This window comes from Paenibacillus paridis (assembly GCF_006345825.1).
GTDB lineage: Bacteria > Bacillota > Bacilli > Paenibacillales > Paenibacillaceae > Pristimantibacillus > Pristimantibacillus paridis.
In genome coordinates, this window is the sequence record NZ_VCIX01000087.1 from 115,343 (window position 1) to 173,013 (window position 57,671).

Annotated in this window: 40 protein-coding genes (2 of these 40 running past the window's edge); 7 read left to right on the top strand and 33 right to left on the bottom strand. The window is 46.1% G+C overall.

Annotated features, from left to right (window positions below):
- Window positions 1-1,264, bottom strand: partial view of an extracellular solute-binding protein gene (locus FJQ58_RS16035; RefSeq protein ID WP_139995175.1) — the 5' portion only. Its footprint begins 257 nt before the window's first position; only the first 1,264 of its 1,521 coding nucleotides appear in the window; the start codon lies at window positions 1,262-1,264; its stop codon lies off the left edge, out of view.
- A gap of 174 nt (window positions 1,265-1,438) precedes the next feature.
- Window positions 1,439-3,730: a helix-turn-helix domain-containing protein gene (locus FJQ58_RS16040; RefSeq protein ID WP_139995177.1), complete on the bottom strand. Its 2,292-nt coding sequence runs from the start codon at window positions 3,728-3,730 to the stop codon at window positions 1,439-1,441.
- Window positions 3,731-4,211: 481 nt separating this feature from the next.
- Here FJQ58_RS16040 and FJQ58_RS16045 point away from each other — a divergent pair, with 481 nt between their 5' ends.
- Both FJQ58_RS16045 and spoVB read left to right on the top strand, forming a co-directional pair.
- On the top strand, window positions 4,212-5,672 hold the full coding sequence (locus tag FJQ58_RS16045; RefSeq protein ID WP_139995179.1) for an MFS transporter: 1,461 nt from the start codon (window positions 4,212-4,214) through the stop codon (window positions 5,670-5,672).
- A gap of 145 nt (window positions 5,673-5,817) precedes the next feature.
- Complete coding sequence (spoVB, locus tag FJQ58_RS16050) at window positions 5,818-7,368, top strand: stage V sporulation protein B (RefSeq protein WP_139995181.1); 1,551 nt, start codon at window positions 5,818-5,820, stop codon at window positions 7,366-7,368.
- Window positions 7,369-7,417: 49 nt separating this feature from the next.
- On the opposite strand, the gene FJQ58_RS16055 is transcribed toward spoVB, so the two are convergent.
- The 5 genes from FJQ58_RS16055 to FJQ58_RS16075 form a co-directional block, all read right to left on the bottom strand.
- The gene (locus tag FJQ58_RS16055; RefSeq protein WP_139995183.1) at window positions 7,418-9,172 is read right to left on the bottom strand and encodes an alpha-glycosidase; all 1,755 of its coding nucleotides are present in this window, start codon (window positions 9,170-9,172) and stop codon (window positions 7,418-7,420) included.
- Between the two features lie 203 nt (window positions 9,173-9,375).
- Window positions 9,376-15,378, bottom strand: coding sequence for an S-layer homology domain-containing protein (locus FJQ58_RS16060; RefSeq protein ID WP_139995185.1), 6,003 nt, complete (start codon window positions 15,376-15,378; stop codon window positions 9,376-9,378).
- 72 nt (window positions 15,379-15,450) lie between these two features.
- Window positions 15,451-16,290, bottom strand: coding sequence for a carbohydrate ABC transporter permease (locus tag FJQ58_RS16065; RefSeq protein WP_139995187.1), 840 nt, complete (start codon window positions 16,288-16,290; stop codon window positions 15,451-15,453).
- Window positions 16,291-16,307: 17 nt separating this feature from the next.
- Complete coding sequence (locus FJQ58_RS16070; protein WP_139995189.1) at window positions 16,308-17,243, bottom strand: carbohydrate ABC transporter permease; 936 nt, start codon at window positions 17,241-17,243, stop codon at window positions 16,308-16,310.
- A gap of 88 nt (window positions 17,244-17,331) precedes the next feature.
- Window positions 17,332-18,675 (bottom strand): ABC transporter substrate-binding protein, encoded by a 1,344-nt coding sequence (locus tag FJQ58_RS16075; RefSeq protein ID WP_139995191.1) that lies wholly within the window; start codon window positions 18,673-18,675, stop codon window positions 17,332-17,334.
- Window positions 18,676-19,080: 405 nt separating this feature from the next.
- On the opposite strand from FJQ58_RS16075, the gene FJQ58_RS16080 reads away from it, so the two are divergent.
- Both FJQ58_RS16080 and FJQ58_RS16085 read left to right on the top strand, forming a co-directional pair.
- Window positions 19,081-20,829 carry a sensor histidine kinase gene (locus FJQ58_RS16080; protein ID WP_139995193.1) on the top strand — a complete coding sequence of 583 codons (1,749 nt, stop codon included), beginning with the start codon at window positions 19,081-19,083 and terminating at the stop codon, window positions 20,827-20,829.
- A gap of 5 nt (window positions 20,830-20,834) precedes the next feature.
- The gene (locus FJQ58_RS16085) at window positions 20,835-22,439 is read left to right on the top strand and encodes a response regulator (RefSeq protein ID WP_139995195.1); all 1,605 of its coding nucleotides are present in this window, start codon (window positions 20,835-20,837) and stop codon (window positions 22,437-22,439) included.
- Window positions 22,440-22,571: 132 nt separating this feature from the next.
- Here the strand turns inward: FJQ58_RS16085 and FJQ58_RS16090 are convergent, their stop codons facing one another.
- The 3 genes from FJQ58_RS16090 to FJQ58_RS16100 all read right to left on the bottom strand — a co-directional run bounded on the left by FJQ58_RS16090 (window position 22,572) and on the right by FJQ58_RS16100 (window position 25,112).
- A complete protein-coding gene (locus FJQ58_RS16090) occupies window positions 22,572-23,408 on the bottom strand; it encodes an RCC1 domain-containing protein (RefSeq protein WP_139995197.1) in 837 nt (278 codons plus the stop codon).
- 147 nt (window positions 23,409-23,555) lie between these two features.
- Entirely contained in the window at window positions 23,556-24,089 is a 534-nt protein-coding gene (locus FJQ58_RS16095; RefSeq protein WP_139995199.1) for a hypothetical protein, read from the bottom strand.
- Between the two features lie 120 nt (window positions 24,090-24,209).
- Complete coding sequence (locus FJQ58_RS16100; RefSeq protein WP_139995201.1) at window positions 24,210-25,112, bottom strand: LysR family transcriptional regulator; 903 nt, start codon at window positions 25,110-25,112, stop codon at window positions 24,210-24,212.
- Window positions 25,113-25,255: 143 nt separating this feature from the next.
- Between FJQ58_RS16100 and FJQ58_RS16105 the strand changes: the two genes are divergently transcribed.
- On the top strand, window positions 25,256-26,038 hold the full coding sequence (locus tag FJQ58_RS16105; RefSeq protein ID WP_139995203.1) for an SDR family NAD(P)-dependent oxidoreductase: 783 nt from the start codon (window positions 25,256-25,258) through the stop codon (window positions 26,036-26,038).
- A gap of 151 nt (window positions 26,039-26,189) precedes the next feature.
- Here the strand turns inward: FJQ58_RS16105 and FJQ58_RS16110 are convergent, their stop codons facing one another.
- Together FJQ58_RS16110 and FJQ58_RS16115 are read right to left on the bottom strand one after the other, a co-directional pair.
- Window positions 26,190-26,981 (bottom strand): IucA/IucC family C-terminal-domain containing protein, encoded by a 792-nt coding sequence (locus tag FJQ58_RS16110; protein ID WP_139995205.1) that lies wholly within the window; start codon window positions 26,979-26,981, stop codon window positions 26,190-26,192.
- Complete coding sequence (locus FJQ58_RS16115) at window positions 26,968-28,932, bottom strand: ABC transporter substrate-binding protein (RefSeq protein WP_238404089.1); 1,965 nt, start codon at window positions 28,930-28,932, stop codon at window positions 26,968-26,970. Before FJQ58_RS16115 ends, FJQ58_RS16110 begins: the two co-directional genes overlap by 14 nt.
- A 142-nt stretch (window positions 28,933-29,074) precedes the next feature.
- Here FJQ58_RS16115 and FJQ58_RS16120 point away from each other — a divergent pair, with 142 nt between their 5' ends.
- Together FJQ58_RS16120 and FJQ58_RS16125 are read left to right on the top strand one after the other, a co-directional pair.
- Window positions 29,075-29,419 (top strand): ribosomal protein L7/L12, encoded by a 345-nt coding sequence (locus FJQ58_RS16120; RefSeq protein WP_162341511.1) that lies wholly within the window; start codon window positions 29,075-29,077, stop codon window positions 29,417-29,419.
- A gap of 338 nt (window positions 29,420-29,757) precedes the next feature.
- Window positions 29,758-30,372: a carbohydrate-binding family 9-like protein gene (locus FJQ58_RS16125; protein WP_139995209.1), complete on the top strand. Its 615-nt coding sequence runs from the start codon at window positions 29,758-29,760 to the stop codon at window positions 30,370-30,372.
- Window positions 30,373-30,473: 101 nt separating this feature from the next.
- On the opposite strand, the gene FJQ58_RS16130 is transcribed toward FJQ58_RS16125, so the two are convergent.
- From FJQ58_RS16130 to FJQ58_RS16230, 21 genes are all read right to left on the bottom strand, one after another.
- Window positions 30,474-31,397, bottom strand: coding sequence for an alpha/beta hydrolase (locus FJQ58_RS16130; RefSeq protein WP_139995211.1), 924 nt, complete (start codon window positions 31,395-31,397; stop codon window positions 30,474-30,476).
- A gap of 95 nt (window positions 31,398-31,492) precedes the next feature.
- Window positions 31,493-32,062 carry an SF0329 family protein gene (locus tag FJQ58_RS16135; protein ID WP_139995213.1) on the bottom strand — a complete coding sequence of 190 codons (570 nt, stop codon included), beginning with the start codon at window positions 32,060-32,062 and terminating at the stop codon, window positions 31,493-31,495.
- A 203-nt stretch (window positions 32,063-32,265) separates the two neighbouring features.
- Window positions 32,266-33,309, bottom strand: a complete 1,044-nt coding sequence (locus tag FJQ58_RS16140) for an SGNH/GDSL hydrolase family protein (RefSeq protein ID WP_139995215.1) — start codon at window positions 33,307-33,309, stop codon at window positions 32,266-32,268.
- Between the two features lie 62 nt (window positions 33,310-33,371).
- On the bottom strand, window positions 33,372-35,606 hold the full coding sequence (locus tag FJQ58_RS16145) for an alpha-L-rhamnosidase (RefSeq protein ID WP_139995217.1): 2,235 nt from the start codon (window positions 35,604-35,606) through the stop codon (window positions 33,372-33,374).
- Window positions 35,607-35,659: 53 nt separating this feature from the next.
- Entirely contained in the window at window positions 35,660-38,281 is a 2,622-nt protein-coding gene (locus FJQ58_RS16150; RefSeq protein ID WP_139995219.1) for a cohesin domain-containing protein, read from the bottom strand.
- A 192-nt stretch (window positions 38,282-38,473) separates the two neighbouring features.
- On the bottom strand, window positions 38,474-39,553 hold the full coding sequence (locus tag FJQ58_RS16155) for an alpha/beta hydrolase family protein (RefSeq protein ID WP_162341512.1): 1,080 nt from the start codon (window positions 39,551-39,553) through the stop codon (window positions 38,474-38,476).
- Window positions 39,554-39,561: 8 nt separating this feature from the next.
- Window positions 39,562-41,304, bottom strand: coding sequence for a glycoside hydrolase family protein (locus FJQ58_RS16160; RefSeq protein ID WP_139995223.1), 1,743 nt, complete (start codon window positions 41,302-41,304; stop codon window positions 39,562-39,564).
- Window positions 41,305-41,448: 144 nt separating this feature from the next.
- Window positions 41,449-43,470 (bottom strand): hypothetical protein, encoded by a 2,022-nt coding sequence (locus FJQ58_RS16165; protein ID WP_139995225.1) that lies wholly within the window; start codon window positions 43,468-43,470, stop codon window positions 41,449-41,451.
- A 33-nt stretch (window positions 43,471-43,503) separates the two neighbouring features.
- Window positions 43,504-44,385 carry a carbohydrate ABC transporter permease gene (locus FJQ58_RS16170; protein WP_139995227.1) on the bottom strand — a complete coding sequence of 294 codons (882 nt, stop codon included), beginning with the start codon at window positions 44,383-44,385 and terminating at the stop codon, window positions 43,504-43,506.
- A 50-nt stretch (window positions 44,386-44,435) separates the two neighbouring features.
- Window positions 44,436-45,335 carry an ABC transporter permease gene (locus FJQ58_RS16175; RefSeq protein ID WP_139995229.1) on the bottom strand — a complete coding sequence of 300 codons (900 nt, stop codon included), beginning with the start codon at window positions 45,333-45,335 and terminating at the stop codon, window positions 44,436-44,438.
- Window positions 45,335-45,712, bottom strand: a complete 378-nt coding sequence (locus tag FJQ58_RS16180; protein WP_139995231.1) for a sensory rhodopsin transducer — start codon at window positions 45,710-45,712, stop codon at window positions 45,335-45,337. The genes FJQ58_RS16175 and FJQ58_RS16180 overlap by 1 nt, the downstream gene beginning before the upstream one ends.
- A 10-nt stretch (window positions 45,713-45,722) precedes the next feature.
- Complete coding sequence (locus FJQ58_RS16185; protein WP_162341513.1) at window positions 45,723-46,919, bottom strand: M24 family metallopeptidase; 1,197 nt, start codon at window positions 46,917-46,919, stop codon at window positions 45,723-45,725.
- 46 nt (window positions 46,920-46,965) lie between these two features.
- Window positions 46,966-48,450: a hypothetical protein gene (locus FJQ58_RS16190; protein ID WP_139995235.1), complete on the bottom strand. Its 1,485-nt coding sequence runs from the start codon at window positions 48,448-48,450 to the stop codon at window positions 46,966-46,968.
- A gap of 27 nt (window positions 48,451-48,477) precedes the next feature.
- Window positions 48,478-49,305 (bottom strand): amidohydrolase family protein, encoded by an 828-nt coding sequence (locus FJQ58_RS16195; protein ID WP_139995237.1) that lies wholly within the window; start codon window positions 49,303-49,305, stop codon window positions 48,478-48,480.
- Window positions 49,302-50,087, bottom strand: coding sequence for an amidohydrolase family protein (locus FJQ58_RS16200; protein WP_139995239.1), 786 nt, complete (start codon window positions 50,085-50,087; stop codon window positions 49,302-49,304). The genes FJQ58_RS16195 and FJQ58_RS16200 overlap by 4 nt, the downstream gene beginning before the upstream one ends.
- A gap of 16 nt (window positions 50,088-50,103) precedes the next feature.
- Entirely contained in the window at window positions 50,104-51,150 is a 1,047-nt protein-coding gene (locus tag FJQ58_RS16205; RefSeq protein WP_139995241.1) for a phosphotriesterase family protein, read from the bottom strand.
- 81 nt (window positions 51,151-51,231) lie between these two features.
- A complete protein-coding gene (locus tag FJQ58_RS16210; RefSeq protein WP_162341514.1) occupies window positions 51,232-52,917 on the bottom strand; it encodes an extracellular solute-binding protein in 1,686 nt (561 codons plus the stop codon).
- 105 nt (window positions 52,918-53,022) lie between these two features.
- On the bottom strand, window positions 53,023-54,705 hold the full coding sequence (locus FJQ58_RS16215; RefSeq protein WP_162341515.1) for a response regulator transcription factor: 1,683 nt from the start codon (window positions 54,703-54,705) through the stop codon (window positions 53,023-53,025).
- A 2-nt stretch (window positions 54,706-54,707) separates the two neighbouring features.
- Entirely contained in the window at window positions 54,708-56,450 is a 1,743-nt protein-coding gene (locus tag FJQ58_RS16220; protein WP_139995247.1) for a sensor histidine kinase, read from the bottom strand.
- 180 nt (window positions 56,451-56,630) lie between these two features.
- Window positions 56,631-57,581 (bottom strand): sugar phosphate isomerase family, encoded by a 951-nt coding sequence (locus tag FJQ58_RS16225; RefSeq protein ID WP_139995249.1) that lies wholly within the window; start codon window positions 57,579-57,581, stop codon window positions 56,631-56,633.
- Window positions 57,582-57,650: 69 nt separating this feature from the next.
- Window positions 57,651-57,671 carry the final stretch of a PIG-L deacetylase family protein gene (locus FJQ58_RS16230; protein WP_238404104.1) on the bottom strand. The gene runs 690 nt beyond the window's last position, so the window shows 21 of its 711 coding nt (coding positions 691-711); its start codon lies off the right edge, out of view — the gene reads right to left on this strand; its stop codon occupies window positions 57,651-57,653.

The following is a 57,671-nucleotide window of genomic DNA, read 5'->3' on the forward strand; positions in this document are numbered from 1 at the left end:
TGTAATCATACTTGCCTTCCAAACGGCTATTGGTCGCAGAATCACCAACCTCAATCGTATTGTACGGTTTTACATCCCGGTCAATTTTCGCTTGCTCCTTTACGGGTACAGCCTTGCCGTCGACAACGGTATAGTGCTCGTTCTCAATGCCCCAGTACAGCATATTTGCGATATCAGGACTCATCATGCCATCCATAAAGGCTAGCACCTGCTTCAGCTCTTCCTCTGTCTTAATCGCTGATTTCGGGAACAGATAAGGGTGGTTGAAGCCTGGTCCTGAGAATACGGTGAATTTGCCGCTTGGCCCCTTCACTTGATTAAACACCTCGAGTTGTGCATCAGGTTGCAATTGCGCCAATCCAGTATACAGCTGCTGCACATCACACATACAGCCGATATAAGCGCCGGCCTTGCTGTTCATGATCAAATTTTGCTGCTCGGTCTTGCTTGTAACTGGAAAATCAGAATTAATGTATCCGTTTGCACGCAGCTTCTTGAAAAACTCCATCGTTTCCTTGTATTCCGGGAACATAAATGCCGGTGCAAGCTTACCATCCATTACACCCCACTCATTCGGCGTTCCGTTCCAGGAAGCGATCGTTTTGAATGCGCCGGACACCAAATCTCCGCGCTCTGCCAGACCAAAGGTATCCTTTTGACCATTTTGATCGGGATCCTCAATGGTAAATTTTTCAAGCATCGTGTACAATTCATCCAGGTTTTGCGGATCGGACAATCCAAGCTGCTTAGCCCAATCCTGACGATAGATGATACCTTGGCGGGATAATGGCCTCCCTTGATAGAGCGCATACAGTTTGCCATCCACTTTGGTATTATTCAGCACTTCCGGGTTCAGCTTCTTTAAGTTCTCATATTGATCGATATAAGCAGAAATGTCCCAGAACTGTCCGTCACGGATGGCCTCGCGGTTGGCGCCTGTAATCGAGATATTAACGATGTCCGTCAGGCTTCCCGTAGCAAAAGCTGCGCTCATTCGATCCGGGAACGTAGATGCCGGAATCCATTGAATATCCAAATCTACATTCAGCTTCTCTTCAATTAACTGCTCAATCTTGGGATCTGGCGTCTCTGCCATATGCAAAGGCGTCATGATGGAAATTTTTGCGGGAGCCGACTGGCCGCCAGTCCCTTCTGATCCTCCATTTTCTTTGCCCCCTGTTGAAGCATTGCCGCTACCATTACTACATGCGCTTGCCAGCACCGCTAGCGCCATCAGCATCCCCATTGCGACTTTTCTTTTCATGCTAATTCAACCCCTTAACCTGTATTTTCTGTTGCTGCTTCATCGTAAATGGTTAAGAAGCATATCGCCTATACTCATTTGGCTAGAACCCTTGCCATTCGTGACTTTCCGGCGATTACACGCCTCCATCCAACCAAATGATTATGCCTGATATTCCGCTTTTTCCTATCTTTATTACAGGCTGCTATACTGAGATCGATATTGCCCGGGCGTCATATCCTCTTGCTTGCGGAAAGCTCGAATAAAATTATGAGAATTGTTATATTTCAGCCGCTCTGCAATTTCCTTAACCGTCATATCCGTTTCCGTCAGCCACTGCTTGGCAATATGCAGTCGGTAGCTGGCCAAATATTCACTGAAGGTGTAGCCCGTCTCTTTCTTGAATACGCTGCTCAAATAGCTTGCATTATAATGCAGGCGCACAGCACAGTCTTCTAGCGTAAATTCGAAATCATAGTGATTTTGAATCAAATCGATAATCCGTTCTGAAAGCTTCTGATCCTGCGAATGGCGGCGTTCAGCGAATTGCTGAAGCATAGGCATTATCAATTTACCTTTAAACCAATCTTCTATTTCACCGCTGACATGCAGCGCCAATACTTCCTCGTAAAGCGACATTCGGTAGGTCCCACTCTTGCCCAGAGCAATCCCTGCTTCCTGCCCAAGCAAGAGCAGCCGATTGAGCAGCCGAACCAGCGACAGCTGATAATGATCCGGCAATTGAATCTGGTTAATCGCTTCGGCCATCCAATTGCGGAGCAGCAAAACCGCTTCCTCCTGCTCAGCCAGCTTGATCGCTTGAATCAAATCATGCTCAATGCGGGCAGGGTATTCGAAAGCAACGGAAGGTTTGCCCGAATGTAGACTACTGAAAGGCACAATAATCCCTTTGCCCAGTCGAATCCGGTGCGTCAGAGCCTCCAGTGATTCCTCGTACGCACGTGAAGCATATTTCATTTCCTGAAACGGCGCACTGATGCCAATACTGGCGGACAGGCCCAAATAACGCGTGATCAAATTCTTTAGTAATTCTGTTAGTTGATAAAACGGCTCCTCCACTTGCTGCCAGCTTTCTTCCTTATAACCAGCGACAACGACCACCGAACGATCCATCAAAATAACTGGCAGCCGATTTTTCTTTGGAATAACCTCTTCCGATATATTCAACATGGCAAACAGCAGCAGCTCCAGATCCTTGGATTCATAATGAGTATTTTCGAGCGTATCCACTTGTATCGCCAGTACCGCCATTTGCTGCCAATGAGGTTGAAAGCCAAAATAATTCATCTTCTCGTGAATTTCTGCGTCGCGCAAACTCCCGCTGAGCATGCGGTGAAGGAATAGCGAGCTCACCTGCTGCACCTGGCTCCGCATCTCACTCTCCAGCTTGGAGTTAGAGTTAAACAGATGCTTAATATGATCCTCGATCACTTGCACTTCATTACGAGGAGAAACCTCGCTGCCCGAATCGCGGCCTTCAATCGCTTTGACCAAACGCTTCAAGGGAGTATACAGCTTATTCGTACCCAGCAGGACAAAAAGAATCGATAATATCATAATGAATAAACTAATGCCCAGCGTTAACCAGCCAATCTGCCTTGATTCCTCAGTCAACTGATCAATCGATACGACAGACAGATAGGTCCAGCCGTTGAAGGTGGATTTGTAATAGGTAACCGTGTAAGGCCGACTGTCATACATCGCCTGCAGCTGCCCTGATGGACCGTCAAAGCTCATCTCGGCCCCATATACCGGATGAGACGAAAGTGGCTTGCCTATCATGGCGCTGTCTTTATGAAGCACAATTCGCTGCTCCTCATTTAGCACGATGATCTCTTCCTGGCCCTCTCCATCCGTTATTAATTCGGCAATGCTGCAAGCCGGAATGTTGGCAATCGCTAGCGCATATTTATTAATCGTAATATTCGGCAGCTTTTTCACTAGACTGATCATATAAGGGCAGCTACGACTCGAGATCGCATCCTTATAGCTATTCTTTTCTACTAAAAGCCAAGAAGTATTATGAATCAATTCAAATTTATCCAGATACGTCCGCTCGTCGGGATGCTCATTCAGCCGCTTGATGCCCGAATTTTTGATGAGCCAATTTCGCTGCTTGTTCACGATAATGACATCCTCGACCTTGGTATCGAAGGATTGTAAATGAGTTATTTCGCTTTTTAAATTATTGTATAGTTGAAAATTTGGCGCGCTCATCACACTGTACAGAGCGTCCTCCATCACACGCGACTCGGCTAGATTCGTGAGCGTATGATCAACTGTCTTGAGCACTTGTTCAATATTGGCGTTCAGTTGCCGCACATACTGCAGCTCAGCCTGATTGACCCGCTCCTGCACTTGCTTGGAGGATTGGATATAGGAAAACAGCCCAATAATGAGCACGGGTAAAATACTGATTACGCTTCCAAAAAGAATCATTTTGTTCAACAGGCTTTTTCTGCGCATATCGCACGGCAACCTTTCTGCAAAGCTATTATGTATTCCCTCAAATGGTTACATATATTATAGGCATGTGTCCTTCGGACTAGCAATCACTCGATAGCAAAATGGAACATAAGGGGATCGTTGATCTAGTAGATTACGATAATAGTGACATTAGACGGAGCAAAGCTATCTGATAAATAAAATAGCCAACACAAAAGCCGCCCCAAATGGAACGGCTACTGTGCATTTGTTGCTTGCTTATAAGGATACCTGCCCTATCGAACAAAAAACATCGTAAAAACAAGGTCGTGATTCTTTGGTTTTTATGCAAATTTGAGGATGTACATGTCTGGTTGACCGTTTGACTTAGGTTGAATGGTTACACTTTTGTCACATTCCAATAGCCAAACGAGCAAACCAATCCCTGCCAACCTATTTTCCCCGCCTAATAAAATGTTAGAATAGAGTAATCATTTCAAAATATAAATTAGGAGCAAAACCCGTGCGCGCACATCCCATTTCCATTTTACGTATTACCGGTCTGTTAGATGGTATTTCATTACTCGTATTGCTAAGTATCGCTATGCCTTTAAAATATATTTGGGGAATCGAGCAAGCTGTCACGATCGTAGGCAGCATTCACGGCGGCATTTTCAGCATCTATGCCCTTGCGATTCTATATGCGGCCATTCGGATCAACTGGAGCCTCCTTTGGCCTGCAGCAGCAGTACTGGCGGCTTTTGTGCCGCTTGGCAACTTTTTGCTGGACTGGCAGCTCAAGAAGGCACAAACGAAATATAAGGTACGGCCATTCAACTACGCTCTGCTTGTGTACAGCATCGTATTTTTTTCTTTCTTTGATTTGTTCTCGCAGCTGCCCGTCATGAGCACCTTTGCTGCCTCCGTTGGTGCCAGCTCGTTTGTAGTTGGTTTTGTCATTGGGCTCTATTCGCTCGCCAATACGGTGGGCAATATCTTATCGGGCATTATGACGGACAAGATTGGGCCTTTCAAAATATTAATGGTCGGCTTGTTATTATCCAGCGCCGCTCTCATGCTGTATCATTTCGTCGATCAACCCTTCTTCTTAATTGTCGTTCGAATCCTACATGGCTTTGTCGCCGGATTAATCGTACCTGCTGCCTTCACCTTTTCAGCAAATACAACAATTAATGACCAGCAAGGCAAAAAAGTCGCCTTCACCGGCACCTTCGTTGGTCTCGCAGCCATTATTGGACCCGCATTCAGCGGTATCATGGCCAGTAAAACCTCTGTACCGTTCGTCTTTACCTGCGTGGCTGTATTAGGCTTTTCACTTGCTATTCTTTCGGCTATTTTTCTTAGCAAGTATAAGGTAGCGAAGAAAGAGAAAATCAGTTCTGTCGTTCAACCATTAGGCTCGCTCTTTAACTCAGGCGTACTCAAAGCTTACGGCGGCGCTTTTTTCTTAATGTTCTCCCAAGGCGTAATCGCCTATTTGCTGCCTTTGCATGTTCAAACGCTCGGCTATGATTCAAGGCTAAGCGGAACCTTAATGAGCACGTTCGGAATTATTGCTGTCCTTATTTTTGTCCTGCCTACGAACCGGATTTTTGACCGGGTGGCCCCCGCCAAGACGATGGCCGTCGGCATTGGCTTGATGGGGATCAGCCAACTGCTCATCAGCCAATCGACAACTACGTTAACTTTGTATTTCGTGCTCGGACTATATGGCGTAGGCTTCGCCTTCTTGTTCCCGTCCATTAATACGATGCTCATTAAAGCGACCCCTGCCGAGCTTCGCGGAAAAGCTTACGGTTATTTCTACGCCTTCTTCTCGCTGGGAGTCGTGGCAGGCTCCTCCGTACTCGGCTGGCTGCCCTTCGACATCACCGAAGGATTTATTTTCACCGGGATTGTACTGCTGCTATGTGCCGTTTTCGTTGCCTTTAACAAGCAGAGGGATTTAGCGTTGAATCCCTAATTACGTTGGGGGTACGTTGGGCAGCCTAACCCATGCTTGGCTAATCGGTCACAGCCCAAAAATGAGACCGACACAAGCTCGTTCGCATGCTTTTCCAAATGTTGAATACATATTTAAGTATTCGGTAAACAGGAGGAAACAAGCCATGGTTCAACACAGGCAATCGTTCATGAGAGGTACGCTGGTCTTGTCAGTCGCTGCTTTCATTAACCGCATTCTCGGCTTTATCAGCGGCATGTATATTGCTCGCGTACTGGGCGCGGAGGGAATCGGCCTCTTGATGATGGCGCATCCGCTCGTCCCGCTCGTCATTACGATTACGGAGCTTGGATTGCCCGTGGCAATTTCAAAGCTGGTTGCGGAGGCACACGCTCGTGGCGAACGAGGGAAAGTGCGGCGAATCCTGCACGTCTCGCTAGCCGTTACAAGTGTCTTAAGCATAGCGCTTACGACTATTTCATTATTAGGCTCTGAATGGATCGCATCCATCTTGTTGAGCGATCAACGCGCTTATTATGCGATGCTCGCGATTACGCCGATCGCGCCGATTGTCGCCATCTCCGCGGTGCTAAAAGGATACTTCCGCGGCATGCAGCAGATGAAGACCATCGCAGCCTCCGATGTGCTCGAGCATACGGTGCAAATTGCATGTGTCCTTGCCTTGGTACACCTATTGCTGCCTTTCGGCATCGCGTATGCAGCTGCGGGCGCAATGGCTGCATCTGTCGTCAGCGAAGCGATCAGCCTCTTATTCCTAATCGCAAGCTATAAGCTATACGGCGAATCGAAGCTGCAGGGAGAGACGTGGGCGAGCAACGTGAAACAAGGAAGAAGCACACTGGGAGAGCTGCTGCAGATCGGGCTGCCGACGACCGGGCACGGGGTCATTCATTCGTTATATAACACCTTCCAACCGCTTCTCATTACATCCAGCTTGGCGCTGGCTGGCGTTGGCACGCTGTTAGCCACAAAGCAGTTCGGGCTGCTGGCCGGCTATGTGTTTCCACTGCTGTTCATGCCAAGTTTTATAACGCAGTCCTTGTCCACCGCTCTCATTCCTGCCATTGGCGAGGCAGCGGCGAACAAGAACAATCTGCTTATGCATGAGAGGATGAATCAGGCGCTAAGCTTGGGACTTCTGATTGGCGCGCCTGCGACCGTCATCCTGTTCGAATGGGCCACCCCACTTACGACGCTAATTTACAATGCACCGGAAGCCGGATTGCTTCTGAAAATATTGGCGCCAATGTTTTTCTTGCATTACTTCGACGCACCGCTGCATGCAATCCTGCTCGGGCTCGGCCGCGCGAAAGCTACATTGTGGAACTATGTGGCGGCAACCATTTTCAAGACGGTCGGGATTTTCGTATTCGGCAGCCAATTCGGCATAATCGGAATCGCGTACGGCATCGGCATCGGAATTGTCATGCAAACACTGTTAAACTTCTTTTCGATCTCAGGCTCGATCGGATTTTATTGGAGCATTCGTCCTTATATCAAGGTTGGAATTTGTATGATGCTGATGGCAATTTGCGGACACTGGACCTACAACTATTTTACCGTCCAAGGCCTTCCGCTTTTATGGAGCGTAATAACTTCAATCGTCTCGTCCTTGCTTTTCTATTTCATTACGCTCGTATTGACGGGTACGTTGAATTGGAAAAGTAAGCTCCAACGGTTTTCGATTCCATGGTAAATCGTTTTTGTTCTGTATCTTCCATCTTGTCTTTGGATTGTTTAAATGATTACCTGTTAACTTCCTTATGCAATATCGCATAACCGAAAGGCGGGAGCTCCCAGTTTAATTGACCCTTTAAGGTGATGACGATCGAATTGGAAACCATGTCTGTCCAGACCCCTTCCTCAATGGTTGAGCGGAAAGCAGAGTGATTCTCTGAATTGTTAATAAGAATAACAAACTGATCCTGATCATCACGGCGTTCGTAGATAAAATTCCGATCGCTCACCTGGTCCTGCAAAAAAGTAATCGCTCCGTCTTGCAGCGCGGAATATTGCTGGCGTAAACGGATCGTCCGCTTAAAAAAGTCGAGTAATTCATCGTTTTGCTTCTTTGGATCCCATTCCATGCATTTACGGTTATCTGGATCTTGTTTTCCATCCAGACCGATTTCATCACCGTAATAAATACATGGCGCACCAGGGTAAGTAAACTGAAACAATATGGCAAGCTTCATTCGCTCTGTGCTGCCCCCGCATAGAGTGAGCAATCGAGCGGTATCATGGCTGCCGAGTAAATTAAAGGCAACTTCATTCGCTTGCTTAGGGTAACCCACGATTTGACCGCTGAGTTTATTTGCAAGCTGCCTTGCTCCAATTCGATTATGTGCAAAGAAATCTAAGCATGCCTTCGTGAACGGATAGTTCATGACCGCATCAAATTGATCCCCGAGCAGCCATGGCAGCGCATCATTCATAATTTCGCCCAAAATATAAGCATCCGGGTTGACAGCCTTCACTGTGTTGCGGAACTCCCGCCAGAAGGCATGATCGACTTCATTCGCCACATCCAGTCTCCAACCGTCGATTTCGACTTCTTCGATCCAATATTTTGCCACCTTAAGCAAATATTCCTTTACTTCGGCATGTTCCGTATTCAATTTCGGCATGATCGGTTCAAAGCTAAACGTATCATAGGTGGGAACGCCGTCCTTTACCGTTAGCGGCCATTCTCGTATATGAAACCAATCGGCAAAAGCAGAGGAAAGGCCGTTTTCCATCACATCGACAAAAGGTTTAAACGAGTGGCCGCAATGATTGAACACTGCGTCAAGCAGCACGCGTATTCCCCGCTCATGACAAGCCTTCACAAGCTCTTTTAATTTGTTATTCGTACCGAAATGAGGATCAACCTTGAAGTAATCCTGCGTATCGTATTTATGGTTAGTCGTTCCCTCGAAGACCGGATTCAAATAAATCGCATTTATACCGAGCGAAGATAAATATTCCAAATGATCGATGATGCCCTGCAGGTCTCCGCCAAAGAAATTATTCGGGGTCGGCTTGCCTCCCCATTCCTCCGTGCCTTCAGGATCGAGAGTTGAATCGCCGTTCGCAAATCGTTCAGGGAATATTTGATAAAAGACCGCTTTTTTCACCCATGCTGGAGGCCTATGAACGTCCACGGGATTCAGAAAAGGAAAATCGAACAGGCCTTCATAAAAAATGACAGGCGGAACATCAAAAAATCCGCTCTCTTGGAAATAGACCGTGCGTTCACCGTCGTTCAAGGCAAAATAATAAACCAATCTACGGAATGCCGGCTGAGCAGACACCTCCCAATAATCAAACATGGCATCCGAGGCCAGTCGTACCATTTGAGCTTCGGAGTTCGCCTTGCTCCAATCATACTTATCGCCGTAAACAAGAGTAATTTGCAGCATATCTGCTTTCTTCGTCCGAATTCGAATATGAAGGGTACGATCGTCATACGCATAGGACCAATTTAATTTTGCACGGTGATAAACAGCTTCTAAATTCATATTCTGCTCATTCTCCTTTTTCGCAGGTCAACGCAAAAAGGGCCCAACCCCGTGTATACGAGGTTGAACCCAAAGGTTACATTGCCTTTTTATTACAGTAAAGATAACATGGCGCAATTGCTTCGTCAACATCTATTTAGCATGCTTCACCGGAATATGGAATCCATCCCGCCATTCTACAGCTTCAAACCGTGATCCAAATATTATAAATAAGCAGCTATTAAATTTGCAATTACTTGCGCAGCTTCTGCACGCGTCATGCTTGCTTGTGGGGCAAAATAATTATTTCCGCGCCCCTGAATCAAGCCCGCTTCTTGCGCTATGCTTGCGGCTTCCTGCGCCCAACCGCTGATTTGTTGAGCATCCTTGAATTTATCCGTATTCCCAATGCTCGCTTGATTGCCATTTAAATAAGCAGCTGCACGGACAACCATAACGGCCATCTCTTCGCGGGAGATGCTTGCGTTCGGTGCAAAGGTATCTTCATTCCGTCCAAGCACGATTCCAGCTTCACTTACGGCAGAAACGACGCCTGCATACCAATCCTCGGGATCAACGTCTTGAAATGCCGACGCATTAACCGATTCCAATTGCAAAGCGCGAGCAATCATCGCAGCGAATTCTGCCCGTGTAACCTTCCCTTGTGGGTTAAACGCCGTATCGGATACGCCTGCGATAATATGTTTTGCGGCCATCTTCTTAATGACGTCGCTAGCCCATAAATTCGAACTTACATCCGAAAATACTTTATGAAACGCTAGAACCCCATATTGTCCCGCTTCTTTCACCGTTGCGGTCAGCGTACCATCTTTGAATGTTCCGCCTACATAATGAATGGTTCCGTCTGCCTCGATACGATAAACACCCAAAACATCCGGATCGGCAGCTGGATCGACCTTAAAGCTCATCGTTACAGGTTCGCTGAAGGCTTGTGCCGAGACTTCCTTACCATCCGCCCCTATCCATTTTAAATCAAAATCATATAAATCGCTTGCCGCAGTTACATGAACGGAATGGTTAGCCACAGCATGATCTACTAGTTTACTGACAGCTTCTTGCAGTTTAACCGCTGACATTTTGATTTGGAAGGCCGCTGATTGCGCTAACTTCATTGCTTCCTGCAGCTGCATAAGCGCCGACTTCGATAATTCGATAACCATATTTTTCTTGATTATTTGAAGGCTTTTATCACCTACAATCTCAAATACATCGTTTGGAAGCTGTGCCCAAGCTTTGTCCTCCGATAGTAGGGCAGTTACCGAACCGTCCCCTTCTACCTTCAAAGCTTTGTTGCTTAACACTTCAACCGTCGCCGGTGTCGATGTTGGCGCAGCCGTTGCTATCGGCCCTGGTGGTGTTGTTGGCGTCGCTTCCGGCGAAGTTGTCGGTGTGGCCGATGGCGATGCTGTTGGCGTCGCTTCCGGCGATGCCGTCGGTGTGGCCGATGGCGATGCTGTTGGCGTCGCTTCCGGCGATGCCGTCGGTGTGGCCGATGGCGACGCTGTTGGCGTCGCTTCCGGCGATGCCGTTGGTGACGCAGACGGTGTTGGTGTTGGTGTAACCGCTGGTTCGCCAACAATGACTGCTCTCGTCACTTCTACCGCCTGATTTCCTGCAGCATCACTGACATTATAGTGGAAAATGTAGGTTCCCGGCACGGTTGTCACGAGTCCCGGAATAGCTTCGCCATTGTAAGTGATGGTCAGCTTGATGGCTTCCGTAATGTCCCCGTCCCGATCATCAGATGCGGTAGCTCCGGCATCGGTATAGCTTTCGCCATAGGCTGCATTTACCGTTGCCTCACCGTTTAGTGCAATGACTGGTTTTACTGCATCTGGTACACGAATCGCAATAATCGTTCCTGAACCTGTTCCCTTGCCTTCAGCAAGACCTTTCTTCAGCGCAGCCGTGAATTCAAAGCCGCCATCCACTTCATCTGCTGCGGCTTCAAATGAAGAGATCGTAATTTCACCCATGCTAACGCCAGTAGCGCTAAAGCCCTCTAAAGCATGGATTGTTTGAAGCAGCCATGTCTTCAGCTCAGCTTCACGATTGGCTGTTTCCTGATTCACTTTGTACAGAGCGTCCTCAATAATCTTCTTTGCATTGCCAACCTCCTGTTGATCTGCAGGATCGACCGTTTTCTTCGCTACACCCAAATAGCTGATCAAGGCAGCTTGATTTCCAGTGTATGTGTTATTCACGCTATATTGCACCGTACCGTCAACAGGAAGAGTGAAATCATAAGCAACCGTGGTTCCACCGGAGCCCGCAACTAATCCGCTTTTTACAGGTAGGGTTACCGTCTCTCCTTTATCATCCTTATAGCTTAGACTAATATCCATGGTCCGGTTGCCATTGCTCCACCAATCTCTATGAAAGGAAGTAATCGTGTACTCTCCTGCCGTCAGAGGCAACGCATAAACTAGCGGATTGTTTCTCGTATCTGAGCCATAGATGCCGGTCTGGCTTTTGTCCGTAATAACTACCGCACCGGTAATTGCCTTCTGTTTGTAATTGGCAGCTATGGTCGTGTGACCCCAAACCGTATTGCCTGTGGAAAGCTGATCAGCCTTGTCATTGAGCAAACGGTCGCCCATAAGGTTTTTGATCGCCGTAAATGGCGGGGTTATATCCCCTGTACCCCCAGCGTCCAATAGATAGACCAGACCGTCAGGCACCACTTCCACCTGAACCTGAATAAAGAGGTTTTTGCCGCCTACAATTTCACCCGTTAGCTGCACAGCCGAATAGGGCGCCGTGAAGCGGCTTGCAATATTGTCCAGCCAATGAATGTCTGCACTCGCACCTAGCGTTCCATCCGCAAGCGTGACGGCAACGCTCTCCGGCAAACCCACAACCTGCTGTCCTACTTTTGTGGCGACAATAGCAGGATAGACGCCGGTTACGGCTACGGGCTGGCTTTTAACTCTGAGCGCGTTGGCCGCATTTTGTAGGGCGGTGAAGGCAGAATCAACCGCATATTGATCTGCTTCAGCAGTCAGCAAGCTTTGGGCTGCCGCCAAAGCGCCGGAGAAGGCACTCCATTCTGCCGGCAAATAATCGTCCTCTTTATAGCTGCTTACTTGATTAATGAGAGCTTCAAGCTCCGTTTTCGTTACGGTTCCATATACCGCTCCCAAAATATCGATGGAATCTATGCTGAAGGTGCCCGCTTTCACCGCTACCTTAAGCATATGAGGGCCATCAACCAGCCCTCCATAGGAATAAGTGTCCGTGCGGTTGACTGATGCAGCAGGAATCGCCACGTCTTGATGAACAAGCGTATGATCTACGAAAATATCAAGCGTCGCATTGGCGGTATCACCTACCAGGTTAAAACCTGTACCTTCGAATGGAAGCTCAAAGGAAGTTGGAGAGCTCGTGTCCGCCTTAACAATGGCCTTCTCAATGGACATGTAGTTGCCATTGCCGGACGCGGCAGCTGTTTTGACGATTTTCACATTATGCACGCCAGGCTCAAGCCCGCTTACCTGATAGATCAGTTGGCTGCTGCTTCCATTGCTATAGGCCTTTCCGGTGAGCTTTCTCTTGGAAGCATCATGGACATAGCCTTTTCCAAAGTCATCCAAATAAACATCCATTCTTACTACAGCGTCTGTACCCTGCCCGACTCCGTAGACTTCAATGCCCGTTCCGTTGAAAGTCAAGGAGGCATAGCTGCCATTCTCGCCAGTCCATGCATTTGCGCTATTGGAGCTCCATGATGCCGAATTCCCTTCATTCCTTACGAAGTACCACCTGTTCGGCGTCCCTTCCGTTGTCGTTGTGCTGCTGAATAAAATACTTGCGCCATTGCTCGTAATCGTCCGGTTCAGACGGCCAAAGCCTCCAGACAGGCTGTGACTCCACGGTGTATTGCCCTCATGATACGAGATACGGGAGTCCAGATCATCGATTCTTTCTGTTGCATAAGGCACATAACCGTCCACAGCTTCAATCGTCAGATTATCAAAGACCGTTTGGTGTAGGCTGGTTTGTATCATCGCTTGACCGGTTAATGGCGATCCGCTTGCTTGATCCGTATAGGTGCTGACCGTTTCACCATTTAGTGAGACGGTAATCAGCCGGTTAACCGCTTTAATCGAGATTCTGTGCCACTTGCTGGCATCAAAGCCAGCGATTTTCCCCGAAGCAACGGTTGCGGTAAGCCGGATCAAGCGCCAGCTTCCGTCCGCATAGAATCTGAATTTATAGCCTGACTCCGAATCAGAGGTCGTGTGATTTAGCTTGTGGCGAACGCCCACCGCGACATAATTGTCACTCGTATGCGTAGGATCTTGATCCATTTTGAAATCGATCGATGCCTGATAGTTGGCCCACCGTTCATCCCCCAGCACCGTATAGGAAAACGGAGTAGTGGTCCAGACGCCCGGCTTGTTGCCGCCATAAATGATTTGCTTCATGCCGCTGGAGCCATCCTTGCCTGCCCCCTCGGCAACCTCGAACGCCCCGCCCTGGTCAGCCGTATAACGCGGCGTGCCGCCCCGGCGCTCAATATAGCTAAGGCCATTCACCGCAGCATAATCGCTATACTCGAAATCGTCCTCATACAAAATGGCTGGCGAACTGCCCTCAACATCGAGCACCGTTTGCTTGGGAATCGCTTCGTTCCGCTCGTACGAGGCGCGGGCATTTCCGGTATTCGGATTGACCGCGGTGCTGGTTAAGCTGACCATGGAATGAGGCTTGACGGTCAGCGTATACGAGTACATATCTCCGCTCTCTACGGCCGAAATGTCGCCTAGTCGTTGATACCAATTGGCATCATATTCCTGTCCGTAATCCGGTCCCCTCGTTTCCCATACTTGTACGGGATTACCCGAATGTTCAATATTCTTTTTGACGTTAAATTGAAAATAAGCCTCGCGCTCGCTGTCATTTACCATTACAGCCGAAAAATCCTTTTTGTCAGGACTCACGAAGACTAAACGGTTATATTCGGCATCCGTAGCGTTCCCGTCCATCTCGCTGTTCCCGCGGCTTCCGACTACTCCAGCGCTCGCATTAGGAATGTACATCCAATCGTTAGCAGCAAACTGGGTAAAGTGCATAACCGTGCTAATGCCCACATCAGGAGTATAATACCCTGACCACGGGTCTCTCGCTGAAATAATTTCCTTGCTGCTGTAAGGAGCCCCGTTGTAGAAAGCGCTTACAGCGGGTTGAAACATATAATGCGTTCGTTTCCCTTGCGTATACATTCCAATAAAACGGCCGGCAACGTCAAGCGCGCTGCCAACGCCGCCGAAGGTTTCCTCTGCATTCGCACGATATTTGGCTAACGTCTGCGGAGCTACGCCTTCGCTGTACCAGACTTCCTTCTTATTGTCCGCGTTCACTTTCAAATAGTCGGCGCTCGTTGCCATATTATAATGGTAGGCCATCACATCGACGGCTTTCATAAGTTCAGGATCAGCAAGCATCCGAGTAGGTATATTCAATGTAGTATTCTCGTCAGAGGCGACAATTTTAATTTGATTATAGTTAGGAAATGCAGCATCGCTGCGCATTTTGCTTGCAAACCACTTGATGAAGTTTACGTTTGGCGTACTGGTTTCATTGCGGTCCGGATTAATGTAATCCAGATCAAAGCCGTAGGTTTCTCTTAAAGCAATGGCCGTATCCTTATACCATTTGTACATGCGTTCGTAAGCAGCAATCGTAGCAGGCTGAGAGGGATCGGTATTGCCATCGCTCCATGGCTGCACCCAATTCGGTTCTGTCCATCGAAGGATACTGACCTTCGCTTCCGGATTAATCCGCTTAGCATCAGCGGCGAAAATAAATCCGGCGCCACGGCGCACGTTGGCTGTTTCGTCAGCCGCGCGCTTGGTCGCAGGCTCCGTACCGGAGGAGGTGTTGGAGTCATTGCCCATCTCGACCTTTACATGGTTGATGCCTGCACCGGTATCCTGATTAAATAAGAGGTTCATCATTTCCCAATATTGTACGGGATGCTCTTCTTTGTAATCCAGCAGCAAACGCGAGGTGTTATTGGCAGACACGGCTCCGTAACCTTTGAAGGTGTTTGCAGGATTGGTGTCGGCAGCATCGCCGTCAATCGAGACGACTCTCGCTGCCTGGCCGGCTGCAAAAGCCGGCCTCATTGGCATAAGTGACAGGATGATCGCAACCGTTAGGATAAATGCCATGCTTTTTCGCAAAGCCTTGCGATTATTCATACTTTATCGCTCCTCATATGGGAATAGATCAAAGCTTCATTCGTTCATTTCCAAACTCTAAAACAACTCGTTTTAACCCTTTACGCCGGAAGAAGCGATGCCCTGCACAAAGTATTTTTGCAAGCCCAGGAATACAATCAGAACCGGTATAATCGACACGACGCTTGCTGCCATGATCAAGCCATATTCCGCAGAATATTGCGAAATGAACATTCGCAGCCCGATCTGAATCGTTTTGAGCGGCGTCTTCGTCAAATAAATCATTGGACCCAAGAAATCATTCCAAGTAGAAACAAAAGTAAAGATGGTCAGCGTTGAAAGCGCAGGCTTCGATAGAGGGACCATAATTCTTGCCCAAATGCCATATTCGCTTAAGCCGTCAATCCGTGCAGCTTCGCACAGCTCATCTGGAATGCCTTGATAGAACTGACGCATTAGAAATACGCCAAAAGCCGAGAAAGCCTGCAAACAGATAATGGCCAAATGGGTGTTGTTTAGCCCGAGGGAGCGCATCATAATAAATTGCGGCACCATATACGCCTGCCACGGAATGGCGATCGTTGCGATATAGCCCAGAAACAGCAAGTTCCTGCCTTTGAATCTTAGCTTCGAAAACGCATAAGCCGCAAAGCTAGAGGTAAGCAGCTGCAAAAAAGTAACGATGACCGCCAGCTTCGCCGTATTGAAAATAAACAGGCCCAGTGGAATTCGATTCCAAATATCCACGTAGTTTTTCCAGCGCGGCAATTCGGGAATCCATTGGATCGGAAACGAGAATACATCCTTGTTCAGCTTTAGTGAGGCCGAAATCATCCACACGTACGGAACAAGCATAGCCAGAACAATCAAGAACAACAAAACATATACAAATGCCACCATAGCGACCTTGAGCCTTTTATCTGTGCCTACCATATCGTTAAATCCTCCTATTATCCGTACTTCTTCTCGCCGTTGAACTGAACGATGGTAATGCCCAGTACAAGCAGAAATAATACAATGGCCATTGCGCTGGCATAACCGTAATCCAGAGATCGGAAGGCCGTATTGTAAATTTGATAAACCATAACCCTAGTTGAATCATTGAGCTGGTTATCCGCGCCGGCAAATAGGTTAATAAAGATGTCATACACCTTAAACGAATTGATGACTAGGATCATCAGCACAAAGAAGGTCGTTGGCGCCAATTGCGGCACAGTCACATTGCGAAATCTCCTCCATGCATTCGCGCCATCCAGTTGAGCCGCTTCGTATAGTTCCGGATTAATGCCTTGCAGTCCTGCCAAATAAATGACCATGTAATAGCCCATGCTTTTCCAAACGGTAAACAATACAACGGTAAACATCGCCCAGTCTTTGTCCGCGGCCCAGCGGGGCAAATCCTCAATCGGTACGCCGGTAATTGCGTGCAAAATGTTGTTAAGCGGCCCTAAGGTTGGACTAAAAATAAAATTCCAAACCGCAGCAACCGCTACGAGCGAAGCGACATACGGGAAGAAAAATACGGTCCGGAGAAAATTGCGGGCAAATATTTTCTGATTGAGCAGGATAGCCAGTCCCAGTGCGCAAGCCATTGTAAAAGGAACGACGCCGATCGTATAAACAACCGTATTCCAAAATGCCTTATGAAACGTCGTATCCTGAATAAGGCGGGTGAAATTATCGACTCCGACAAATTTCATCGGATTTGCCCCGTCCCATTTCACAAAGGCGAGCACAAAGGCAAACAGCATGGGCAGCAGCGTAAATACGGCAAAGCCGATAAAGTTAGGCGCAATAAAGCTATACGCTACCAGATGCTCCCTGACGCCTTTGGACCACAAAGCCTTTTCGGGTTTTCCGGTTTCTACTCTAGTTTCATTTTGCATGATGTCTCCTCCATACCTTCCAGCTCAACAGGATTTCAAAGAAAGGCGGGCCTTCGCCCGCCCCCTTGATTCATCTTCTCTTTGTCTTCTAATTGTTCAAGATTTGCTGTACGCGAGTTTTCATATCGGCCAAGCCTTGGTCTATCGTTGTATTTTTGGTCATGATGTTATCATGGGCTTCGTTCAAGATGACTTCGATATCCGCACTCTTCTCATGCATTGGCATTTCCAAATACGTTTTCACTGTGCTAAGAGCCGCTTTGCTGTTCTCATCTGCCGGGAATCCTTCAATAGATGTAATCGAGCCGATGACTTCATCATTTTTGATCGCAGGAATCGTGCCCGTGGAAGCAATCGCAGCAGCGCCTTCGGAGCCCGTTACAAATTGAAGGAAATCAAGAGCAGCTTCCTTGTTCGCCGATTTTTTGTTAACCGCTAGTGAAGTAATAGTTCCGAGCGTCGTGCCGGCCTCTACGCCATCCGGATGCGGGTATTTCACAATGCCCCAATTGGTAGCGGCAGACTCGCCGCTTTTCACTTTTTCAATCTGTGTGGCAATAAACCAGCTGCCCATATTCATCATCGCAATAGAGTTGTTGTAGAAGACGCCGGAGTAATGGGTGCTGGACGTTTTCAAAGTCGCATAATCCATGACGATACCGTCATTCTGTTCCTTCAAGATCCGTTCATAGGTAGGCTTCAGGAAATCGTAGTCACCTTCCACGACCGTATGCTGGCCATCCAAAATGCCGAACAGTTGAACCGCACTGCGCCAAGTATGGTAATGAGCCCCGTAAACCTTATTCACGCCGCTGCCTGCCGTCATTTTTCTAGCCAGCTCATCATATTGGTCAAGTGTCATATCATTCGTAGGGTACTCGACGCCTGCTTTATCAAACAAATCCTTATTGTAATAGATCAGCCAGAAGTCACTGCGGAAAGGAAGCGCGTACACCTCATCATTCACCTGAATTTGTTCAACCGTGCCGCCATATGCAGCCGTATCGACGCCTTTTTCTGAAATAAACCCTTTTAAAGGCTCCAGGTGATTTTGCTTCACAAGATTGGCATAGCCAGGAATATCCTTGATCGTCAGAACGTCCAGATCGGCGCCGCCGGAGAGCTGAGTGCTCAGCATCGTCATATAATCGGTGGAGCCAAGGTCTACATATTCGATGGTAACATTTGGATGTTTCGACTTATAAGCCTCAATCAATGGTTTATAGTAAGCGGTTGCTTCCCAGTCCCACAACGCCCATTTCAACGTTACAGGCTCGTCGGCCGGCTTTTCGGAAGCGCTTGCATTATTCCCCGCCGTTGGAGCCGTAGTCGGAGCAGCGCCATTGTTGCCGTTGTTGCCAGAGCAAGCAGCGATCATGCTCAGGGATAACGCGGTTACTAAGGTCATGCTGAACACTCTTTTTAATTTCATGTCATAACTCCCCTTTTCCATCATTTAGAATTGCAGCCGATTCGGTATTGCCGAACCCTAAGTCAAATTCTAATCGTTTTTAGAGGTGAATGGGATGTATTTTCCAACTCACAACCTGTAATATTTGGTTTACTTTATTTCAGCACGATCCCTAAAACCTGTAAAATCATACGCAAAACATGTAAAATCGGTTGTTTTTCCGCCTCCCTGCTAACTCTTCTGCAAACTGCTGGAAGGATGTGCTATTATACTAACTACATATTAATAAAAGCCGAATCATTATCTGCGTTTATTGGAAGTAGCTATGTCAGAGCTTATTGTAAACGCTTTAATCGCTTTTTTTTTGAATAGGGAGTGTTCCATACGAATCGAAAATCAACCATAAAAAGCCGAATCATTCTCATTATGACGATCTTTGCCTTGCTGATCGCGATTTTATTATCGTTTTTCAGCTATGAGATGATCTCTTATTTTCAGCGTAAAACAGCCATTCAGGCCACCGAATTTAATTTGCAGCTTATTTCTCATATTATTGAACAGGATTTGCTCAACCTTTACGCATTAGCCATGGTTTGCAGTACGAATTCGGGCACCAATGCCCTGCTCACGAATTATTTTGAGTCGACGCAGGCAAGCGCCAAAGATGCTGTGGATGTTTTTACATCGATGCAGGAAGCATTCCGTGTTAATCCGTCCAACGCCTATGCCCGCCGCCTGATTGTAACGGATCACCAAGGGAAGTTCATTCAAGTAGATAATGCCGGCGGCCTTTCGTCTTCATTAAATGTCCATAACATTAATGATCTCCCTGGACTTGCCGTGGATGCGGCAGAAGTATGGGACCGGGTGGTTCGTGACCCTTTTTCCATCTCAGATGGCATTCCGATCATTTGGCCGATCTATGGCACAGGAGCCTCCCGTATTGGTACCGTCTATCTGCTCGTCAATACTTCAGTCATTACCGACAAGCTAAAGGGCTATGCTTTGCCGGCTGATTCCCGCCTATTGCTTAGTCTAGGCGACTCCCGCTACCAAATCATGGACGGCAAGGTTTCGCCAGTCGCCGCCGATTATTCGGAAAGCGCATACAAAAAAGACACTCCTACTGGAGCTCAGACAGTCTTAAGCGTCATTAAAACGGACGGAGAAGAGCGCATTGCCGTATCCTATCCGGTTCGCAAGGGAGTAACGCTTACCCAGACCTTATCTGACAAGCAGCTCGCCAAAATATTTAACATCTGGATCGTCATCGCAGTTTCCGTGTGCATTTTAGTCATCATCCTTAGTGGCATTATTACGCTTTACCTGACTCGTACCATCAGCTTGCCGGTCGAGAAGCTAAAAAAACGAATGGACAAAATTGCCCAGGGCTACTTCTCTGTGGACCGAAACATTGAGTGGAACAGTGAGCTCGGCGACGTGGGCAGAGGAATTAATCGTCTCTCGCAGGATATCGTTGTTTTAATGGAAAGCCGGGTGGCTGACGTTAAGCAGAAGCAGGAACTGGAGTACCGCATGCTGCAGAATCAAATTAGCCCTCATTTTCTCTACAACACCTTAAACTCCGTGAAATGGATGGCCACCATTCAAAACGCCACAGGCATTGCCGAAATGGTAACCTCCCTATCCCGGTTATTGCGAAGCATCTCTAAGGATATCCGTAAAGTGGTGCTGCTGAAGGATGAATTGAACCTGTTGGACGACTATTTTGTCATTCAAAAATACCGATATGGCAGCACCATTACGATGGAGGTAAAGATTCAGGATGAAGCTTTGCTAATTGCTCAAATTCCTCGTTTTTCTTTGCAGCCATTGGTTGAAAACGCGATTTTCCATGGTGTTGAGCCTAAAGGCAGAGGTCATATCATCATTACGGTCAGCCCAAGCGGCAGCAGCGATATTATGGTGACCATTGAAGATAACGGAGTCGGGATGGCAGAAGAACAGATTGCTTCCATTCTTTCCGATGAGGCCGTTGAAGGCAATGGCTTATTAAAAAATCTAGGGCTTCGAAGCGTAAATGAACGCTTGCGCCTTGCTTTTGGCGATAAATACGGCCTTTCGATCGATAGCAAGCCGGGGCTTTATACGAGAATGAGCATTCTGCTTCCGTCCCCAATAAAGGAACAAATACGCATATCAAGCAAGGAGTGAGGACGATGATAAAGCTGCTGATTGCCGATGATGAGGCTTTGGTCTGTATCGGTTTGCAGTCCATGCTGAAATGGGAGCAGTATAACATTGAAATTGTCGGGATTGCGCATAATGGCGCTCAGGAAGAAGAAATGATTGAAGCGCTGCAGCCCGACATTGTCATCACCGACATTAAAATGCCGGTTAAAAGCGGATTGGAGGTTGCCGAATCCGTGCGCCAAAAGCAGGGAAAGCTTCCACTTTTCATTATACTGACCAGCTATGAGGAATTTGAATATGCCCATGCGGCCATAAAGGTACAGGCCGCAGATTATTTAGTCAAGCTGGATCTAACGCCGCAAACGCTGGAGAACTCGATCAAGAAGGTGACTGCCATTATCGGGGACCTCAAAAAACTGGACGTTCCTCCCGGCACCGTTCGTCGCAGCACCTTGCAGGAGCAGCGGGATAAATTTTTCATCCGTTTGTTTAATGATTTGTTCGAAAATAAAACCCAGTATCTGCAGCACAAAGAAGAGCTCGACATCGATCTATCCGAGCCTTCATATGTGGTTTGTACCTGCCGAATATTGGGCCCAGACACCGTGCCGGCCCGAGGGGATAAATTGGTCGCCTTATGCTCCAGCACCGTACAAATGGTCAAGGATTCGTTATCCGCGGCCAGCCCTTGTCATGTCACGAGCCTGGATCTGCGCAATTTCGCCATTACGCTGCCGGTGTCCGCATCCGATCCTCACCTATGGATGCCGGACATTCAGAAGCTGCTTGCCGATATGGCGATGGTTTTGCACCGTTATTTTAATGTCATCATCATTGGGGCAATCGGTTTTGCGGTTGATGATCCTTATTTCATTAGGGAGAGCTATTTGGCTGCCCGAAAGGTCTTGCCGACTGCCATTAAAGAAAACACGTTTGTATTTTTCACGGCTAGCGAAGATGCCAGCCAAACGCCGGCTTTATTCGATTTCTCGGAACTGCGGACCGAGCTTCGCCGTGCTTTTGAAGAACTCGATATCGGCACTTTAAATGCCGTCATTACAAAAATGATCGAAACCTTTGATGGGCGCTCCGAGCTGCTGGTGCCTGCCACCGACGCCGCATGCAACATCTTATATATGGCCACTTCTTTGCTTGCGGATGGTGAGAATATGTTGGAACAGATTTTTGAGAAGGAGCCTGAGGGTTACCGTGCTATCTATCGGAAGCATACAATTGAGGGCATTATCGAGTGGCTGTCTGAGTTTCGTAATGGCTGCTGTGAACTGCTTTCAACTAGAAGGCAAAGCTACAAGGAGCAGCTCGTCCGAAATGTCCAGGAGTACATTAAGAGGAATCTAAATCATAAGCTGTCTTTAAATCAAGTTGCCGACGTATTTAATTTCAGCCCGAACTATCTGAGCCATCTCTTCTCCAAAATTGCCAAGGTCAACTACGTGGAATACATTACAGAAACCAAAATTGCCGCAGCCAAAGAAATGATGCTGCGCGGCGAAGGCCGTGTTTACGAAATTTCACAGAAACTCGGTTACGAGAGTTCTTTTTATTTCAGCAAAGTGTTCAAAAAGGTGGAAGGCGTGTCTCCTCGCGAATTTATGCAGCGAATGGGGTGACTTTTATACCTGTATAATCTAAATATAGTCTAACCGCAACGGGTATCATTCTAAGGATAAGCCATGCGACGGAAATCGCCGCATGGCTCTCATTATATGTAATATTAATTATAAAAACTCATTGTCTAGTAGTTATATGCTTCTCCAGCCGCTGACATCGCATTGGCCATATTCATTATTACCCACAGCAGCAACCTTGCCGTCCGATTTAAGTCCCACGGTATGAGTGCAACCCGCCGCAACCGCCACCATATCTCGCCAGCTGCTAACTTCACATTGGCCATGCTTGTTCCAGCCCACAACCGCCACTGTACCGTCCGATTTCAAGCCAATGGTATGGTGGCTACCCGCCGCTATCGCTACAATGCCGTGCCAACCGCTTACCTCACATTGCCCTTCCGTATTTCGGCCAGCTGCAACCACTGTTCCATCCAATTTAAGACCCACGGTATGAAGGTAACCTGCCGCTACCGACGCCATGTCGCGCCAGCCGTTTACTTTGCATTGGCCATACCGATTATTACCCACAGCAACCACCGTGCCGTCCGATTTAAGTCCAACGGTATGCCAGTCCCCCGCCGCTACCGCCACCATATCTCGCCAGTCATTTACATGGCATTCGCCTTCCTTATTATGCCCCACAGCCACCACCGTGCCATCCGCTTTAAGCCCGACGGTACGTCGCCAACCCGCCGCTATCGCCACCATATCTCGCCAGCTGCTTACATTGCATTGGTCATGCTTATTCCAACCCACAGCCACCACCGTGCCGTCCGCTTTAAGCCCGATGGTATGAGCATTACCCGTATGGGCATTGCCAGCCGCCACTGCCACAATATCTTGCCAGCCGCTTACCTCACATTGGCCATATTTATTATCGCCCACAGCCGTCACCGTTCCGTCTGCTTTAAGCAAGGCGGTATGACGATAACCCGACGCTATGGAAGGCAAGGGTTTCATAACGTTCATAAATATCGCTCCTTAGTAGATCACTCATTAGGGTCACGGTTGTAAGCAGATTCTTTGATTTATGTAGACATCTAAAGGTAAAAATCCCGCTACCAAGGCGAACAATTCGTTTCTCCAAAACGTTCTTCTCGCTTCGCTTAAACTACTTTACGTAAGGCTATAATCTTGTTCGTAGGATAATTTTGTTTCTTCATAGGTTGGAATATCAATTAGTTCAACTTTTTCTATATCCAAATGCAAAAAATCCTTTGCAAGCATTCTTACACTCTTCTTAATTTCATCAATGTCCCATGATTTAGATAATTTAGTCCACATATCAATATAGACTGGTTTATACCCATCTCTATTCGTAGGGGCAAAATGAGAAACCTGGCGGGAAAGGGAATCCTCTTCTGAATCTCTAGGATATATATAAAAATAATGAATATCTTGCTTTCCATTTATAAACTCTTCAATTTCATCACAGTAATCTTTTTCGTCTCCAATAATATCCATATCATTTTTCAAAAGATATTCCAGAGATTGCTTAGTTGTAAGTTCAAAATAACCCAGGAATTTTTTTTGCCCTATATCAGAATAAAGTGTAATTTCATCGTTACAGCTTTTGTTGCAAAAGCCATAAACTCCATACCAAAATAACCAATGTCTAACTTTGACATAAATCGTTTGAATTTTAATCACGCACCTAATTTTCATGTACTTTTAGTAGTTCCCTATAATTTTATCATACGGTACTAAGCAAATATGGCTTCATAATCCACGAGTCAGCAAAAATAGGAATGGCTTCAGTTATGCCACAAGCTATTTCGACAATGAAACATACTGAAAACGGTCCAAGAACCGTCTGATCGTCGTGCTCGAAGCTTTGCTCTCTTGCAGCACCCATCCAATCGAAATCAAGCGCTGCGGCATATCCAGTTCTTTTGCAAAATAATCGTTCCGTTGAAAGTTGGTGTGGTGGGCAAAGGAATATTCATGTCCGACGGTAACCGCATTTAATTGCTGCAAAGCAGCGTTGATCACTTCCGAATTGTTCGTTCGAAATAATACGTTCACATCGCCAATTTCGCTCGAAAGAGCGAGAATAAATTGATCGATCAGCTCATCGTTAAATAAAACAAAGGTTTGCTCTTTCAAATCTTGTAATGCTATCGATTTGTTTGCTGCCAAAGCGCTGCTGCTATTCACACAGATGCGCATGAAGCCTTCGTCAATTGGATAAAAGCGGAGTCCTTGAAGCTGCTCGTCAATATCATCTTGATAAAGGGCAATTAAGCCAAGATCAGCCTGTTTATCACGAATATCCTTAATAATTAAAGAAGAAGGCTTTTCGGAAAGCTCGAAAGTCAGGTCCGCGTGGATATTTTTCATACTGGCTACAGCCTTTATGATGGCAGGTATGCCGCCGGGGATGGCCGAGAGACGCAGCTCCCCGCTAATCAATTCACCAATGTATTCCGCATCCTCTTTGATCATTTGAATGGTATCGAGTACCGATTTGAATTTATCAAAAATCGCCTTGGCCTGCTCCAATGGATACGCACCATTGCGTGATCTTTCGAACAACTTGATGCCAAGCTCCTTCTCCAGCCTTGTGATCGCTTGGCTAATCGTAGATTGCGTGACGCATAAAGAAGCAGAAGCTGTTGTTATCGAAGCCGTTTTGGCTACTTCCAGTGCATAAGCCATTTGTTCCAGGTTCATTTCGGTCAGCCTCTTTATTTAATTTTTTTTAACTAACATACGTTTTAATTAAATATACATGATCAAAAGGCTAAAGTATACTGGTTACAAAACAGCTCAATCCCCTAACAAATAAACGGATGTTATCAAAAAGGAGTGCAACAATGACTATCATAAACAATCGATTCGCTAACAAGGTTGCCATCGTCACAGGCGGAGCTTCCGGTATCGGTTATGCAATTGCTGAACGGCTTATTCAAGAAGGAGCTTCCGTGGTAGCAGCGGATCTCAATATAGAGCGCCTTCAGGCGATCCAAGCTCAGCTTGGCGAACGTTTTTACGGCGTTAAAGCCAATGTGACAGTGGAAGCGGATGCAGCGAATCTCGTGAGTGCGGCAGTTGAACGCTTTGGTGGATTGCAGCTTGCGTTTAATGTGGCAGGAGCATCGAAAGCAGGTGTGATTACTGAGCTATCCGAGTCGGATTGGGATTTTACAGTTGACCTATGTATGAAGGGCGTATTTCTCTGCATGAAGCATCAAGCACTGCAAATGGCTAAGCAAGGCGGAGGATCGATTGTGAACGTTGCCTCGCTTAACGCACAAGTTCCGATGTATGCAGGCTCCGCTTATGCTTCCGCCAAAGCAGGCGTGGACATGCTGACAAAAAACGGTGCACTGGAGATGGCACGAAGCGGCATTCGCGTGAATGCAATTCTTCCGGGTCTGATCGAGACGCCATTGACCGCAGATTTGCTTAAGCAAGAGGATATTAAAGCTGCTTATATGGAACGCATACCTATGAAGCGTGCGGCGAAGCCGGAAGAAATGACCGGTCCCGCACTCTTCTTGGCAAGCGAAGATGCAGGTTATGTGAACGGGGCAAGCCTGATTGTTGATGGAGGCTGGGCAACGAGTGGTTATCCGGATTTAAGCCGTTGGTTTTAAGACTTAGTCATAGATAACAAAAGTACGGTCTATAAAATAACCTGCAGACATGTCCGTTGTAACGGCCTAGCCTGCAGGTTTTTTTCGTTTACAAACAAAAGCCTAAGCAGTTTGCAATAGGCTGAGTTTTATTACGGTTTCACCGCCCTTATTAGGGGCGGCAGTCGATCGGTTTCGGACAGGCTCTGCAGTATTCCGGGGACATCTCGTAGTAAAAGCAGCACGTTTGGCGAGTATAGGCCGCCGTGTTGTCGGCAGCACCTGCGTTCACTGCTCTCATAAACCTCTCAAAGGGGTTACGACGTTCCCCGAATAGGCTTGCTGGCGCCGTCTGCGAAATAAACTGAAAGTCATCATGAAATCGCAGCATTACGGAAGGGTCCTGTTCTTCTTCCAAGCCTTCTTCATATATTGGAATAATACGGACCAGCGCATTTTCCCATAAGATCGCCATAGGAACTCGTCCAACGGTGGATAAGGAGCGAAACACTCGGGACAGATGAGATTCAAATAGTTGACTCACTACCTGGTCCCGCCACTCTTTCCGTTTCCCCGCTTCCGGTTCCGTAACGCTCAATTCTTCAAAGCTCAGATTGGGGAATTTAGATTTACTCACATCCTCGTGCGGTGCAGCTAATTGACAATTCTCCAGTGTTAACTGCAACCCTTTATTGTATGCCGTCATCGCGTACAAGACAGGCGTAACCGTTAAAAAGGCATATCGTTTCGCCAGCATCGACGCTGTTACTCGTCTCGATGGCGAACCGATTTCACTCGCGAACCGATCCAAGTAGGTCTCGCATTTCTCCCGATCCAGCAAGTCTGTTGAAAAAATGAAGCTGGTGGTAGGCTGAACCATCCCTTCGGGAGTAAAGTTGAATCTATCCCCTAACTCCTCCCACTCCAGCTGTGTAAGCACCTCTGCCATATTATGCAGTTCCAATGAAAATTTCTGCAACTCTGTCAACGATCATATTGATGGCGATGGGGCCATAATAGGCAATCCATACATTCGAATCCACATCATACACTTGATTGTTCTTCACGGCTTCGATACTTTTCCATGTCTCTGTCTGCTGAAATTCCTCAACGATTTCCTTAAACATGTCGTCTTGTACGAGGAAGTAATGATCCGCTCCTACTTCTGGCAAAGCTTCTAGCGGAACCTGATAAGCGGTATCTTGCTCATCTATGACTTGTTGTGGAGCAGACAAACCTAGGTCATTGTATAAAATCGCACCTGTGCGATGGCCCGCAGTATGGATGCGAACGCCCTCATCGCGTGGACGTATTAATGCAACGGTCTGATCTCCGAGCTTAGCCTTTAATTCTTCTTTCAACTTGCTTGTTTTCTCGTTATAGGCTTCCAAAACATTAGTTGCTTCTTCTGCATTTCCAACAATTTTGCCAAAAGTAACTAACGTATCACGCCAATCTTCGTTAAAGTCAAGCATGATGGTTGGCGCAATCTTCGACAAGCTTTCATATACTTTTTCTTGAAACTCCGTACAAATGATTAAGTCCGGCTCCATCGCAGCAATAGCTTCCAGATTGGGTTCATCCCTTGTTCCAAGCAATTTAACATCCGTTAGCTTATCCGTTAAGTACGCTGGAAAATCCGACTTATCCGCCGCAGCCTTCACGCTGCCCGCTGGCTGCTCGTTTAGAGTCACCAATTGATCTACAAATTTGGTATCGAGCACTGCTATTTTCGAAGGGTGCTGCTCCAGCGTTAATTCTCCCTTCATATGTTTAATAACGACAGGATAGGCTTGTTGCGTAGCTTGCGCTGTATTATTGTTCGATGCGGCGACATTGGATTGTGATCCTGTTGGACTTGCTCCTCCGGCGTTGTTCCCCGTACCGTTCCCCGTCGTGCACGCACTCAATAATAAAATTAAACTCAACATTAAACTAACCGCCAAAACCGATCTCTTACTCCTATTCATTTCAATAACTCCCCCGTATGTTTGTTGATAATGATTATCACAATCATCATTATAGGAGAGAATAGGATGCGAGCCAATGGAATAACGCGACATAGAGGATGCACTTATCCGACGATTCTGCCTGAAATGAAGCGGCGAAACTCCGCAATGCTTCTTGAAAGCTCGGCTAAAATAGTAACTATCCCCGTAGCCTACCGATTCCGCGATAACCTTCAGCGGTAGATTCGTATTCATTAGCATTCCCTGGGCATGATTCATCCGTACTTGAATTAAATACTCCATCGGTCCGATACGAAGCTTCGCCTTAAATAGCCGCTGCAGCTTTCTCTCATTGCAATTGAGTACATTAGCCAAATCCTGTAGGCTGATAGGGTCTGCAAAGCGTTCCTCCATATAACGAATCGTTTGGCTTACATAATCCGGCTGAACGGCTGTCGTTCCCTCATGGGCATGCAGCTGCTGCAGGAGGTCATACACTAATTGATGAAACATCGCCCTCACATGAAATCTCTCCAACTGGGCATCCAGCAGCCAATAGGAATACATCTGCTCTACTCTTGATAAAATCCCCAGCGGGTAGGCCAGAGCAAAACCATATTGCATTTGAAAGGGATTATGGTCTCTATACGCGTTTAACAATTCTTTGCGACTGGGCAGTACAAGAACCGCTTTATAAAAAATAAAATAATAATCGAATTTTTCGGTCACCTGAATAATGTCTAGCGTTGCGCCTTTTCCGGCATGGCACACATAACAGCAATCTGCGATATGCTCGACTCCGTCGATGAGAATCTTCGCATTTCCAGTAACAGCTACTAAGAAGGCACTCGCTGGTAAACGGAAACCGTGTACACTTTCTCTTGATCGCAAAGTAGACCGCCGAATATCAAGTACTCTAATAGCCGCATGATTCCATAGTGGCAGTTGTTCTAGTAATGTCATCATGTCCACCTTCCCTAACCATTTACAGCTTCCAATTCTCTCATTATAGTAATAATCATTCTCATTATCAAAAAATATTTTCATAATCATGTCCAAATATGTCTTATGCTATAATGAATTATCCTATGGAAAGAGGCGATTTCAAATGGAAACCGTAGAAATCCTTGCACTCAGCGCACTCGTCCTGTCTCTCTTGCTGCTGCTGAAAGTGTTCAGCCTGCAGAGGCAGCTCAATGAAATAAAATTCGAACTACAGTCCCCGCACCTTCGGAGGGATAAATCCGAATTTTCCAAGCCCCTTCATCAAACCTCACCCTCTTCACCGGATTTGGCCCGTGTCAGCCCTCAAGCAAACATTGACGACAGATTACGTATGCTGATTGCATCCAGCAAAAGGATTCAAGCCATCAAGGAGTTCAGGGAAGTAAGCGGTTCAGGCCTCAAAGAAGCGAAAGATTATGTAGATCACTTAGAGCGGAGCGACTATTGAACCGCCGAATGTAAAAAGTGCCTCTTTCCGTAAGGAAAAAGGCATTTTTGTGATAACCTTCTATAATGAAAGCAATTATAATTAAAGATACTAAACTGCACCGAGTTTCGCTATTATAAAATCTTCTTATTAATAAATTCACAATTAAAAACACGGGGTATTCCAGTCAAAATACACCATTTTGGCAATGAACAAAAACAGGCCTCCACTCGTCTAAAAACGTAGGAAGCCTATACAATCTAAAACTTATGCGTAGGCAGTGAATCGCTTCTATGATAAGCTTTCATCAACATCTTCGATCTGAATAGATCAACCATATTTAATAGGAGTGATTTAAAGTGACCCACCAAAAAGCGCTTGTCGGCTTTGGGAGCATAGCTGACGCTATTTCGATTCAACACTATCAATGGACGCAGGCTCAGCAGTTTCCTGAGGTCCATATTTTTCTGTCTTATACGAAGGAAGCATTTCAGCTAAGCTTCCATGTATACGAGGAAAATCCGCTCATACGCTACACACGTCAGAATGAACCGGTATACCAGGACAGCTGCGTAGAATTTTTTATTCAACCCACGCCGGATCGAGACGCACGTTACCTCAATCTGGAAATGAATGCTGCCGGTACATTACTCGTTGGACTTGGCAAAGACCGTCTTGATCGCTTATACATTGAACCAGAGGATCATCCGCCGCTGCATATCCGAACCGAGATTAATCGGATTGACGAAACAAATGGAAAAATATTTTGGTCCGCCGAGCTGAGAATTCCGATGGATTGGCTTTCTGCCTTATTTCCCGGTTTCGCCCCTGTCACCGGATCAACACTGCGTGGCAACTTCTACAAATGCGGTGACGAGACCGCTTCTCCTCACTACGGAAGCTGGTCCAAAGTAAACTCGAACGTGCCCGACTTTCACCGCAGCGAGGATTTTGGTTGGCTTACTCTAGCCTAAACTTCGTCTAGGCTCTGTCCTGACTCTTAAAAAATAACCACGTCTACAGTGACGTGGTTATTTCCAGATATAGCAAGAGGCTGCACAGCATTGATTTCCCCTTATTGTCCACTTTTATTGTTCCCGGCATAAAACCGTAGATAATTGTCCATTTGAGATGACCAATATTTGTTGTTATGGCCCCCGCTGCTGATATGGTTTTCATACGTGGCCTTAACCATATCCAACTGCTCGAGCAAGGCAATATTTCCTTCAATGATATGCTTATGGTCCTTATCCCCATGGTCCAGATAAATGCTCAAACCGCTAAGATCTGTCGTAGAGGCAAGCATAACCGGATCGACTTCGCTCTGAGCTTGTCCGCCTTCGTATAGCCAGGATAAATAGTCCGGCGTGTCCTTCCATACGGCTGCGCTGTGCCCTCCTACTTTGCTGAATAAATCTGGATAGGTAAATGCCAGGTGGAATGCAGCGTAACCGCCCATCGAAATGCCGCCGATATAACGGCCTTCGCTGCCCGCAACGGTACTGTAATTAGTATCGATGATTGGGATTAAATCCTCAATTAAATAGTCCTCGTACATCCCCAGCCGATATTCGTTTTTCTCAGCCAATACCGATGAAGAATTGATGCCATAGCTGTTGTCATATTCAGGAGCTACGATGATCAGAGGCTCAATTTCGCCTGATTGGATAAGCTTGTCCGCCCGCTTGTTAATATTAAGGCCATTCGAGAAAAAGGTATTTTCGTTGCCGTTTTTGCCATGCAGCGCATAGAGTACGGGGAATTTCCGCTCCTTGCTATAGCCTTTTGGCACATAGACGTTAACCTTCATTTGCTTGCCTAGGGCTGTGCTGTCCACGACCAAATATTGCGTGATCGATGATGCTGATGCTGCAGCGGCGACGGCTTCGCTCAATTCGCTATCTGCCGCAATCTCTGTTCTCTCTGCTTGCTTGGTGCTACAGCCTGCGAGCAATACGATAGCTATCATCAGAAGCATAATACTTTTTTTGCCATTCAATTCCGATCACTCCAACTCTGCTGTTCGTCTATTTATAAATTAATTATATTCCCCAAACAGCAGCGTTTTCCTTTATTTGTATCCTATTACAATACTTATAGCGTGCTGCGCCGTAATTCATAAAAATACTGCACCATTGGATGCTTTAGCTTCATCTTCTCAGCCATGCTTAAAATTCGCTTTTTGCCAACTCTTCTGTCCACTAAAGCTAGAATATTCAATAAGATATCACTACTCTCTAGGCTTTGTTCTATAGGAGCGGATAAAAAATGATTGGCTACCACGATAAAATTTGATTTGCTTAATGCTGATTGTGCTGACAAAAGCTCTTTTGCATATTCAGCTATTTTTCTGCCTCTTGCTATAACAATTAGACGATCCTCCGGAACGACTCCCTTGGTATCTTTTCTAACCGTTTCTATTTCTTCCTCATTGATAGGAATTTGGATATTGGCATCATTTTTTATTTCCAGCTCCGTCTGATACCATCGGATTGAAGTCGTTGCATCACTCATATTGAATACGTTCTTTTTATCTACTGCAATATAACAAAGACCTGATTTATCAGGTAAGTAACGGTAGCTGGTTGAACGGTATTCGACCCTTCCGTATAACGCAGGGCAAAGAAAGCTCTCCAGATTTTGCTTTAATTTACTCCAGGACATGTATCCTCCTATATGCTAAATAATAATATGCCTATTGAGGCAGTCATTCTATTATCTATCATACAATAATGAACACATCGATCATACTAAATAAAAGCAAGCTTATGTTCACATAATAAAAACCTCTGCCGCTATGGGAAGAGGTTTTTAGCCTACATGTTATCAAATAGATTAACTTCTAAAGTCATCACTAGCAATTAACATTATTCATTGAACATCTTTGCAAACGCCGTAAAATAAATAAAATGCCCATAATCATTGGGATGATTAATATTGTTTAAAAGCAGGCTTTCCGGCGTTTTCCCCGCTGCTAGCTCCTGTTTCCATACCAATTGAACGTCGGCCACGGTAAGGTGATATTGTTTGCTTAGCTGATGGATCACATCCGAATACCTGTCTATGGCAACACTGGTATGGCGCCACAGCGGATTTGGCATGCAAGGCGTAACCAGCACGATATCGGTATCACCATTCGATCTGATTGTTTCAATCATATGGCGAAGATTGTACCCAAAGTCCTCGGGCAGGACGCCAACCCCGTGTTCATACAGGTTCTGATCGTTCATCCCATATCCAATGGAGACAAGATCCGGCTGAAAAGGAAGGACATCGCTCTCCACTCTTGCCGCCCCGCCCTCACTCGTTTCGCCGCCTATCGCTTTATTAATGATGCGGATGCTGCTCCCTGGATACAATTCGCACATATAATCGGCAAAACGCCGGTAATAGGCGAAACATTCCTGGCTTGCTTCTCCACCCGTGCTGATACTATCTCCGTAGACGACATAGACTACTTCTTCGCCGGATTGAAGCTTGGCCGCAACTATCGGAAGGAGCGTCGATAGTTGGCTGCCCTCCTGTTGTGCATAAGAATCAGCTGTTTCAGCTTCTGATGCATAATCATATTCTGCATACACCGTATAAGCACGATTACTGGAGTCTCCATACGCTGTATGGTCAAAATGAACGACGCCATACATCGGATGGAGAGACCAATCCGCTATGCGACTGTTTGCCGTCCTCCGAATCGCTGCTTTCGTATAATCGACCGTATAATCCGTGCCTTCGATATACTCAATCAAGTCTGCTTTATCCCTGTCCGCATCACTAAACACTCGTACCCGAGATCCTGGCATTGGCCGTCTTCTTAAAGGTAGCTCCTCATCCTTCACGAGAACAAAAGCTTCGATTTGTGTTCTATTTCTCCAGTCAAGGACTGCCCCTGAAATAGCTTTCTCTGCAGGCACCGCTTGTTCACCCCCTCTTTTCAACACGTATCTGTCCAAAGCAACGTTACACGTCCGTTTATTTACAAGACGAAATCAAGCTCCCCGGACTCCAGCTTCATAAGAACATCTTGTCCTTGCAGGCGGAACTCCAGCCGAGCGTCTATCCCAGCAGGAATCGCTGTCTTAAAGCGAATACTGCCATTGCTGCCCTTTTCCCATCTAGCGTACAAATGGCCCTGAACCGTCCAGACTGTCGCCTCTGCAAAGGTTAGCGTATCAGGAAAATAGGGACGTATAACAGCTTTGCTAAAACCAGGAGCATCAGAACGAATACCCACTACATATTGCTGCAATAGCCTTGCCGGATATCCGTTCCATGCGTGTGAGTGGCTCTCCATATCTTCCCACCCTTCCCACATTGTCATCGCCCCTTGCTCGATCATATAGCCCCAGCCCGGGTATTCCCTGCGGTCCAATAAAGCGAAGGCTTCTTTCTCACGGTTATTCTCAAACAGCATCTGCAGCAGCGGCAGCGACAGCACAGTGCGGCACTCCCATTCCTTTTCTGCCACATAAGCAATGGCTTTCGCTCGATCTTCTTCGCGAATCGCATCCGCATACAGGGCAATCGCAGTAACTCCTTGATGTGTGTTTTCAGAATTTGAGCTGTCCCTAAATGCGCCGCGTTCGCTATGAAACAGATGCTTATACATCTTTTCGTTTAACGAATGAGTCTGTTCCGCATATTTTTTATGGTCCTCGTGCTCGCCTAATAAACCCGCAATATCCGCGGCGATTCTGATTGCTTGCAGCAGCTTGATTTGCTGAACGGCAAGAAAGTCCCCAGCATGCTCCACAGAAGGATACGGCCAATCGCTAATATGCCAGCCTTTATCCAGAGGAACGAGGCCAGTTGCCTCATCAAGCTTGCTGATGAAGTAATCAATCATCCGGCACAGTGGTTTGTAATACGATTCGAGCAGCGAGAGGTCTCCCGAAGCAGCGTATACCTTCCATAGCAGTGTCGCATAGTGCAAATCCCATTCAGGGATTTGAATATTAAAATCCGGATGCCCGTACGTGGATGGAGCATTGAAAGGGAAAGTGCCGTCTGGCAGCTGAGAATCGGCGAAATCGCTTAGCGTCTTCTCTAATACAGAGAGCGCGTTGAAATTATAGAGCAAGGTTTCTGCCTGCAAATCCGTGTCCGCGATATATTGCGCTTGTTCACGGTGGGGACAATCGACCAATTGCCCGAGCGTATTATTTTTCTGCGTCCGGATGCAAGCATCATAGAGCTCATTTAAATGCTCATCGGAACAACGAAAGCTTCCCCTATATTCGATAGCGGTATGCGCCAAGCAGACGGTAAGCTCATTTGCCGACTCGATCGATATCGGATATCCGGTTACTTCAACGTATCGGAATGCTTTGTAAGAGAAATGAGGCTGCCATGTCTCTACCTTATCGCCTCTCATCGTATATTGGTCGTAATAGTGCTCCGATTTCTCGTTCGTGACGTTATGGTCCACTCTGCCCCCAGCGTCCAGATTCTCAGAATACCGGAGGCGAATCGTCACGCCTTCTATTCCTTTTAACTTAAGCTTAGGCCAACCAGAGACGATTCTTCCAACATCAAATACTTGAGGAAACTCATCCAACCCCTCCATTCCCTCATGAAGGTCCAGCTTCGTTAATGCAATCTCCTCATCAACGATCCCCTCAGGAATAGTCTGTAGAACCATAAGCCAGTCTTCACGACCGATTTTCGCCTTTTTTGCCTTGGCTGTTTTCATGCTGTGGTTCCCGTTTGCGTAACGCCAAGTCTCGTCCCAGACTCTAGCGTCATAGTCTTCGATAGCTGAAATCCTACGGTTTTGTTGGTAGGGAGCGCCTACACGATGCGGCATTTCAACTAATGTGTCCCAGCTTGTGTCGGACTTGATGACCATTGTCTTTCCGTTTATGCTTGATAGATGAAGCTCCAAGCGAAATCCCGGCAGGCCATTGACAACATTTTGTCCCTCGCCTCCCAAATAATGCGCATCAGCCGTAATACAGTTCGTCCCTATGGCTAATAGATTACTGACATCATATTCGGTATAAAATTTCTTCTTCCACGGATCCGTAGGCGCAGGGGTGCCATATCCGCCGACCCTCTCTCCGTTCAAATAGACCTGAACATAATGATGCGCAGATACGTACAGACGGGCGGAATCCCATTTCGTATTCGCATTAAACAATTTGCGAAAATAGGAGTAATCATTTTTTCTCACGCGCTGCGAACGCCAGATCCATTCCGATGTCCACTCCATATGCTTCAACTCCTCGTGCTGCCTTATCTAGGCTTCTCAATTAAATTTTTTCGCTAATTGGATGACTCTGTTATTTTCTTAGAGAGAGCCAACATATCTTGTAAATCGACGATCCCATCATGATTGAGATCTGCCCTTCGAGCTTGCTCCCAGTCTAGACTGTTCGCATGTTTTCCAAAATGATAGGACATGATGCCCAAGTCACCGACAGATACTACTCCATCCTGATTCAAATCGCCTTCATTTGCTATAAAGACGCTGATAGTTGAAACAGCAGCTTGGCTTTCGTTACCCTGAGCATCCCCAAGGACAGCACTCGTAATCGATATCGTACCCGACGCTGGTTGGGTTATGTTTTTGGCTTTGAAAGTCATTTCAACCATATCCGAATCGCCTGTCACTGCATTCCCAGCACCCTCGCTAGCGATTACGAAATGAAGCTGCCCTGTCGGAGCTTTCACAGTTCTCAGCAAGCTAACACCCGTCTTGATGGACTTTGCGGATACGAACTCCATAACCGAAGAATCATAAGACAGCTTGATATCCTGCGCATAGATGCTTTCAGAAGCGCCTCTTAGACCGAAATTGACGGTGAATTTCTTGCCTGGCTGGGCTGAGCTTCCACCCGTTAACGACGTCTGAAGGGTGGAAGCAATATGGACGGTCACCGTTGCAACATTAGAATCCTTTGCCCCATTATTTATTTTGAACGTAAACGTATCCGTTCCGCTTGCTCCTTGGCTCGGGGTGTAGGTGAAAGCGCCAGTAGCTGCGTTTGTGACTGCAGCAGCACCTTTGGTACCATTCGCAACAATACTGTAAGTCAGTGTGTCACCGGATTGGCCGCTTCCGGCTAATAACCCGTTTACTGCCGTATTAGCCAGAGCAGCAATGATAAGGTCATTCGCTACCAGTTCACTCTCCGCAGCATCCAGTGCGTAAAGCCTCCCCTCTCCCGGTGCAAAGCTAGCAGATAATGTCCCTGTTCCAGCATCATAAGTCGTTGCCACTTCCAAGCCGGTCGTCTTGGACACTTCTTTGACAGAATCCGGAAGCGTACTTAACGTGAAGGATTGCGAATAGGCATTGTCCAGATCTTTATTAACGATCATAACGAATTCTCTTCCGTCCTCATTCTCAAAGCGTGATACGATCATCGGCATCACGGGCTCGGCCGTGGATGGCTGCCAGAAATAAGTCGAAGGCAGCGCTGTTGCAAAGGGTGGTACGCCACCCGTGTGATACACCTCTTTGGAGGTAAGCGACAGAAGAGCTGATCCAAGATTCAGTACTTCTCCATTCACATTTTTTGCATACTCATACGTATCATTTTTTGTGCCATCCGGTAAAATTAATCCATTATCCATGCCAGCCGGTGTATGGTACGTAAAATAGACATACCCTTTAGCCCCGTAGGCCAATGTTGAATAAACCTGAAATCTTAATTGGCTCTCGCTTGGTTCTACCATATTAAAATAATCATAAGACATGGCTTGAATGTAAGCCCACAGATCGGTGCCGTTTAGCAATGACTGCTTGCGAAAATATTCCAACGATTGATAATAAGGCTTCTCATCGAACCCTGTAGATAAATAAGGATACGAGTCAAACGAAATCATGTCAGGGTCGGTAGCTAACCAGCCGTTAACATAATTTTCGTAACCTCCGTTTACGGGATCATTGGTACCGCTAAAATAATGCTGGCAATCGTCGCATATTCCGTATAAATTCGTATACACCATATGATCCGGATCGATAGCCTTTATTTTATCCGACACCGACTTTAGCTTAGGAAAAACGTCACCAAACGGTTCATCGACCAAGTTATAGCCAAGCAAAGCAGGATTGGATTTGTAATGATTCACAAAGGTCTCAATATATTCGTCGCTTAAATCGTTTGTAGGTGAGAAAGCGCTCCAATTCCCTCCGCCTGCTCTAGGCAGCGTCATTTGGAAATAAAGATCGTTGGTTAATGGGGATCCATTCGAATAGGCTTGTCCTCCGGCATACGTATCCGTATCACTCGTTAAGAAGGGGCCTAGATTTGACGTACTGTTTGTAGTTAACTCCAAATAGTAGCTTGTGTTTGAGGTGACCGTTGCGCCATTGATGACAAACTCGGGGTAATTCGTCACGATTGGTCCTGTAAGCGTTGAGCTGCCAATCAGCGTTGTTTTATCAGGGCCGTTATAAATACTGACCGTAGCTGTAGTTCCTGCCGGCCACACTCCGCTTTTCTTAAATGAAAGCTTCCAGATGGCCATTTCGTCTTGTGCAGGCGTTGTAAAGGATTGCCCTATGGAATGAGTAGTGCTAATAAACAATTCATCACCGTCATCATTGTTTTGAGATACCCATTCTGATCGGTACCAACGGATTCCCGTATCGGTAACCAAATATTTCAAATCGTTTGCCGCGGCCTTCTCCAAAGCCCAATCCGTTGTGGCAGGTGTCGTATTTAAGTTGCTAGCCACGATAAAGTTAGCATTCATCGCGCGGATATCTGCAAAAGAAGCATCGGTGACATCTGGCGGAGGAGGCTCTACGAAAATACCGATCGGAAACTCTCCCGACACCGTAGGCGTCGGATTGGGGTTGGCATACACAGAGGAATTGAATAATAATCCAATCATCATTATAGACACGAGCAATCCAAGCATTGTTTTTCTTAACATCACTTTTCACCTCATCCTACAAAATTGTATTCAACTTACGTTTCGGCACTGCGTTTACAACGCTTCCCCCTCAAATCCCTCCTCTACTTTCCATCAAAACCTGCACTGGTGAGCGGTTACAAGAAGATTATAAATCGTCTGTTTATTCGATACTATTTGCTAATTTTGCTTTTATTGACATCTGTTGCGTTCTTAAAAGGCAAAGAGTGATCGACAGAAAAAATCAATCCCATCCTCTGACGAGTCCAGCTCGTGCCCTCCTTCGAAGGCCTTGGCAGAAAATCGCTCACATAGGTTTAGTTGCTTATAAAGGCTCGCTACTTTATCGATTTCTGGCTGGGCATGCTCGTAAAGGAACGTTTCGTCCCGTTTCCCTACTTCTAAATGCAGATAACGAGGGGCGATAAGCGCACAAATTTCCGCATCCAAAAACCGATTGCCCGCGTTAAACCAAGTAAAGTCCGGCCAATCCGCAACAAAGCGATTATTAATGAAGCAAGAGGAATATGCCGCTTTTATTCTCGTATCGAGTGCGGCTGTGAACATCGTATAAAACCCGCCATACGACAAACCGATCATCCCAACCTTGGAATGATCGATGTCGGGCCTTGATATTAAATAATCAATGGCCCTTTGTATTTTATAGATTTCAACAGCAGCCATAGAGCTTCCAACATGCTTTAATTGCTTGTCATATTGGTGTCGATGATATTCAGGACCATAAGCATCTGGGTTCCATAGCAATAATTGAGGAGCAAATACCGCAATGCCGCGCTTTAACACTCTTCGTGTCATATCGTTATAATTGTTGTCTCCATAGAACCCTGAGCATAACTCCGGCGTCCCCCAGCCCCCATGTTGAGAAATAACAAGCGGATGCGGCCCTTCCTTATTCGGAATGAACAAGACCCCGTACGTCGTTAAACCGAATCCAGCCTCTACTTCTACCCTGTAAATGCTGCCTAGCTTATCCTCGGCAATGTAACTTACAGTGGCTGCGGGTGACGATTCGGAATTAGAGCGTGATTGGCTCTCGCCATCCATATCCAGCGGCCATCCCAGCATACCTCTGACCTGCTCCCGCATTTGAGAAGCATCCTTCTCAAATGCGGGAACACTCGTCGTATCCAGGCGGAAGAAAGACAATCTCTTCTCCTCTGCAGCTTGGCGCCTACTCATAATCAACTCATCAAATTCTCTTTTTTGCTTCTCGCGGTAACGATTGCCGACAGATGGCGCCTCGGTGTACAAGTTATTCTTTGGCTTGTTCATCCCCATCTTCAGCCTTCTATTTCAAAGAGCTTACCTTCTCCTGGCAGGAAGCTAACCGTTAATGTACCGGTTTTAGGCTCATACGCTGCCGGTACTTCTTCCCCCGACAATTTGTTCACTTCTTTAATCGCTTTCGGCCTATCCGATAGCAAATACGTATAGCTGTGCTCGTGTTCCAAATCTTTATTGACGATCATAACAAACGTTTTGCCGGCCTCATTTTCGAAATAAGAGATGATCATCGATGCATCAGCTTCAGCGCTTGAAGGCTGCAAGAAAAAGTCAGATGGCAAAGCCTCCGTGGATGGGGGCAAATTACCGGTATGATATACCGCTAAGGAAGTAAGCGAGAGAAGGGTTGATCCCAGATTCAACACTTCTTCGTTTATCTTTTTCGCATATTCATACGTATCGTTCTTCGAACCATCCGGCAAAATGAGTCCATCATGCATAGCTTCAAGTCCCGGTCCAGTATCCGTCGCATAAGAAAAGTACACATATCCCTTGACACCGTAGGCTAAAGAAGAATAAACCTGAAATCTCATTTGATTTTCATTTGGCTTTAAGATGAAGAAAGTATCATAAGCGACCGATTGAATATAAACCCACAAATCCTTGTCATATAATAAACATTGTTTACGCAAAAACTCTAATGTCTGATAGTGGACCTTCTCGTCCACACCGCTCGACAAATACGGATAATAGTCATAAGAGAGCATATCCGGGTTGGTCGCCAGCCAGTCATTAATATAGTCCTCATATCCCATGGGACGACCGTTTTCCAAGGCATAATAGTGAAGCCCATTCTCGTTTAAAGCATAATGGTTCGTGTAAATTAATCGAGTAGGATCTAATGCCTTTATCCGATCCGATGTCTCTTTCATAGCTGGGTACAGTTCAGCGAAAGGCTCATCAATTAGGTTATAGCCAAGCACAGCTGGATGGTCCTTATAATGCTCGACCAGCTTACGGATATAATCATCCGATGGCCTGCCCGTTGGTGAAAAAGCCGAAACGGTACCGCCGTGAGGCGTTTTTAATGTAATTTGAAAATAGAGATCATTGCATAGCGGCTTGCCATTCGCAAAGGCATTGCCTCCAGCGCTGGCATCGGTTTCACTAGTTAAAAAAGGTCCCAGCTCTTCCCTACTGTCCGTTGTCAATTCCAAATAATAGGCCGTATTGGCAGCAAGCGAATAATACTTGGTATGGGCTTGTGGAGGAAACTCGCTTAGTACAAATTCAGGATAATCGCTCTCGAACGGGCCTTTAAGCTCTGATTTTACAATAAGCGATTCTTTGCTAGGAGCAGTGTAGATGCTTAAGGTTAGGGCTGCCTCTTCCGGCCAACCTCCAGGTTTCTTAAAGGAAAGAATCATAACATTTAATTCATCAACTTCAGGCGTTGTAAAGGTCTGACCAATGGAGCTGTCATTTCGAAGATACAGCCCCTGTCCCTTATCATCATTTTGGGATAGCCATTCTGACTGAATCCAGCGAATTCCCGTGTCCGTCACGAGTATTTTCAGATCATGAGCTGCCGCTTTCTCCAATGCCCAGTCTGTCGTCGCTGGCGTCGTCAATAAATTAGTCGCTACGATGAAGTTCGTATTCATAGCCCTAATGTCCGCGTAGGAAGCATCGGACGTATCAGACGGAGCAGGGTTAACGAATATCCCAATAGGAAATTCACCGGAAACGGTTAAAGATGGCCTTTTTGCTTTTTGAGCTGCTTTTGTTTGCCTACTCAATGTTATTCTACCTCCTCGGTTTCTATCGACTATTCGAAAATAAAGCCTTTAAAGCTTACTTCTTTGGATTCGCCAGTGAATGCTTCCAAACGATATAAACCTAGCTCCAACTCACCGATGATCGTTTCTGCTCCTGTCTTTGCATCAAAAATCAACTTCCACTACGACCATTCCTCTGCCCGGAACATATAATTTAAAGTTGGAACCGTCCGGAAATACAGGTATGCCCGGAAAATCGGTCAATACGCTGACCTTCGCAACCGGACGGCCGACATCGAGATGTGCCGACTTATAGTTCAAATGCAAATTTTGGATCAGAATCCGCCATTTGCCCGCGTTGATCTCCAGCGTCGTCGTCCGAATATATTGTTCATTTCTAATCATCAAAGGCGCATCCGAGCAGTTTATCATAGCTTGAACGCATCCATTTAAGAAGTCATCAGGCACAGGACTAAAATACAGAGGATCTACCCAAGACCCTGGATCAACTACATGGGTCAAATCTTCGCACTCATTGTCCATGGCATTGCTTTCTTTCGTTTGAACGATGGTGTGAATCACGGTCCCATTCGCCTCACGCGCCATACAAAACAGCTCATCTGGCGCTGCCTTTACATTCATGCCGATACCTGCAAAAGCTTGCGCTATCCGCTCCGTCATATGGCCAACCAGAGTAGATGAACCATTTCGGTAGGCAAGCACTTGCTGTAACGCCTGATCTGGCAGCAAATGCAGATCGGTTACACAAATCGCGCCGCTTGTATGCTGCAAATCCTTCACATTCACCATCGTGTGCAGCGGAGCCCCACGGTCAATGAATGCCATCAGATATTTAAAAGCAGGCCAGTTCCTTGTTGCCGGATAGCGTTCTAACGAAGGATACAGCGCTTCATCCGCCCATACAAAGCTGGTTCCGATGATCCGCTCAGGCTGCCCCTCATAACCTAGGTTCCAGCGATTCATTATCCATTCCCAGCCGCTTACGCTTATTCCATCGCCGAGACATGCAACAAACCCTGAAGTACAGCGATGTACTCCTTGTTGGTCTTTCATAAATAGATTCGAAAAGGAGTAAATATCTCTCTCCAAGAGAGTCGGCGCGTGGCTAATGGCATCCCACTGCTCATTCGTATCCTGTATGGCGTTTAAACAGATCAGCTTCATATCCGGCACATGAGCTTTGATCGTCATGATCATGGCCTTAAATTCTGTCCCCGGTTCGTACTCAATCTCTCCAGCACCGGCAGACATCGAGGCGGCTACCGATTCTATAACAAATGCATCTACGCCGGAAGCTGCGAGCAGCTTGTAGTCCACGCCATATCGATGCAAGGCTTCGAACGGATCTCTGGTCCAGACTGAATTAAGAACGGCTTTTTTGCCTTCCTTGCGCAGTGCCGGCATAATCTTCTGCCAAAGCTCGCCCCATCGGTTGGCACAGAAGTTAATCCATTCCATTCGTTTGTGGGTCCAGATCCAATCGCCCCGTTTCTCCATTTCTAGCGGTTCACCGTCACAAATGAGCTTGAGGCTCTCTGCCAATTCCACTCCGCTAAATCTTGTAAACTGCTCGACCATATCATCCGAGTAATCTGCTTCGGCAATTGTAAGGCGGGGACTTGTGTAACCGTCCGCTCCATGATACCCATCAAAGTTATAATCACGCATGACCGTCACCAAGTCAGCAACAAATAGATCCTCATAATAGGAGCCGTCTTTCATTCGCTTCAGCGGGTTAATGACCGGGAAGGCTTCGCCCGTCTTCCTCATCTCATAAAGCTCTGGATGCTTGGAGCACCATTCACTTGTTTTGTCTTGGCCATTGTCCTGAAAGTGAAACAAATTGAAAAAGCTGCAATATACGTCAATCCTATGCTTTTGCAGTTCTTCAACCAATCCGCGAAGCTGGTAATTGGTCCATTCCTGCCGATTGTGATGCTTGCCATAGGGGCGCGCGGCGTAGGAGCATATTTCAATTGGCAGCGTATGCTCCTTCTCCATCCCTTTATGGGCATGCACAAAATCGGGGGTGAACAACAGCAATGAAATACCATCTGGAATAAACGCGGCATTTTTCAAATATGCACTAACCCCATAATCGCTTTCTCTATTATCGAAACCAATCAATTCTATCCATATCCATCGATCATAATTTACAGCATTCATCCTGTTCTCCCCCTATAAGCTCCTATGCTCCTATTATCCCTTCACGCTTCCAACCACGATTCCTTTGACGAAATACTTCTGCAAGAACGGGTAAACAATCAGAATCGGAAGTGCACCTAAGAAAATTTGTGCCGCCCGTGTCGTACGCTCTGATATTTCCAACGTGCCATTTAAGTTGTTAATATCCATTTTCATTGGATTGCTGTTAATCACCATCAATTGCAGGTAAGTAGATAAGGGATACTTATCTGGGAAGTTCATGTAAATCAATCCATCGAACCAGGCATTCCAATGGCCGACCAATGTAAATAGCGAAATGGTGGCAATGACAGGCATCGACATCGGTACATACATCTTTATTAATACATTCCAATGTCCTGCTCCATCTATAAAGGCGGATTCTTCAATTTCTTTAGGCAATCCACGGAAAAAGTTGAGCAGCAAAATAATGTTGAATACACCGACAGCACCCGGAATAATCAAGGCCCAGATCGTATCAAGCAAGCCCGTTTCGCTAACGATGATATAGGTCGGAATAAGGCCACCGCCGAACAGAATGGTGAATACAAAGAACCAAGCATAATAAGTGCGAGCCCGAAACTCCTTCACTTCCTTGGATAAAGGATAGGCGCACAGAAGCGCCAATAAAATATTAACTGTATAACCAATAGCAACCCGCATCAACGTAATGCTGAAAGAGTTAATAAACTCTTTTTTCTGCAAAATATATTGATACGAATCCAAACTGAAATCCACTGGAAAAAGCTTTACCAAACCGGCGGATGCCGCTGGACTGGAGCTAAAGGAAATAGATAGCACTTGAATCAAAGGAAGCAAGCAAAGCAGAGAAAGCGACACCAAAAAAATGTAATTGAAAATAACAAATATTTTCCTGCTCAAGGACGCATGATGCATCGGCTGCACTCCTTTCTACAAAACTCAACACATGAATCTGCTTTATCATTTTAGAAAATACGGTAATTGGCCAAACGGTAGGCTAGAACATAGGAGACCGTGATGAGCACGAGCGAAACGACCGATTTAAACAGACCAATAGCGGTCGCTACTCCGAACTGGGCATCTACAAGACCTATCCGATAAATTAACGTATCCAAAATATCTCCACTCTGATAGACGGATGGGCCATATAAATTAAATACTTGATCGAATCCGGCATTCAAAACGCTGCCCAAGCTTAAGGTTGCCAGCAAAATAATGATCGGCACCATGCCTGGCAGCGTAATATGCCAGGTCTGCCTCATATGATTGGCGCCATCAACAATAGCCGCTTCATATAGGGAAGGATTAATGCCTGTAATCGCTGCTAAATAGACAATCGTGCTAAACCCAAATTCTTTCCAAACATCAGAAATAATGAGAATGGAAGGAAACCATTGATTGTTTCCAAGAAAAAAGATAGGTTCGATGCCAAAAGCTTGAAGCACTTGATTTACAATCCCTTCGGAAGGAGACAATATATCAACAAGAATGGCTCCAAGAATGACCCATGACAAAAAATGGGGCAAATAAATCAACGTTTGAATCCCTCGTTTAATGAAGGCTCGTTTCATTTCGTTTAATAATAAAGCAACAACGATCGGAACCATTTGTCCTGCGATAATTTTCATGGTTGCGATATAAAACGTATTCTTCAGCACCTGCCAGAAATCAGGCATCTGCAGCACGTAACGGAAATTATCGAAGCCCACCCATTTCGAACCGAACAAACCCTGTATCGGAATAAATTTTTGGAATGCAAAGGCAATGCCCGCCATCGGAAAATAACTATAAATCAATAGAAGAATAACGCCTGGGATCAACATAAGATGCAGCGGAATTTCGCGTTTGAGTTTTGAATTCTTCATCATTCCGAGTATCCGATCATGCCGATATAGGCAAGATTGGGCTGTGCGATATCCATTCTCCCGTATTGGATAATGACATCCACATCACTCTTAAACCGCAATGAATACTGTAATTGCCGGTCTAGCGCGATTCCTCCGATTTCATCCGGATGGTCCATTCGAATACATTTCACTCTTCTTGCCGCTGCAACTAGCCGAATATCGCGGTCCGGCTCCCTATCCTCATAAAAGATATCCATGAAAATTTCCGCATCTGTATCGTGGCAATTTAGAATCATAATGGCTTCATGCCCTTCAAGCGAATCATGATCAATTTTGCCTTTGTAAGGTAAATATCCATCGATGACATACCAATTTTTCGCGCCCTCTTTACCCATACGCTCCTCCTTAATTAACCGAAATCGTCGCTGTTTCGATCCAAGTCTTGCTCAAATGCCTGACTAGCTTCGACATCGATTCATAGCCATTTTCCGTTACAATCAAGCTTTCCTCGACTCGGTTTGAACCGTATGGGTGTCCGAACAAACTGACATCCGTATTGACCGTCATTCCGATCTCGAAGAGTGCTGCAGATTTATCATCAGGGTAAGGAGACTCTGCTTCTGCTAGCCCACAGCCATGCAGCGGCGGGTAAAGGTCATATGGGGTCACCTGTTTGGATTCAAAATAATCTTTCACTGATTTGACGAGATCACTTTGCTTTCCCCCTGGCACGAGATTGGATAAAGCAATATTCTCAGCCTCCACAAGCAGCGTGATGAACTGCTGCTGCCCGCTGCTCATTTGTCCTGCCACGAAAGGAAACCCTACCGTTGCGACATAGCCTTCATATTGAACAGCAATCGCAGCCATAATCATATCCCCGTCCTGAATAACCTTGCGAGTCGGCCTTCCGATGATCGTATTCACCCGTTCGCCGCTGGTCAGAACGATGAACGGCACGAACTCTGCGCCTGCCTTCATACATTCGCCATACGCATAGGCAGACAGTTCAAGCTCGGTCATGCCTGGTTTAACATTCTCGATCATCAGCTTGTAGCCTTCGTCAGCGATTCTAGCCGCTTCCTTTAAACAAGCAATTTCGTCTGTAGACTTCGTCATTCTTAAATGGAACAGAAGATCGCCAGCGTCTATCCATTCCACGCCGTCCAGACTTCCCTTAATTGCACGCAGCAGCGGTTCAGGCATGGCATCTAATCCAGCAATGCCAATCCGCTTTAACGAATTGTTCGCGTTCACTTCTGCGAAGATTTCTTTCAAGCTCGTGTAATTGGCTTGCGGGTATTCAATCTCATCCGGCACGGTTACGCAATTGAACTGGGAAAGAAGCCGTACGTCAGGCCACGAGGTCATTTCTCGGCACAACAGCTCCCCTTCCGGTGCTGCCAGCACAATGGGCTGTCCGCTCAGCGGAACAATGACCGCCCCTCTCTCAAACAATGGCCAATAGTTACTCAAATAGCGCAAATTTTCTTTTCTATATTCATCCCCGTAAACCAGGCACGCCCCCATTCCTTGCTCTGCCATCAATACCTTTAATTTCTCTACCCTAGCTATAAACTCTGAAGACTGAATTTGTATCATTGCTTTCAACTCTCCCATCACATTCGATTTGCCAAGTCAACTGGCTTTAATAAATCACTTTCCGGATTCCCATAAAATCAGCAACATAGGATAGCTCTTCCGTCAAATCCCCATAACCAATGATGCAATGATGTGCGAATCCCTCTTTAATCAACGATGCAAGAAACGGCTTAATTGGCGTACCAAATTGAATGACAGCCGTAATTTCCTCGCAAGGAATGTTCTTCTCAATGTGCAAAGCTTGGCCCTTAACAATGAGCATCTTATACCCTTCGGCATCAATAATGAGATGGCTGATCGTCACTTCACCCGGCTTCAACGTATACTCAAATCCGAAGCCGGCTCCCTGCAAGCCCCATTGTTCAGGAGAGCGATTGACCTTTACCGTACTTCTGTCTGTCGCATATTCCGTATTCGCATACCCATGGTGGACCATAAGCAGGGCATTAAGCTCCTCGTCATATTCGCCCCACTCCGCATAGGCGGGCACCTTGCCGCTCAGCATGTTCATTAACGTCATTATAATGAGGCCATGAACGTCACCCTCTGTGTTAACGACCCATTTTCCTTCTTCATGCATCATGGTGTTCGCTAGGTACGAGGTGGTGCCTGTCTTCTGCTCCACGTAATGCTGGCCAAGCAGCGTTAACGCATCCAGCCTGAAGCGCTCCAGGGTGTTTTTGAGAGCAACATAAAATTTTGAGGATTTATAAATGTCGTCCTCGTTCAATCCAACGATATTAAATCTATTTTTCGTCTGTTCTATAATCGTTTCAATTTCCGCGTCCTCCGCTTTGCTAAACTGCTCCAGAAGATGATCGACCTGAATCGAGATAATGTTCGGCCCAAGCGTGCCTTTGATCATCGTCTTGTCGAATTCAAAATCATACATTCCTCTGAAAACATGCCCGATGACGCCTATGTTTGTCGTTTTGAGGCTTAAATAAGCTTTGTATGCACGAATGTATTTCGTCATTTCTTCGAAAGCAGCATGATCGTTGATCGATCCCACAACTACCTTTAAATCGGGGTACCAGCCCATCTTTCTAAACGTGGCCGCCAACTGTAAATTCGCAATCAAAGCGCTATTTCTCAGAATATTCTCATAATTCGTGTCGAGGTTAATCTTGTTATGATGCTGCGTATTAAATAAAACAACGGGCACGTGACGAACATGCTCTAAAGCTTGGATCGCCATATAATCGGGACAATAAGTGCCTGCCACATAGACAATGAGATCGACTTGCTGGCTTGCCAGCTCTTTACCCGCAGCCTCTGCGGCATCTAAGGTGTCAATAAGTCCCGGCCAGATGACTTCATCCAGATCAAGATTGTTACGGAGATGGTTATAGACGCAGGTCATATCCGCCGTAACATTAGCCTTTAATGTTTCCGGGAACATTCTCCAATACTCGAAAAATCCTAAGGTGATCAAACCCACTTTCAGTTTTTTGCTAGCAACTCTCGTTGTTAACAAATCTCCGAACAAGTTGCCCTTTGCGGTTTCAAACGATTCTATTATTTCAGACATTTCCTATCCTGTCCTCTCTGTTAACTATCATTTTAAATTTCGTGCCTTATGGAGCAGACGCACTGCGTTATGGTGAATAATATGACTGATTTCCTCATCGCTAATGCCTGAGAATAGTACGCTTCCCAGCATATAGTTCGGGTCGTACCAAGGAAAATCCGTTCCGAAAACGACCTTCTCCGAAGTCGCCTCATGCACCATTTTGCCGATCATGCCATTAAGTCGTCCTGTATCGCAAAGTTCCAAATAAACATTCGGCTGAGTCCGCGCTAGCTCAATCCCATAATCCGTTTCTCCGGGAGCGGAATGACCAAGCAGGAACGTAATATTCTCGTATTTTCGCGCAAGCTCTCCTATCATTTGTGGCGGATTGTAAGGGCTGTGTCCCCATGTATGGGATAATAGGAGCAGGCCGCGATCATTGGCAAATTCATAAATTTTACGGAACTTCTCGCCAGTAAGCGGATATTTGTGATAATCAGGCAGGAGCTTAATCCCTACATAACCTTTCACACGGTCGAATTCAGCCAGATCCTGATCTAGGTTATGATCGTAATGCGGGTTCACCACGTAATAACCGTAGATCCTATCCGGGTATTTCTCCATCGCAGGCTTTATCTCTGAATTTCCCTCTAAAGGATCGAATAGCGCGCTGTGCGGTGCTGATATAATCCATTCAATGTTTTCCCTATCCATCGTCCGAATCATGGATTCCAAGCTGGCTTCCGGCAAATATGTGCCATAGAAAGGCCCCATATGCGTGTGCATATCGATGAATGGGAGGCTGGACAGCCTTCCCGTTTCAACAAACTCTTTAGCTAATTTCGATTGATTAGTCATTTTCGATATACTCATCGTGTCACCTCACCTAGTAATCTCTCGAGGTTTTTGTATGCGATGTTCTCCATTTGATCCTTCGTTATACCGGAGCCAATTAAAGCAGCCAGCGGTCCGCCTATGGCGTTGCTTGGAAAGTTCGAGCCGAAGAGGATGCGCTCCGATCCAAACTTGCTGCAGATGTCCTTAATCTCCCCGGCTGTTTGCATATCGCCGCTCTCGATATACAGGTTTTTATAGGTTTGAAATAGCGGATACGTCAGCCTAGCATGACTCCATAAACCATAATTATGAAGAATAACCGTCAAGGTCGGATACTCCTTCATCAGGCTGTAGATACTATGCCAGCCTTCGCTCGGAGTCAGATACAACGGAATTTTAGCTGCCGCAATTTCCCCAATGAGATCACCCATAACTACACCATTAAGCAAATAACGATTCCTTTCCGGATAAGCTCTTAACAGCTGTACTCCATTGGCCTTCATCGCAGGAAACAAATGCTTGGGCGCATACTGACTTTCAGTAATTGGCGGCAGTATCGTCCACGTTGGGAGCAGCCTGTCTGGCGCTTTGTTCGTCTCAGCCAGAACCGCACGGTTCCCATAATCGGGGTCAACATCAGCCATCGTGTTATGGCTAACTACCGCGCTATCGATTCCACAGAAATCAAGCTCTTGAAGCAGCTCCTCGGCGTCACGAGCCTGCTTTACCTTCTCCCTAACGATAAAATTTTCATGGTTGACGATCTCATAATTGACGGTCTTATATCCTACAGCACAGCTGCAATCGATAATTTTCATCATTTACCACTCCCTGTTAGTCTCTTCCGTCATCCAAGAAAGCTGCTGGATTGCCTACCATTAGGGTTTGGATTTGTTCATCTGTTATGCCCTCATCCTGCATCATCGGGATAATGTTGGTAATCACATGATCGAATCCCCAGCCTCCATAGTGGTGGATGCATGTTTTTAGGCAGACATCATTGGACAGCAATATTTTGGAGAGAAAGCCGTAATCAATTAATTCCTTGATTGCTCTTACCCTCTCTATATCTCTGGCAAAAAGGCCTTTCAGAACGCTCTTATGTCTTCTATCCGCATAAAACTCCTTTCCGAAATTGTCGAATTCAATATAAACCCCTTTATTCAGCAAATCTTTCATATAATCCATTTTCAGATCGACATCAATATGGTTAATACATATTTTCTCTGCAGATGCACCGTGTTCTGTTAGGATCTTCACGACCTCGTAACCATTCGTTGCCCATAGATCCGTATGCACATGGAGGCCAAGACCCGTTTCCTGTTGGGCTGTCGCCGCTGCGATCAGCGTCTTTTTTTCATTCGGATAAATGATTTCGCTTGTTCCGATCTCGCCAATGACACCTGCTTTAATTTCGGTGCCATCGATGCCGTATTTAATTTCTCGGAGTATTTCTTCCGCAATGGCATCAATCGTTTTATCATCCATATCAGGAGGATGAGAGGCATTAATATAGTAGCCGCAGCCCGCTATGATATGGATATCAAGCGCCCTGGATAACCGAGCCAGTAAGATGGGGTCTCTGCCAATATCACGAAGAGTGAGATCGACAAATGTTTTCCCTCCGGCTTTCTTAAACTCATGGAGCTCCCATTCCATGATTTTCTCGTCATCCAATACCGCGTTATCCAACACCGCATAAGGATTTCTTTGGAGCTTGCCGAGATTGCTTAAGCTTACTTTCTCTTGCGAGAGCACCTTGCCCGATATCGTATGCGGAGCTGGCACCAGATCTCTTAGATCAATAAAAGCGTGCTCATGGGGCAGCACCAGTCCGAGACTGTCCGCCCGCACCTTCCCTGTCACTGTCATCACGGACATTTCAAACACTTCCTTGTCTTAGTCGCTTACTAGGAAAACAGGTGTTACCAGATAACATCTGTTTTCCCGGTCAGCTTTGTTTTATTTGCTTGCTTTCCATTTGGCTACTTCTGCCGTTATGGCATCGCCGCCAAGATTTTTCCAATTTGTTACGAACTCGTCAAAAGCGTCAATGGATGATTCACCCATAATAATTTTAGTGAAGGTTTCCAACTCCATTTTTTCCAAGGTTGATCCTTTTTCCACCAACGTCGGTGTAGGTCCCGCAATATATTTCGTCATAAGAAACCCATTGCTTTGGTGGTAGTCATGCAGCAGCTTTTGAGCATCAAAGATTCTCGCATACATCCACCCTTCACTGTCGCCTGCTTCCCATTTTTTTAGGCTATCATAGAAAATTTTCTGTCCGGATGCCTTAGGATCGAGCAGTGTTTCGTCATTCTTCTCTAACGCACTTGATACCCTCGTATACATATCCAGATTTTGAGTAGGATTAGAGCCTGTGACTAGAGCATAGACCCACTTCGCAATATCACCATCTTGATTGATTGCAGTAAGCGGATATTTTGTCTTATCCCAGTCGTTGTGGAAAGCATTCAGCATCTTAATTAGAGCCTCAGGGTGCTCCATCCCTTTTCTCACAACAAAATATTTGCCAATAGGAAACACCAATTGTGGTTTTGCTTGTTGATCGTCTATGGAAGGAAGCGCAAATGGCATCCAGTCCATCTCGGCATCCAATTTCTTGCCTTCGACAAAATAACTATTCGCGTACATTACGCCAAAAAACATTCCGAGTTTGCCGGCATTGCCTGCTTGAATTAATTTTTCTATATCCTTTACGCCAAATTCACGGTCAATCCATCCTGCTTTGTACATTTCCTGAAGCTTGGCTAATGCCACCTGCATTTCCGGTTGGATGCTTCCGTAAACATATTCACCAGCTTCATTCTCAACCCAGATTTGCGGATTAGCATGATAGCCATTGAAGAAACCATGTAGTCCAAAAACGGCGTCATACAAAAGTTTGTCTAAACCTAGGCCATAGGTATCGTCTTTCTTATTTCCGTCGGGATCCTGTTTGGCGAACGCTTCCGCAATCTTAAATACATCGTCCATCGTCTTTGGTTCAGGCAGGTTCAATTTCTTTAACCAATCCGTACGTATCCAGAGCAGCGGAGCATTATCATTCGCTCCGGGATTCACAGGGATACCTAGCAGTTTTCCGCCAAATGACGCAGAATCAAGGCCTAATCCGCCATCTTTACTCAATAATTCTTTCGTTAGCGGCGTGCCGTAGTTCTCCAATGCCTCTGTTAAATCGGCTAGTTGATCCGCTTCAACCAATTGGTTAAACTGCGTGCCGTCAACTGGCATAATGTCAGGAAGCTTTCCAGAAGCCATCGTAACATTAAACTTTTGGTTATATTGCGTTGGGTCAGCGACCCATAAATATTTTAGTTTAATGCCAAACTCATCAAAGTAGAGTTGATTCCAAGCGTTTTTATCAATAGAATCCCCTTCGGCGAATTTAGTCGTTGAGTCCAGCATTCTTACTGCCGTCACTTCAATTGGCGGATCAATCTTCCCAAGCGGGTCGTAGCTGACAGCCGTTTCCTCGGGTGAGCTTGTTTCCGTCTTACTCGTTGGGGCACTTGACCCTTCTGGTTCTTTCCCTTCATTATTTTTTGTGCTGCAAGCCGAGACAAAGACCATCGTGAAAACCAATACGGACAACAGGATACTTTTAGCGGCCTTACCCTTCATATTTTGTCCCCCTATATCAATTAGTTCTTGCATAATTATCATAAAATAACTGAAAAGCCGAAGCTATTTGCCAATCTTGCTTTCCTTGACTTCTATTGCTTTCTTCTACTCTTGCATGGTTTGAAACCGATCCCGGTATTCTTGAGGAGTCAATTTAAACATTTTTTTGAAGGAGCGGTTGAATTGCGGAGCAGCCTCATACCCTACATGGAGAGCAATTTCCCCAATTTTTATGGAAGTCTCCGCTAGCTGCTGCTGTGCTTTCTTCATGCGTTCCTTGGTGATATAGTCGGAGAGCATCGTACCCGTCATTCGTTTATATAGCCGGGATAAATACGTTGGACTGTGATGTACGACTGTCGATAGCTTGGTCAATGACAAATCGCCGCCAAGATGTGCTTGCGTATATTGATGTATAGCTGATATTAAACGCTCGCCTTGTTCGTCAGCAGCAGGCTCATACTGCTCCAGCACGTAATCAGCTACTTTAGCTAAGTAAGCAACCGCATCTGTCCATGATTCATGTGCATCATACTGCGTCATTTTCCCAATATTCATTTTTACTGACAGCTCATTGAACAGCCCTGCGCGAATTGCGTAAGAGATCAAGCTAAGCGAAACCGAATAAAACAGCTCCAACTGGTACTTGTACCCGGGTAAGTCATCCCCATTCATAATTTCATCGTATAACGTCGTAAACTGCTCCGCTTGTCCACTCGATAAGTATTGTTCAAGCAATTCGAATTGCTTCTTATTGTTCATAGAGTCAGAGAATGGATGGCTGCGGCCCGAATCCATATGAAGCCCGAACTGCTCGGAGTCCTGAATGAGAAGCTCCTGTCGGTTATGGGAGCCATCGCCAAGCAATGCCTTCAAATAGTGGAATTGTGCGCCGATGTTTCGCCACTCATAGGCATCCCGTCCAATAACAAAGGATAAGGGCAGCTTCAATAGCTGTCTGCATGTCTGCTGAACAGCCTCTATGATGCCGTATACTCTTGTTTTCAAATTTTGCCAAGCCTTCAGTTTCTGCTCCTCATTCAAAGGATCTGCGGCCTTCAGCTCTTTAGGCTGCATGAACCAGAGAAATTTAGTAGATTCGACAACGACGAAAACATGTTCAACCGTAAGATCAAAGTATTCCTCGGCAATATTCTGGCAAGCATAGATAAGCAAGGTACGATCCAGATCGCTTAATGTCATTGGCCAAATATCAACTCTGCCGAGGACGAGAAATACCCCCTCGCCAGCCGCTAACGGAATTTCAGACTTGGCAAACCTAGCCTCCATTTCTTGCAGCGATAAAGAAGGGCTCCGCATCAATTCGAACAGCGTATTTTTTTGCAGGGCGGGAATAGCCAGCTGCAGCTTTTTCTTTGCATTCATCATATAATCCACGCCGTCTTCAACCCTATCGAGTTCCGCGAATGCCTTCTCCACGGCCGCCAAAATAACGTGGTCATCTTCATTTTTCAGCACATAATCCACGACACCGCCTGTCCGAATGGCCTGGCGTGCATAGTCCGCTTCGTTATATCCCGTTAGGAAAATCACCTTGCTTCGCGGCCAGCTTTGGACGATTTTTTTATGCAGCTCCATCCCGCTCATGCCAGGCATCCGAATATCTGAAATGACCACATCGATCCGGACCTGCTGCATACAATCCAGCGCTTCATAAACGTTATAAGCCCGATAGGCCTCAAGCTCTAAGTGAACAGCCTCCTGAAGCAATCGATACATACTATTCACAATAATAGGCTCATCATCGACGATAAGTACCCGGTACATAGTCATTCTCCTTTGTCATGTGGGATATAAATGCTTATCCGTAAACCACCGCCCGCGCCGGGCATAACTTCAAGCCCGCCATGCTCGCCATATTTCAGCTTTAAGCGGCGATGAATATTAATAAGTCCCGTTGTCTCTCCTTCTTCTTCGAAGGCGATTTTCCGGATCATGCTAGACATTTGCTCTTCAGTCATTCCCAAACCGTTGTCCTCAACGGAAAAATACAGCCTATCCGCAGTCGCTTCAAAGGTAATGGCCAAGCTTCCACCGGCAACCATATCACCGAGTCCATGCTCGTAAGCATTTTCCACCAGCGGCTGTAAGATTAAGCGCGGGATCATCACTCCGCGATAGGCCTCAGGAAGCGGCTCGAAATTGACCGATATTCGATTCGAGAACCTTATATTTTGAATTTCGACGTAAGAACGGGCGTGATTCACTTCATCCTCCAGTGAAACCTCTTCCAAGCCATTTCTAGTAATATAGTGAAAATAGTCGCCTAGGTTTTTGGATACCAGCTCTGCCGTTTCATTCTCATCATTTTTAATTAAACGATGCAAAATAAAAAAACTGTTATACAGAAAATGAGGCGTGATCTGCATTTGCAGCTGTTTTAATTCCGACTGCTGCAGCCTAATTTTCTGAACATACAGCTCGTCAATTAGCGTTCGCAAGTTCTGTACTGTTCGATCAAACTGATTAAAGATGTTTCCGAATTCATCCTGACGGGTCGTGGGAGTCGTCGTTTGAAAATTACCGCCCTCCACATTTCTGAATCTTCTGATCAATAGCTGAAGCGGCCGGTGAATTAATAAATAAATGCCATAAGAAAATAGGGTAACGATAATGAAAGAGCTTCCTACTATGAGCCAGAACCATGTTCCATACGTTTTCAGCTGCCCAACAATGACATTCTCGGGAAAAAAGAAGAGCAGGGAGACTTCCAAAAAGGATGATTTCTCATAGACGGCCATATATTTCTCTTTGTCCACGTTGATTTGTTTCGTAAACGCTGTTGATTCTTGCATCGATTTCTTTAATTTTTGTTTGATTTGCGTTAGATGCTCCGGATATTTATGATTGGAAATCATCCAGTTATCGCTAAATAATATCGCTCCGCCTTCCTGCGGGAAGGCATTCAACGCATTTGTAAGCGCATCCGTAGATAATTCGATATTTTGAATAAATTGTGGTGCCTTGGCGTTATTCATAGCATTGTTTGGATATGTCAAATTCAAATAAAAACGATCTTGCCAGAAGGTAACCGGAACTTTACTCTTATTCGTGGCTATTGCTATTTCCTCAGCCTTTTCTCTTGTGCTTAAGGTCTCTTCGGCACTCGAGGTTGAAACTGCTCCGTTAATGGAATCAATATAAATCGTAATATCTTTGATATAAATGCTGGAATCCTTCAGCGTAGTTATTTTGAGCTTCAAATCATTCATGGCCTTCACTCGTTGGTAATCCGACATAATCGATATGGCGTTACTCAATTGCATAAGGTCTTCATCATTGATAAACTCCTGCTGCGTTTGAATGATCCTCTCCAACTCCTTCTCGAGCGATAAGAAATAGTAATGGATATTGGTTGTAATCGAGTTGGATATTTGGCTTTTAACCTCCTGCTTACCTAGCTCATTCAATACGAGGCTTAATGTAAACAAGGGGGTAGTTATAATTAGAAAAGTAATCATCAGCTTTGGGAAAATAGGAATATTACCAATCTTCTGCTTTATCCACAACAAAGGCTACCATTCCTCCTTTTTCCCCACAGTATACGGCAATTCCATTGAATTAACTATGAAAATCAAATGCCTTTTCTATAACTGATTTTAACTGCAATTTTATAAACGCCTATATTGAAAAAGAAAAAAGCCTTAGCTAAGCAAGGCTTCTCCAAAATGCACTTTACAACTACATAATGCTTAATTCACATCCGCCTCCAGCGGGCCTGCCAATTCATCGAGGTAAAATAATTTGCCTGGCAATGTCGGCATATAGGTGGAAGGGAGCCATCGATCAGGACCATATCGCAACGTGGTCCAAAGCGACAGTCCCTGCCACTGCATGCCTCGGCCCAAGGCTCCATCGCAGCCGCCTATTATTTTGTCGGATTGCAGAAATAAACCCGGTCCAATTGTATTCGCACGGCACGGGACTAGCGTGGTCCGGCTTTTGAAGCTTGTCATCGCATTCTGTTCAATCGTCAGCGGATGAAGCTGCGCGCCGATTCGGTGCGTCTGCTTGCTCCATTCTTCATCACTCGTAAACTCTGCCCCGAAATGCGGCTCCCAGAACGCGATATGCAGCATTCGGCCGATTCCAAATACGGTAATCAGCTCCGCGCCTTCAGCTTTTAAATTAGCGATCTTGGCCGCATAGGTCGGCAATGATTCCAATGTTGCAAAGTGACGCTGATCCACAGGCACAGTCAGCTCGCCAAGCGGCCCATAGAACGCCTGCTCCATAGCGAATTGGAACGAGCCCTTATGGTCTGGAGGTAAGGTTCGTCCTTCTGCGTCGCTCCATTCATCCATATTAAAGCCGTATACATGCGAGCAATTGATATTCCATTCCTTCAGAAAGTAAACCGCCCATTTATACATACCCATCGGTCCGACTGGCAAAATAAAAGCCACTTTACACCCCTCAAGCTTGCTCTGACGAATTTGCCATGCAATCTCATGTCCCATTTTCACGTCGAGCTCTTGCACTTCGTTACAAGAAATGAGCTGAAACGCCTCGTTCCAGAAAGGCTGGCGTTCTCCGATCGTCTCTGGAGGATTTGAGCAGCACTTATCAATCGCTTCCATATTCCAACCAGCCGGATAGAAATTTTCCAACAAGGACCCTTGCACCGTTTGCACAAAATTCATGCTTGCCACTCTCCCATTCCATTTATTTATTCACTTTTATGTGTCCTAACAGCGTATGCAGCCATTTAATTACGGCAATAATCTCTCGGT

Coding starts and splice junctions, on each gene's coding strand:
- FJQ58_RS16040 (WP_139995177.1), bottom strand. CDS start 3,730: ATGCGCAGAAAAAGCCTGTTGAACAAAATGATTCTTTTTGGAAGCGTA.
- spoVB (WP_139995181.1), top strand. CDS start 5,818: ATGGTTCAACACAGGCAATCGTTCATGAGAGGTACGCTGGTCTTGTCA.
- FJQ58_RS16055 (WP_139995183.1), bottom strand. CDS start 9,172: ATGAATTTAGAAGCTGTTTATCACCGTGCAAAATTAAATTGGTCCTAT.
- FJQ58_RS16060 (WP_139995185.1), bottom strand. CDS start 15,378: ATGAATAATCGCAAGGCTTTGCGAAAAAGCATGGCATTTATCCTAACG.
- FJQ58_RS16065 (WP_139995187.1), bottom strand. CDS start 16,290: ATGGTAGGCACAGATAAAAGGCTCAAGGTCGCTATGGTGGCATTTGTA.
- FJQ58_RS16070 (WP_139995189.1), bottom strand. CDS start 17,243: ATGCAAAATGAAACTAGAGTAGAAACCGGAAAACCCGAAAAGGCTTTG.
- FJQ58_RS16075 (WP_139995191.1), bottom strand. CDS start 18,675: ATGAAATTAAAAAGAGTGTTCAGCATGACCTTAGTAACCGCGTTATCC.
- FJQ58_RS16080 (WP_139995193.1), top strand. CDS start 19,081: ATGACGATCTTTGCCTTGCTGATCGCGATTTTATTATCGTTTTTCAGC.
- FJQ58_RS16085 (WP_139995195.1), top strand. CDS start 20,835: ATGATAAAGCTGCTGATTGCCGATGATGAGGCTTTGGTCTGTATCGGT.
- FJQ58_RS16090 (WP_139995197.1), bottom strand. CDS start 23,408: ATGAACGTTATGAAACCCTTGCCTTCCATAGCGTCGGGTTATCGTCAT.
- FJQ58_RS16100 (WP_139995201.1), bottom strand. CDS start 25,112: ATGAACCTGGAACAAATGGCTTATGCACTGGAAGTAGCCAAAACGGCT.
- FJQ58_RS16105 (WP_139995203.1), top strand. CDS start 25,256: ATGACTATCATAAACAATCGATTCGCTAACAAGGTTGCCATCGTCACA.
- FJQ58_RS16115 (WP_238404089.1), bottom strand. CDS start 28,932: ATGATGACATTACTAGAACAACTGCCACTATGGAATCATGCGGCTATT.
- FJQ58_RS16120 (WP_162341511.1), top strand. CDS start 29,075: ATGGAAACCGTAGAAATCCTTGCACTCAGCGCACTCGTCCTGTCTCTC.
- FJQ58_RS16135 (WP_139995213.1), bottom strand. CDS start 32,062: ATGTCCTGGAGTAAATTAAAGCAAAATCTGGAGAGCTTTCTTTGCCCT.
- FJQ58_RS16145 (WP_139995217.1), bottom strand. CDS start 35,606: ATGGAGTGGACATCGGAATGGATCTGGCGTTCGCAGCGCGTGAGAAAA.
- FJQ58_RS16150 (WP_139995219.1), bottom strand. CDS start 38,281: ATGTTAAGAAAAACAATGCTTGGATTGCTCGTGTCTATAATGATGATT.
- FJQ58_RS16155 (WP_162341512.1), bottom strand. CDS start 39,553: ATGAACAAGCCAAAGAATAACTTGTACACCGAGGCGCCATCTGTCGGC.
- FJQ58_RS16165 (WP_139995225.1), bottom strand. CDS start 43,470: ATGAATGCTGTAAATTATGATCGATGGATATGGATAGAATTGATTGGT.
- FJQ58_RS16170 (WP_139995227.1), bottom strand. CDS start 44,385: ATGCATCATGCGTCCTTGAGCAGGAAAATATTTGTTATTTTCAATTAC.
- FJQ58_RS16175 (WP_139995229.1), bottom strand. CDS start 45,335: ATGAAGAATTCAAAACTCAAACGCGAAATTCCGCTGCATCTTATGTTG.
- FJQ58_RS16180 (WP_139995231.1), bottom strand. CDS start 45,712: ATGGGTAAAGAGGGCGCGAAAAATTGGTATGTCATCGATGGATATTTA.
- FJQ58_RS16185 (WP_162341513.1), bottom strand. CDS start 46,919: ATGATACAAATTCAGTCTTCAGAGTTTATAGCTAGGGTAGAGAAATTA.
- FJQ58_RS16190 (WP_139995235.1), bottom strand. CDS start 48,450: ATGTCTGAAATAATAGAATCGTTTGAAACCGCAAAGGGCAACTTGTTC.
- FJQ58_RS16195 (WP_139995237.1), bottom strand. CDS start 49,305: ATGAGTATATCGAAAATGACTAATCAATCGAAATTAGCTAAAGAGTTT.
- FJQ58_RS16200 (WP_139995239.1), bottom strand. CDS start 50,087: ATGAAAATTATCGATTGCAGCTGTGCTGTAGGATATAAGACCGTCAAT.
- FJQ58_RS16205 (WP_139995241.1), bottom strand. CDS start 51,150: ATGTCCGTGATGACAGTGACAGGGAAGGTGCGGGCGGACAGTCTCGGA.
- FJQ58_RS16210 (WP_162341514.1), bottom strand. CDS start 52,917: ATGAAGGGTAAGGCCGCTAAAAGTATCCTGTTGTCCGTATTGGTTTTC.
- FJQ58_RS16215 (WP_162341515.1), bottom strand. CDS start 54,705: ATGTACCGGGTACTTATCGTCGATGATGAGCCTATTATTGTGAATAGT.
- FJQ58_RS16225 (WP_139995249.1), bottom strand. CDS start 57,581: ATGAATTTTGTGCAAACGGTGCAAGGGTCCTTGTTGGAAAATTTCTAT.